49 protein-coding genes and 1 tRNA gene (2 of these 50 only partly in view) are annotated in these 57671 nt (G+C 70.4%); 36 read left to right on the top strand and 14 right to left on the bottom strand.

What is annotated here, in order from left to right:
• The 13 genes from ACIA8D_RS02365 to recQ form a co-directional block, all read left to right on the top strand.
• Positions 1 to 162: the 3' end of an NADH-quinone oxidoreductase subunit C gene (locus ACIA8D_RS02365; protein ID WP_399228016.1), read on the top strand. It extends 603 nt beyond the left edge of the window; the window shows 162 of its 765 coding nt (coding positions 604–765); the start codon falls outside the window, past its left edge; it ends in the stop codon at positions 160 to 162.
• Positions 159 to 1481, top strand: a complete 1323-nt coding sequence (locus ACIA8D_RS02360; protein WP_399228015.1) for an NADH-quinone oxidoreductase subunit D — start codon at positions 159 to 161, stop codon at positions 1479 to 1481. The genes ACIA8D_RS02365 and ACIA8D_RS02360 overlap by 4 nt, the downstream gene beginning before the upstream one ends.
• Positions 1478 to 2338 (top strand): NADH-quinone oxidoreductase subunit NuoE, encoded by an 861-nt coding sequence (nuoE, locus tag ACIA8D_RS02355; protein ID WP_399228014.1) that lies wholly within the window; start codon positions 1478 to 1480, stop codon positions 2336 to 2338. Before ACIA8D_RS02360 ends, nuoE begins: the two co-directional genes overlap by 4 nt.
• Positions 2338 to 3705 carry an NADH-quinone oxidoreductase subunit NuoF gene (nuoF, locus tag ACIA8D_RS02350; protein WP_399228013.1) on the top strand — a complete coding sequence of 456 codons (1368 nt, stop codon included), beginning with the start codon at positions 2338 to 2340 and terminating at the stop codon, positions 3703 to 3705. The genes nuoE and nuoF overlap by 1 nt, the downstream gene beginning before the upstream one ends.
• Positions 3702 to 6203 (top strand): NADH-quinone oxidoreductase subunit G, encoded by a 2502-nt coding sequence (locus ACIA8D_RS02345; RefSeq protein ID WP_399228012.1) that lies wholly within the window; start codon positions 3702 to 3704, stop codon positions 6201 to 6203. Before nuoF ends, ACIA8D_RS02345 begins: the two co-directional genes overlap by 4 nt.
• 26 nt (positions 6204 to 6229) lie before the next feature.
• Positions 6230 to 7606 (top strand): NADH-quinone oxidoreductase subunit NuoH, encoded by a 1377-nt coding sequence (nuoH, locus tag ACIA8D_RS02340; RefSeq protein WP_399228061.1) that lies wholly within the window; start codon positions 6230 to 6232, stop codon positions 7604 to 7606.
• Positions 7599 to 8234 carry an NADH-quinone oxidoreductase subunit NuoI gene (nuoI, locus tag ACIA8D_RS02335; RefSeq protein WP_399228011.1) on the top strand — a complete coding sequence of 212 codons (636 nt, stop codon included), beginning with the start codon at positions 7599 to 7601 and terminating at the stop codon, positions 8232 to 8234. Before nuoH ends, nuoI begins: the two co-directional genes overlap by 8 nt.
• The gene (locus ACIA8D_RS02330) at positions 8231 to 9070 is read left to right on the top strand and encodes an NADH-quinone oxidoreductase subunit J (RefSeq protein WP_399228010.1); all 840 of its coding nucleotides are present in this window, start codon (positions 8231 to 8233) and stop codon (positions 9068 to 9070) included. The genes nuoI and ACIA8D_RS02330 overlap by 4 nt, the downstream gene beginning before the upstream one ends.
• Positions 9067 to 9366 (top strand): NADH-quinone oxidoreductase subunit NuoK, encoded by a 300-nt coding sequence (nuoK, locus tag ACIA8D_RS02325; RefSeq protein WP_003974374.1) that lies wholly within the window; start codon positions 9067 to 9069, stop codon positions 9364 to 9366. Before ACIA8D_RS02330 ends, nuoK (ACIA8D_RS02325) begins: the two co-directional genes overlap by 4 nt.
• A gap of 14 nt (positions 9367 to 9380) precedes the next feature.
• Positions 9381 to 11276, top strand: coding sequence for an NADH-quinone oxidoreductase subunit L (nuoL, locus tag ACIA8D_RS02320; protein WP_399228009.1), 1896 nt, complete (start codon positions 9381 to 9383; stop codon positions 11274 to 11276).
• Positions 11277 to 11281: 5 nt separating this feature from the next.
• Entirely contained in the window at positions 11282 to 12856 is a 1575-nt protein-coding gene (locus ACIA8D_RS02315) for an NADH-quinone oxidoreductase subunit M (RefSeq protein WP_399228008.1), read from the top strand.
• A complete protein-coding gene (nuoN, locus tag ACIA8D_RS02310; RefSeq protein ID WP_399228006.1) occupies positions 12853 to 14502 on the top strand; it encodes an NADH-quinone oxidoreductase subunit NuoN in 1650 nt (549 codons plus the stop codon). The genes ACIA8D_RS02315 and nuoN overlap by 4 nt, the downstream gene beginning before the upstream one ends.
• A gap of 205 nt (positions 14503 to 14707) precedes the next feature.
• Positions 14708 to 16645, top strand: a complete 1938-nt coding sequence (recQ, locus tag ACIA8D_RS02305) for a DNA helicase RecQ (protein WP_399228004.1) — start codon at positions 14708 to 14710, stop codon at positions 16643 to 16645.
• A 141-nt stretch (positions 16646 to 16786) separates the two neighbouring features.
• On the opposite strand, the gene fahA is transcribed toward recQ, so the two are convergent.
• Positions 16787 to 18070, bottom strand: coding sequence for a fumarylacetoacetase (gene fahA, locus ACIA8D_RS02300; RefSeq protein ID WP_399228003.1), 1284 nt, complete (start codon positions 18068 to 18070; stop codon positions 16787 to 16789).
• A 246-nt stretch (positions 18071 to 18316) separates the two neighbouring features.
• Between fahA and ACIA8D_RS02295 the strand changes: the two genes are divergently transcribed.
• From ACIA8D_RS02295 to ACIA8D_RS02285, 3 genes are all read left to right on the top strand, one after another.
• Entirely contained in the window at positions 18317 to 19582 is a 1266-nt protein-coding gene (locus ACIA8D_RS02295; RefSeq protein WP_399228002.1) for an ATP-grasp domain-containing protein, read from the top strand.
• Positions 19583 to 19631: 49 nt separating this feature from the next.
• Positions 19632 to 20834: an FAD-dependent oxidoreductase gene (locus tag ACIA8D_RS02290; protein ID WP_399228001.1), complete on the top strand. Its 1203-nt coding sequence runs from the start codon at positions 19632 to 19634 to the stop codon at positions 20832 to 20834.
• A 158-nt stretch (positions 20835 to 20992) separates the two neighbouring features.
• On the top strand, positions 20993 to 21796 hold the full coding sequence (locus ACIA8D_RS02285; RefSeq protein WP_399228000.1) for an HAD family hydrolase: 804 nt from the start codon (positions 20993 to 20995) through the stop codon (positions 21794 to 21796).
• An 88-nt stretch (positions 21797 to 21884) separates the two neighbouring features.
• Here ACIA8D_RS02285 and ACIA8D_RS02280 read toward each other — a convergent pair whose 3' ends face one another.
• Entirely contained in the window at positions 21885 to 23891 is a 2007-nt protein-coding gene (locus ACIA8D_RS02280; protein WP_399227999.1) for a CocE/NonD family hydrolase, read from the bottom strand.
• Between the two features lie 9 nt (positions 23892 to 23900).
• A complete protein-coding gene (locus ACIA8D_RS02275; RefSeq protein WP_399227998.1) occupies positions 23901 to 25397 on the bottom strand; it encodes a peptide MFS transporter in 1497 nt (498 codons plus the stop codon).
• Positions 25398 to 25612: 215 nt separating this feature from the next.
• Between ACIA8D_RS02275 and ACIA8D_RS02270 the strand changes: the two genes are divergently transcribed.
• The 5 genes from ACIA8D_RS02270 to ACIA8D_RS02250 all read left to right on the top strand — a co-directional run bounded on the left by ACIA8D_RS02270 (position 25613) and on the right by ACIA8D_RS02250 (position 31073).
• On the top strand, positions 25613 to 26623 hold the full coding sequence (locus ACIA8D_RS02270) for a polyprenyl synthetase family protein (protein ID WP_399227997.1): 1011 nt from the start codon (positions 25613 to 25615) through the stop codon (positions 26621 to 26623).
• Positions 26624 to 26775: 152 nt separating this feature from the next.
• Positions 26776 to 27687: a CHRD domain-containing protein gene (locus tag ACIA8D_RS02265; protein WP_399227996.1), complete on the top strand. Its 912-nt coding sequence runs from the start codon at positions 26776 to 26778 to the stop codon at positions 27685 to 27687.
• Between the two features lie 253 nt (positions 27688 to 27940).
• Entirely contained in the window at positions 27941 to 29158 is a 1218-nt protein-coding gene (locus ACIA8D_RS02260; protein ID WP_399227995.1) for an outer membrane lipoprotein carrier protein LolA, read from the top strand.
• A 66-nt stretch (positions 29159 to 29224) separates the two neighbouring features.
• Entirely contained in the window at positions 29225 to 30178 is a 954-nt protein-coding gene (locus tag ACIA8D_RS02255; RefSeq protein WP_399227994.1) for an ABC transporter ATP-binding protein, read from the top strand.
• Complete coding sequence (locus tag ACIA8D_RS02250) at positions 30165 to 31073, top strand: ABC transporter permease (RefSeq protein WP_399227993.1); 909 nt, start codon at positions 30165 to 30167, stop codon at positions 31071 to 31073. The genes ACIA8D_RS02255 and ACIA8D_RS02250 overlap by 14 nt, the downstream gene beginning before the upstream one ends.
• On the opposite strand, the gene ACIA8D_RS02245 is transcribed toward ACIA8D_RS02250, so the two are convergent.
• The 8 genes from ACIA8D_RS02245 to ACIA8D_RS02210 form a co-directional block, all read right to left on the bottom strand.
• Positions 31063 to 32667, bottom strand: coding sequence for a hypothetical protein (locus ACIA8D_RS02245; protein ID WP_399227992.1), 1605 nt, complete (start codon positions 32665 to 32667; stop codon positions 31063 to 31065). The two genes, ACIA8D_RS02250 and ACIA8D_RS02245, sit on opposite strands and share 11 nt — an antisense overlap.
• Before the next feature lie 225 nt (positions 32668 to 32892).
• Entirely contained in the window at positions 32893 to 33342 is a 450-nt protein-coding gene (locus tag ACIA8D_RS02240; protein ID WP_399227991.1) for a VOC family protein, read from the bottom strand.
• Entirely contained in the window at positions 33339 to 34352 is a 1014-nt protein-coding gene (rarD, locus tag ACIA8D_RS02235) for an EamA family transporter RarD (RefSeq protein ID WP_399227989.1), read from the bottom strand. Before rarD ends, ACIA8D_RS02240 begins: the two co-directional genes overlap by 4 nt.
• Before the next feature lie 124 nt (positions 34353 to 34476).
• Complete coding sequence (locus ACIA8D_RS02230; RefSeq protein WP_399227988.1) at positions 34477 to 35565, bottom strand: 2-oxoacid:ferredoxin oxidoreductase subunit beta; 1089 nt, start codon at positions 35563 to 35565, stop codon at positions 34477 to 34479.
• A complete protein-coding gene (locus ACIA8D_RS02225; RefSeq protein WP_399227987.1) occupies positions 35558 to 37504 on the bottom strand; it encodes a 2-oxoacid:acceptor oxidoreductase subunit alpha in 1947 nt (648 codons plus the stop codon). The genes ACIA8D_RS02230 and ACIA8D_RS02225 overlap by 8 nt, the downstream gene beginning before the upstream one ends.
• Before the next feature lie 243 nt (positions 37505 to 37747).
• Positions 37748 to 38407 (bottom strand): LuxR C-terminal-related transcriptional regulator, encoded by a 660-nt coding sequence (locus tag ACIA8D_RS02220; protein WP_399228060.1) that lies wholly within the window; start codon positions 38405 to 38407, stop codon positions 37748 to 37750.
• 529 nt (positions 38408 to 38936) lie between these two features.
• Positions 38937 to 40400 carry a sensor histidine kinase gene (locus ACIA8D_RS02215; RefSeq protein WP_399228059.1) on the bottom strand — a complete coding sequence of 488 codons (1464 nt, stop codon included), beginning with the start codon at positions 40398 to 40400 and terminating at the stop codon, positions 38937 to 38939.
• Between the two features lie 141 nt (positions 40401 to 40541).
• On the bottom strand, positions 40542 to 41735 hold the full coding sequence (locus ACIA8D_RS02210; RefSeq protein WP_399227986.1) for a sensor histidine kinase: 1194 nt from the start codon (positions 41733 to 41735) through the stop codon (positions 40542 to 40544).
• 206 nt (positions 41736 to 41941) lie between these two features.
• Between ACIA8D_RS02210 and ACIA8D_RS02205 the strand changes: the two genes are divergently transcribed.
• From ACIA8D_RS02205 to ACIA8D_RS02145, 13 genes are all read left to right on the top strand, one after another.
• The gene (locus ACIA8D_RS02205) at positions 41942 to 42340 is read left to right on the top strand and encodes an NADH-quinone oxidoreductase subunit A (RefSeq protein WP_326020931.1); all 399 of its coding nucleotides are present in this window, start codon (positions 41942 to 41944) and stop codon (positions 42338 to 42340) included.
• Entirely contained in the window at positions 42331 to 42948 is a 618-nt protein-coding gene (locus tag ACIA8D_RS02200) for an NADH-quinone oxidoreductase subunit B (RefSeq protein ID WP_399227985.1), read from the top strand. Before ACIA8D_RS02205 ends, ACIA8D_RS02200 begins: the two co-directional genes overlap by 10 nt.
• The gene (locus ACIA8D_RS02195) at positions 42945 to 44000 is read left to right on the top strand and encodes an NADH-quinone oxidoreductase subunit C (protein ID WP_399227984.1); all 1056 of its coding nucleotides are present in this window, start codon (positions 42945 to 42947) and stop codon (positions 43998 to 44000) included. The genes ACIA8D_RS02200 and ACIA8D_RS02195 overlap by 4 nt, the downstream gene beginning before the upstream one ends.
• Entirely contained in the window at positions 43997 to 44965 is a 969-nt protein-coding gene (locus ACIA8D_RS02190) for an NADH-quinone oxidoreductase subunit H (RefSeq protein ID WP_399227983.1), read from the top strand. Before ACIA8D_RS02195 ends, ACIA8D_RS02190 begins: the two co-directional genes overlap by 4 nt.
• Positions 44965 to 45540, top strand: coding sequence for a NuoI/complex I 23 kDa subunit family protein (locus ACIA8D_RS02185; protein WP_399227982.1), 576 nt, complete (start codon positions 44965 to 44967; stop codon positions 45538 to 45540). The genes ACIA8D_RS02190 and ACIA8D_RS02185 overlap by 1 nt, the downstream gene beginning before the upstream one ends.
• Entirely contained in the window at positions 45537 to 46157 is a 621-nt protein-coding gene (locus ACIA8D_RS02180; protein ID WP_399227981.1) for an NADH-quinone oxidoreductase subunit J, read from the top strand. The genes ACIA8D_RS02185 and ACIA8D_RS02180 overlap by 4 nt, the downstream gene beginning before the upstream one ends.
• Complete coding sequence (gene nuoK / locus ACIA8D_RS02175) at positions 46157 to 46555, top strand: NADH-quinone oxidoreductase subunit NuoK (RefSeq protein WP_399227980.1); 399 nt, start codon at positions 46157 to 46159, stop codon at positions 46553 to 46555. Before ACIA8D_RS02180 ends, nuoK (ACIA8D_RS02175) begins: the two co-directional genes overlap by 1 nt.
• Positions 46552 to 48579 carry an NADH-quinone oxidoreductase subunit L gene (locus ACIA8D_RS02170; protein ID WP_399227979.1) on the top strand — a complete coding sequence of 676 codons (2028 nt, stop codon included), beginning with the start codon at positions 46552 to 46554 and terminating at the stop codon, positions 48577 to 48579. Before nuoK (ACIA8D_RS02175) ends, ACIA8D_RS02170 begins: the two co-directional genes overlap by 4 nt.
• Before the next feature lie 6 nt (positions 48580 to 48585).
• Positions 48586 to 50178, top strand: a complete 1593-nt coding sequence (locus ACIA8D_RS02165; RefSeq protein WP_399227978.1) for a NuoM family protein — start codon at positions 48586 to 48588, stop codon at positions 50176 to 50178.
• A complete protein-coding gene (locus tag ACIA8D_RS02160; protein ID WP_399227977.1) occupies positions 50175 to 51710 on the top strand; it encodes an NADH-quinone oxidoreductase subunit N in 1536 nt (511 codons plus the stop codon). Before ACIA8D_RS02165 ends, ACIA8D_RS02160 begins: the two co-directional genes overlap by 4 nt.
• Before the next feature lie 86 nt (positions 51711 to 51796).
• A complete protein-coding gene (locus ACIA8D_RS02155; RefSeq protein ID WP_399227976.1) occupies positions 51797 to 52252 on the top strand; it encodes an MscL family protein in 456 nt (151 codons plus the stop codon).
• 186 nt (positions 52253 to 52438) lie between these two features.
• Positions 52439 to 53302 carry a zinc metalloprotease HtpX gene (htpX, locus tag ACIA8D_RS02150; RefSeq protein WP_326020914.1) on the top strand — a complete coding sequence of 288 codons (864 nt, stop codon included), beginning with the start codon at positions 52439 to 52441 and terminating at the stop codon, positions 53300 to 53302.
• The gene (locus ACIA8D_RS02145) at positions 53299 to 53691 is read left to right on the top strand and encodes a YccF domain-containing protein (protein WP_399227975.1); all 393 of its coding nucleotides are present in this window, start codon (positions 53299 to 53301) and stop codon (positions 53689 to 53691) included. Before htpX ends, ACIA8D_RS02145 begins: the two co-directional genes overlap by 4 nt.
• Positions 53692 to 53775: 84 nt before the next feature.
• Here the strand turns inward: ACIA8D_RS02145 and ACIA8D_RS02140 are convergent, their stop codons facing one another.
• Positions 53776 to 54990, bottom strand: coding sequence for an APC family permease (locus ACIA8D_RS02140; RefSeq protein ID WP_399227974.1), 1215 nt, complete (start codon positions 54988 to 54990; stop codon positions 53776 to 53778).
• A 168-nt stretch (positions 54991 to 55158) separates the two neighbouring features.
• Between ACIA8D_RS02140 and ACIA8D_RS02135 the strand changes: the two genes are divergently transcribed.
• Positions 55159 to 55431, top strand: coding sequence for a GlsB/YeaQ/YmgE family stress response membrane protein (locus ACIA8D_RS02135; protein WP_399227973.1), 273 nt, complete (start codon positions 55159 to 55161; stop codon positions 55429 to 55431).
• Between the two features lie 68 nt (positions 55432 to 55499).
• On the opposite strand, the gene ACIA8D_RS02130 is transcribed toward ACIA8D_RS02135, so the two are convergent.
• Positions 55500 to 55988, bottom strand: a complete 489-nt coding sequence (locus ACIA8D_RS02130; protein WP_385755819.1) for a YajQ family cyclic di-GMP-binding protein — start codon at positions 55986 to 55988, stop codon at positions 55500 to 55502.
• Positions 55989 to 56212: 224 nt separating this feature from the next.
• Here ACIA8D_RS02130 and ACIA8D_RS02125 point away from each other — a divergent pair.
• Positions 56213 to 56294 (top strand) — tRNA-Tyr (locus ACIA8D_RS02125).
• A gap of 134 nt (positions 56295 to 56428) precedes the next feature.
• Here the strand turns inward: ACIA8D_RS02125 and xerC are convergent.
• Positions 56429 to 57671, bottom strand: the 3' portion of a protein-coding gene (gene xerC / locus ACIA8D_RS02120; protein WP_399227972.1) for a tyrosine recombinase XerC. The gene runs 170 nt beyond the window's last position; the window shows 1243 of its 1413 coding nt (coding positions 171–1413); its start codon lies off the right edge, out of view; the stop codon is at positions 56429 to 56431.

Here is a 57671-nt window from a genome sequence, read left to right as displayed (position 1 = left end):
TTCGGGCTCGTCTTCGACGGCCACCCCGCGCTGACGCGGATCATGATGCCGGACGACTGGCAGGGCTTCCCGCAGCGCAAGGACTATCCCCTCGGCGGCATCCCCGTCGAGTACAAGGGCGCCCAGATCCCGGCTCCGGACCAGCGGAGGTCGTACTCGTGACCACACCCCACGCAACTCCCCGCGCGACCACCGAAGGCACCGTCTACACGGTCACCGGAGGCGACTGGGACGAGGTCGCCGAGTCGGCGGTCAAGTCCGACGACGAGCGCATCATCGTCAACATGGGACCCCAGCACCCGTCCACGCACGGGGTGTTGCGCCTGATCCTGGAGATCGACGGCGAGACGGTCACCGAGGCCCGCTGCGGCATCGGCTACCTCCACACCGGCATCGAGAAGAACCTCGAGTACCGCACGTGGACCCAGGGCACCACGTTCGTGACGCGCATGGACTACCTGACGCCCTTCTACAACGAGACGGCGTACTGCCTCGCCGTCGAGAAGCTCCTGGGCATCGAGGGCGAGATCCCGGACCGCGCCAACATCATCCGCGTGCTCCTCATGGAGCTGAACCGGATGTCCTCGCACCTGGTGGCCATCGCCACCGGTGGCATGGAGCTCGGCGCGACCACGATCATGATCTACGGATTCCGCGATCGTGAACTCGTTCTCGACGTCTACGAGTTGATCACCGGCCTGCGGATGAACCACGCGTACATCCGGCCCGGCGGGCTCGCCCAGGACCTGCCGCCCGGCGCGGTCGACGCGCTGCGCGAGTTCGTGAAGAAGATGAAGAAGAACCTTCCCGAGTACGACAAGCTCGCCACCGGGAACCCCATCTTCAAGGCCCGTATGCAGGACGTCGGCTACCTCGACCTCGCGGGCTGCATGGCCCTCGGCGCCACAGGACCGATCCTGCGCTCCGCCGGCCTGCCGCACGACCTGCGCAAGGCCCAGCCGTACTGCGGCTACGAGAACTACGACTTCGAGATCCCGACCGCCGACACCTGCGACTCCTACGGGCGCTTCCTGATCCGCCTGGAGGAGATGCGCCAGTCGCTGCGCATCGTCGAGCAGTGCCTGGACCGCCTGGAGCCGGGCCCGGTCATGGTCGGCGACAAGAAGATCGCCTGGCCCGCCCAGCTGGCCCTCGGCCCGGACGGTCTCGGCAACTCGCTCGACCACATCAAGAACATCATGGGCACCTCCATGGAGGCCCTCATCCACCACTTCAAGCTGGTGACCGAGGGCTTCCGCGTCCCACCGGGACAGACCTACGCGGCCGTGGAGTCGCCCAAGGGCGAGCTGGGTGTGCACGCCGTGTCCGACGGCGGCACCCGCCCGTTCCGGGTCCACTTCCGCGACCCGTCCTTCACCAACCTTCAGGCCATGGCGGCGATGTGCGAGGGCGGCCAGGTCGCCGACGTCATCGTCGCCGTCGCGTCCATCGACCCCGTGATGGGAGGCGTCGACCGGTGACCACCAGTTCTTCGGAGCAGGGCGTGAGTCTGGGCATGCCACAGCTGCCCGCGCCCGCGTACCCGGACGACGTCCGAACCCGCCTGGAGGCCGACGCGAAGGAGATCATCTCCCGCTACCCCGGCTCCCGTTCGGCGCTGCTTCCGCTGCTGCACCTCGTGCAGTCGGAGGAAGGGCATGTCACGCGCACCGGCATGCAGTTCTGCGCGGACATGCTCGGCCTGACCACCGCCGAGGTCACGGCCGTCGCGACCTTCTACACGATGTACCGCAGGAAGCCGAGCGGCGACTACCAGGTGGGCGTCTGCACCAACACGTTGTGCGCCGTCATGGGCGGTGACGCCATCTTCGAGTCGCTCCAGGAGCACCTCGAGGTCGGCAACAACGGCACCACGGACGACGGCAAGATCACGCTGGAGCACATCGAGTGCAATGCCGCTTGTGATTTCGCTCCCGTGGTGATGGTCAACTGGGAGTTCTTCGACAACCAGACACCCGAGACCGCCAAGCAGCTCGTCGACGACCTGCGGGCGGGGGCCGAGGTGTCACCCACGCGCGGCGCTCCCTTGTGCACCTTCAAGGAGACCGCGCGCATCCTGGCCGGTTTCCCCGACGAGCGCGCGGGGGCCGTCGAGGCCGGCGGCAGCGCGGGGCCCGCCTCGCTGATCGGGCTCCGGCTGGCCAAGGGGGAGACGGAGCCCGCGCGCGTGGTCCACCCGCGCGGCGAGGGCATCGAGGGCGAGGCGCCCCACGACCCGTCGCCCACCGAGCACTTGAGCTCGCACGACGCGCCGCAGGACACGTCGGCCTCCGACCCGCAGCACCCAGCGGGTCCGACCGCCGAGGAGGGGGAGTGATGACCTTGGCAGCCGAGATCGAGAACAACGACACCAGCCCGGAGAAGCTGCTCTCTCCGGTCCTGTCGGCCTTCTGGGACCAGGACAAGTCCTGGTCTTTGGATGTGTACCGCCGGCACGAGGGATACGAGGGGCTGCGCAAGGCCCTCGCCATGGCACCGGACGACCTGATCGCGTATGTGAAGGACGCGGGGCTCCGCGGGCGTGGTGGCGCCGGATTCCCGACGGGGATGAAGTGGCAGTTCATCCCGCAGGGAGACGGCAAGCCGCACTATCTAGTTGTCAACGCCGACGAATCGGAGCCGGGGACCTGCAAGGACATCCCGCTCCTCTTCGCGAACCCGCACAGCCTCATCGAGGGCATCGTGATCGCCTGTTACGCGATCCGTTCCGAGCACGCGTTCATCTACTTGCGCGGTGAAGTGGTCCCCGTACTGCGGCGCTTGCACGAGGCCGTGCGCGAGGCCTACGCCGCGGGGTATCTCGGGCAGAACATCCTGGGCAGCGGTCTCAATCTCGAACTCACCGTGCACGCCGGCGCGGGCGCGTACATCTGTGGTGAGGAGACCGCGCTCCTGGACTCGCTCGAAGGCCGCCGTGGTCAGCCGCGACTCCGTCCCCCCTTCCCTGCCGTCGCGGGCCTCTACGCCTGCCCCACTGTGGTGAACAACGTCGAGTCCATCGCGTCGGTTCCCGCCATCATCAATCGGGGCAAGGACTGGTTCAAATCGATGGGGAGCGAGAAGTCGCCCGGCTTCACGCTCTACTCGCTCAGCGGCCACGTCGCGAGCCCCGGCCAGTACGAGGCCCCGCTCGGCATCACGCTGCGCCAGCTGCTCGACATGAGCGGCGGCATGCGCCCGGGCCACCGCCTCAAGTTCTGGACCCCGGGCGGCAGTTCGACCCCGATGTTCACCGAGGAGCACCTCGACGTGCCCCTCGACTACGAGGGCGTCGGCGCCGCCGGTTCGATGCTCGGCACCAAGGCGCTGCAGTGCTTCGACGAGACGACCTGCGTCGTGCGCGCGGTCACGAGGTGGACCGAGTTCTACGCCCACGAGTCCTGCGGCAAGTGCACGCCGTGCCGTGAAGGAACGTACTGGCTCGTGCAGTTGCTGCGGGACATCGAGGCCGGCAAGGGCACGATGTCCGACCTCGACAAGCTCAACGACATCGCCGACAACATCAACGGCAAGTCGTTCTGCGCCCTCGGCGACGGCGCCGCCTCGCCGATCTTCTCCTCGCTCAAGTACTTCCGCGAGGAGTACGAGCAGCACATCACGGGCAAGGCCTGCCCCTTCGACCCGGCCAAGTCCACGCTCTGGGCGGACCGGGGCGACAAGCACCGCACGGAGGTGAACGCATGACTGTGACCGCTGGCGCTCCCTCCGGGGGCGGCGAGGCGGCGGTTCCGCCCGAGGACCTCGTGTCGTTGACGATCGACGGCATCGAGATCAGCGTCCCCAAGGGGACCCTGGTCATCCGGGCCGCCGAGCTGCTCGGCATCGAGATCCCGCGCTTCTGCGACCACCCGCTGCTCGACCCGGCCGGCGCCTGCCGGCAGTGCATCGTGGAGGTGGAGGGTCAGCGCAAGCCGATGGCGTCCTGCACCATCACCTGCACCGACGGCATGGTGGTCAAGAGCCAGCTTTCCTCCCCGGTCGCCGAGAAGGCGCAGAAGGGGGTCATGGAGCTGCTGCTCATCAACCACCCCCTGGACTGCCCGGTCTGCGACAAGGGCGGCGAGTGCCCGCTGCAGAACCAGGCGATGTCGCACGGCCAGTCCGACTCGCGCTTCGAGGGCAAGAAGCGCACCTATGAGAAGCCGGTCCCGATCTCGAAGCAGGTGCTGCTCGACCGCGAGCGGTGCGTGCTGTGCGCGCGCTGCACCCGGTTCTCCAACCAGATCGCGGGCGACCCGATGATCGAGCTGATCGAGCGCGGCGCGCTCCAGCAGGTCGGCACGGGCGAGGGCGACCCCTTCGAGTCGTACTTCTCCGGGAACACGATCCAGATCTGTCCGGTCGGCGCGCTGACCTCGGCGGCGTACCGGTTCCGCTCCCGGCCCTTCGACCTCGTGTCGTCGCCGAGCGTGTGCGAGCACTGCTCCGGCGGCTGTGCGACCCGCACCGACCACCGGCGCGGCAAGGTCATGCGCCGCCTCGCGGCCAACGACCCCGAGGTCAACGAGGAGTGGATCTGCGACAAGGGCCGCTTCGGCTTCCGCTACGCGCAGAAGCCCGACCGGCTCACCCACCCCCTCGTACGGGACGCGGAGAGCGGTGAACTGCGGCCCGCTTCCTGGCCGGAGGCGCTGGAGGCCGCCGCGCGCGGGCTCGCCGCCGCCCGGGGCAGGACCGGGGTGCTCACCGGTGGTCGGCTCACCGTCGAGGACGCCTACGCGTACAGCAAGTTCGCACGTGTCGCCCTCGACACGAACGACATCGACTTCCGTGCGCGCGTGCACAGCAGCGAGGAGGCCGACTTCCTGGCGGCGCGCGTCGCCGGTCGGGGTCGCGATCTGGACGGCAGCGGCGTCACGTACACGAAGCTGGAGAAGGCCCCGGCCGTTCTCCTGGTCGGGTTCGAGTCGGAGGAGGAGACGCCCGGCGTCTTCCTCAAGCTCCGCAAGGCATGGCGGAATCACGGTCAGAAGGTCTATTCGCTGGCCACGCACGAGACGCGCGGCCTGGAGAAGGCGGGTGGCACGCTGCTGCCCGCCGCTCCCGGCACCGAGCCGGAGTGGCTGGACGCGCTCGCCGCCGGGGTCGGTCTCGAAGGCGGGGGAGCGGACGCCGCGCAGGCGCTGCGCGGCGAAGGCGCCGTGATCGTCGTCGGCGAGCGGGTCGCGGCCGTGACGGGCGGTCTCACCGCTGCCGTACGGGCCGCGTCCGCGACCGGGGCCCAGCTGGTGTGGGTCCCACGCCGGGCCGGTGAGCGCGGCGCCGTCGAGGCGGGCGCGCTGCCGTCGCTGCTGCCGGGCGGCAGGCCCGCGACCGACCCGCGCGCGCGGGACGAGGTCGCCGCCGCCTGGGGCGTGGCCGAACTGCCGCACCGGTTCGGCCGTGACACCGGGCAGATCGTGGAGGCCGCGGCCACCGGCGAACTGGGCGCCCTGGTGGTGGCCGGCGTCGAGGTCGCCGACCTGCCGTCCCCGGCACGCGCGCGTGAAGCCCTTCACGAGGTGGGTTTCCTGATCTCCCTGGAGCAGCGGCCCAGCGAGGTCACCGACCACGCCGACGTCGTCCTCCCGGTGGCCGCGGTCGCCGAGAAGGCGGGCACGTTCCTCAACTGGGAGGGGCGCGCCCGGATGTTCGAGGCCGCGCTGAAGCCCGACCAGATGACGCGTCGCGTCGCGCCCACGGACGCGCGCGCACTGCAGATGGTGGCGGACGCGATGGACGTCCACCTGGGTCTGCCGGATCTGCGCTCGCTGCGCGGCGAGTTGGACCGGCTGGGCAACTGGGACGGGCCGCACGCGACGGAGCCCCTGGAAACGACGGGTCAGCTGCCGCGCCCCTCCTCCGGAGAGGCCGTCCTCGCCGGACACCGGCTGCTGCTCGACCTGGGCCGCCTCCAGGAGGGCGACGACGCGCTCGCCGGTACCCGGCACGCCGCCCACGCGCGCGTGTCCGCCGCGACCGCCGCGGAGGCGGGCGTGAAGGACGGCGACGTACTGACGGTCTCCGGAGCCCTGGGCAGCGTCGCGTTCCCGCTCCAGGTCACCGAGATGCCCGACCGTGTCGTGTGGCTGCCGCTCAACTCCGAGGGCGGCGGCGTCGCTTCGGACACGGGGGCCGCGCCCGGCGACCTGGTGAAGATCGGCCCGGCCGTCGCCGCCGGAGCCCCGGAGGTGCAGTCATGAACTCCCTGGCAATGAGCCAGGCGGCGCTGAGCCCCCTGGCCGCCGAAGATCTCTCGATGTTCGGGCGCGACCCCTGGTGGCTCGTCGTCGTGAAGGCGGTCTTCTGCTTCGCCTTCCTGATGGTGACCGTGCTGTTCTCCATCGTGTGGGAGCGCAAGGTCGTCGCCTGGATGCAGCTGCGCATCGGCCCGAACCGGCACGGCCCCTGGGGCATGCTCCAGTCGCTCGCCGACGGCATCAAGCTGATGCTGAAGGAAGACCTGATCGTCAAGCGCGCGGACAAGGTGGTCTACATCCTCGCGCCGATCGTCGCGGCGATCCCCGCCTTCATGGCGATCGCGGTGATCCCGTTCGGCCCGGCGGGCAACGAGATCTCGATCTTCGGTCACCGCACGACGATGCAGCTCACCGACCTGCCGATCGCGATGCTCTACATCCTCGCGGTCGCCTCCGTCGGAATCTACGGCATCGTCCTCGCCGGCTGGTCGTCCGGATCGACGTACCCGCTGCTCGGCGGTCTGCGCTCCTGCGCGCAGATGATCTCGTACGAGATCGCGATGGGCGCGGCCTTCGCCTCGGTGTTCCTCTACTCGGGCTCGATGTCGACCTCGGAGATCGTCGCCCAGCAGCACGACCGCTGGTACATCGTGCTGCTGCCGGTGTCGTTCCTGATCTACATCGTGACGATGGTCGGCGAGACGAACCGCGCCCCGTTCGACATGCCGGAGTCCGAGGGCGACCTCGTCGGCGGCTTCAACACCGAGTACTCGTCCATCAAGTTCGCGATGTTCATGCTCGCCGAGTACGTGAACATGGTGACGGTCTCCGCGGTGTCCGTGACGCTCTTCCTGGGCGGCTGGCGCGCACCGTGGCCGGTCTCCACGTTCTGGGAGGGCGCGAACCACGGCTGGTGGCCGATGCTCTGGTTCGTCATCAAGGTCCAGCTGCTGCTGTTCTTCTTCATCTGGCTGCGCGGCACGCTCCCGCGGGTGCGCTACGACCAGCTGATGAAGCTCGGCTGGAAGGTCCTCATCCCGGTCTCCGTGGTGTGGCTGATGCTGGTGGCGACCGTGCGGACGCTGCGCAACGAGAACTACGACTTCGCCTCCATCGCCCTGTACGTCGGGGCCGCGATCCTTGTGGTCCTGCTCCTGTCGTTCGTCGTGGACATCTTCCGCGACCGGGGGGCCAAGCAGCGCGAGGCCGCCGAAGAACCCGCCGCCTTCGACCCGATGGCGGGCGGATTCCCCGTCCCGCCGCTGCCCGGGCAGGAGTTGCCACCCGTGCCGCGCAGGCGCTCCCGCCGGGAGCGAGAGCTGATTGTCAGTGGCGGCCCCGATACTCAGAGTGACGGCGAGTCGCTTGGCGGATCTCGCGAAGGAAAGGAGGCGTCCGATGGCTGACGAGACCAACTCCGGTCAGCAGAAGGACACCGAGCCGGGGTTCCAGAACCCCGTCGCCGGCTTCGGCGTGACCTTCAAGGCCATGTTCAAGAAGCGGCTGACCGAGCAGTACCCGGAGCAACCGAAGACCACTGCTCCCCGCTTCCACGGCAGGCACCAGCTCAACCGCCATCCGGACGGCCTGGAGAAGTGCGTCGGCTGCGAGTTGTGCGCCTGGGCCTGCCCGGCGGACGCGATCTACGTGGAGGGCGCGGACAACACGGAGGAGGAGCGCTACTCGCCGGGTGAGCGCTACGGCCGCGTCTACCAGATCAACTACGCCCGCTGCATTCTGTGCGGACTGTGCATCGAGGCGTGCCCCACGCGCGCGCTGACGATGACGAACGAGTTCGAGCTGGCGGACAGCAGCCGCGCCAACCTCATCTACACCAAGGAGCAGCTGCTCGCCGGGCTCGACGAGGGCATGGTCGACAGCCCGCACTCGATCTTCCCCGGCATGGACGAGCAGGACTACTACCGGGGGCTCGTCACCGAGGCCGCGCCCGGCACCGAGCGCCAAGTGGCCGTCTCCAAGGGCGAGAAGCCGGACGAGGCGGTCTCCGAGGACGAGGCGGAGGTGGACGCATGAGCGCGCAGCTCGCGAGCACGCTCGCCGCGAACACCTCGACCGGTGAGGCCTTCCAGTTCTGGATCCTTGGCACCGTCGCCGTCATCGGCGCCCTGTGCACGATCCTGATGAAGAAGGCCGTGCACAGTGCCCTGTGCCTGGCCGGCACCATGATCATCCTGGCGATCTTCTACCTGGCCAACGGGGCGTACTTCCTGGGCATCGTGCAGATCGTCGTCTACACCGGCGCGATCATGATGCTGTTCCTCTTCGTGGTGATGCTCGTCGGCGTCACCGCGGCGGACTCCCTGACCGAGACCATCAAGGGGCAGCGCTGGCTCGCGGCCCTGTGCGGGGTCGGCTTCGGGGTGCTGCTCATCGCGGGGATCGGCAACGCCTCGCTGAACCAGTTCAACGGTCTCGGCAAGGCGAACGCCGGGGGGAACGTGGAGGGGCTCGCGTCCCTCATCTTCACCAAGTACGTCTTCGCCTTCGAGATCACCGGCGCCCTGCTGATCACGGCCACCGTCGGCGCGATGGTGCTCACGCACCGCGAGCGCACCGAACGGGCCAAGACCCAGCGCGAGTTGGCCGAGGAGCGCGTGCGCGAGGGCAAGCACCTGCCGCCGCTGCCCGCCCCGGGTGTCTACGCCCGGCACAACGCGGTGGACATCGCGGGCCTGCTGCCCGACGGCAGCCCGTCGGAGCTCACGGTCATGCAGACGCTGCGGGAGCGCGGCCAGATCCGGGACGTCTCCGGTGAGGCGATGAGCGATCTGAAGGCTCTCGAGCAGCGGTCGTCCGACCGCCTGGAGCGCTCGGAGGACCGCGACCGGGCCGAGGAGGCGTCGAAGTGAATCCGGTCAACTACCTGTATCTCGCCGCCCTGTTGTTCACGATCGGCGCCACCGGCGTGCTCATCAGGCGGAACGCGATCGTCGTGTTCATGTGCATCGAGCTGATGCTGAACGCGTGCAACCTCGCGTTCGTCGCGTTCTCCCGTATGCACGGCAATCTCGACGGCCAGATCATCGCGTTCTTCACGATGGTCGTCGCCGCCGCCGAGGTCGTGGTGGGGCTCGCGATCATCGTGTCGCTGTTCCGTTCCCGCCACTCGGCCTCGGTCGACGACGCCAGCCTGATGAAGCTGTAAGGGGTCGCTGAATCGTGGAGAACCTGATTGCGCTGCTTGTCGCGGCGCCCCTGCTCGGAGCGGCCGTACTGCTGTGTGGCGGGCGGGCGTTGGACCGGGTGGGTCATCTGCTCGGCACGCTGCTCGCGGCCGTCTCCTTCGTCATCGCCGTCGTGCTCTTCTCCGACCTGCTCGGCAAGGGTCCGGAGGACCGCACACTCAGCCAGCACCTGTTCAGCTGGATCCCCGTCGAGGGCTTCCAGGCGGACGTCGCGTTCCATCTCGACCAGCTGTCGATGACGTTCGTCCTGCTGATCTCCGGTGTGGGCACGCTGATCCACCTGTACTCGATCGGGTACATGGAGCACGACGAGCGGCGCCGCCGCTTCTTCGGCTACCTGAACCTGTTCCTCGCGGCGATGCTGCTGCTCGTCCTCGCCGACAACTACCTGCTGTTGTACGTCGGCTGGGAGGGCGTGGGCCTCGCCTCGTACCTGCTGATCGGCTTCTGGCAGCACAAGCCCAGCGCGGCCACGGCCGCGAAGAAGGCCTTCCTGGTCAACCGCGTCGGCGACATGGGCTTGTCCATCGCCATCATGCTGATGTTCACGACGTTCGGGACCTTCGCCTTCGGGCCGGTCCTGGAGGCCACCGGTGACACCAGCGAGGGCAAGCTCACCGCCATCGGCCTGATGCTGCTGCTCGCCGCGTGCGGCAAGTCGGCGCAGGTGCCGCTCCAGTCCTGGCTCGGGGACGCGATGGAGGGCCCGACCCCGGTCTCGGCCCTCATCCATGCCGCGACCATGGTGACCGCGGGCGTCTACCTGATCGTCCGCTCCGGCGCGATCTTCAACGGGGCGCCGGACGCCCAGTTGGTCGTCACGATCGTCGGCGCCGTCACGCTCCTGTTCGGTGCGATCGTCGGTTGCGCCAAGGACGACATCAAGAAGGCCCTCGCCGGCTCGACGATGTCGCAGATCGGCTACATGATCCTCGCCGCGGGCCTCGGCCCCATCGGCTACGTCTTCGCGATCATGCACCTGGTGACGCACGGCTTCTTCAAGGCGGGCCTCTTCCTCGGCGCCGGTTCGGTCATGCACGGCATGAACGACGAGGTCGACATGCGGAAGTTCGGCGGGCTGCGGAAGTACATGCCGGTCACCTTCGTGACGTTCGGCCTCGGGTACCTCGCCATCATCGGTTTCCCGGGACTGTCCGGCTTCTTCTCCAAGGACAAGATCATCGAGGCGGCGTTCGCGAAGGGCGGCACCGAGGGCTGGATCCTCGGCTCCGTGGCCCTGCTCGGCGCGGCCATCACCGCGTTCTACATGACCCGCGTGATGATCATGACCTTCTTCGGCGAGAAGCGCTGGCAGCCGGACGCCGACGGTCATGAGCCGCACCCGCACGAGTCCCCGTCGTCCATGACGATCCCGATGATCCTGCTCGCGGTCGGCTCGGTCTTCGCCGGTGGCTTCTTCTCCATCGGGGACCGCTTCCTGCACTGGCTGGAGCCGGTCACCGGGCACGACCACGGGCACGCGCCCATCAGCGCGGGCGTGGTCACCGGGGCCACCATGGTGTGCCTCGTGATCGGTGTGGCGTTCGCCTGGCTCCAGTACGGGCGCCGCGAGGTTCCCGTCGTCGCCCCGCGCGGCTCGCTGCTCACCCGCGCCGCCCGGCGCGACCTGCTCCAGGACGACTTCAACCACGTGGTCCTGGTGCGCGGCGGCGAGCACCTGACGCGCTCCCTCGTGTACGTCGACCACACCTTGGTCGACGGGGTGGTCAACGGGACGGCGGCCTCGGTCGGAGGCCTGTCCGGTCGGCTGCGCAAACTCCAGAACGGCTACGTGCGCTCGTACGCCGTCTCGATGTTCGGCGGCGCGGCGGTCATCGCCGCGGTGACCCTGCTGATGAGGGCGGTCTGATACCGATGTCCTTTCCTCTGCTGACAGCGACGGCGGTACTGCCGGCCGTGGGCGCGATCGCCACGGCCGCCGTGCCGGCGAAGCAGCGCACCGCGGCCAAGTGGCTCGCGCTGCTGTTCTCGCTCGCCACTCTGGTGCTCGCGGCGGTGGTCGCGGTCCGGTTCGACCCGGGCGGCGGACGTTTCCAACTGACCGAATCCCATGCGTGGATCGCGGACTTCGGGGTCCGTTACGAACTGGGTGTGGACGGTATCGCGGTGGCGCTCATCGCGCTGACCGCGCTGCTGATCCCGTTCGTGATCCTCGCGGGCTGGCACGACGCCGACCCGCAGGAGACCGGAAACACTCGGTGGCGGCCGACGCAGGGCTTCTTCGCCCTGATCCTCCTCGTCGAGGCGATGGTGATCATCTCCTTCGAGGCCACCGACGTCTTCGTCTTCTACATCTTCTTCGAAGCCATGCTCATCCCGATGTACTTCCTCATCGGCGGCTTCGGGGACCGGGCGGGCCCGCACGGCGAGAAGGAGGCCGCGACCCAACGCTCGTACGCGGCCGTCAAGTTCCTCCTCTACAACCTGGTCGGCGGCCTCATCATGCTGGCGGCCGTCATCGGCCTCTACGTGGTGGCCGGGAGCTTCTCCCTCTCGGAGATCGCCGAGGCGCGCGCGAGCGGTTCGCTCGACATGGCGACCAGCACCGAGCGCCTGCTCTTCCTGGGCTTCTTCTTCGCCTTCGCGGTGAAGGCCCCGCTGTGGCCGCTCCACACCTGGCTGCCGAACGCGATGGGGGAGGCCACCGCCCCGGTCGCCGTACTGATCACGGCGGTCGTCGACAAGGTCGGCACGTTCGCGATGCTCCGCTTCTGCCTCCAGCTCTTCCCGGAGGCGAGCAAGTGGGCGACACCGGCGATCCTGGTGCTCGCCCTGATCAGCATCGTCTACGGGGCGCTGGTCGCGGTCGGTCAGCGCGACATCAAGCGCCTGGTCGCCTACGCGTCGATCTCGCACTTCGGCTTCATCATCATGGGCATCTTCGCGATGACCAGCCAGGGCCAGTCCGGCGCGACGCTCTACATGGTCAACCACGGGATCTCGACGGCCGCGCTGATGCTGGTCGCCGGTTTCCTGATCTCGCGGCGCGGCTCGCGGCTCATCGCCGACTACGGAGGCGTGCAGAAGGTCGCGCCGGTGCTCGCCGGCACGTTCCTGATCGGCGGCCTGGCGACGCTCTCGCTGCCGGGACTCGCGCCCTTCGTGAGCGAATTCCTGGTCCTGGTCGGCACGTTCACGCGCTACCCGGTGATCGGCATCATCGCCACGTTCGGCATCGTGCTCGCCGCGCTCTACACGCTGGTGCTCTACCAGCGCACCATGACGGGCCCGGTGAAGCCGTCGACCGAGGGCATCGCGGACCTGCGTGTGCGTGAGCTCGCGGTCGTGGTCCCGCTGATCGGCGTACTGATCTTCCTGGGCGTCTACCCGAAGCCGCTCACCGAGCTGGTGAACCCGGCGGTCAAGCACACCCTGTCCGACGTCCACAAGAAGGACCCGAAGCCGGAAGTGGAGGCGGCTCACAAGTGACCACGTCAGCCGTCCACAGTCTGTGGACAACCGCCGCCGACCCGATCTCCAAGATCGACACACCGAAGATCGAGTACGCGCAATTGTCGCCGACCTTGATCGTCGTCGGTGCCGCCGTCCTGGGGATCCTGGTCGAGGCCCTGGTGCCGCGCAGGTCCCGCTACTACGTACAGGTGTTCCTCGCCGTCGTCGCGCTCGCGGCCGCCTTCGCGGCGGTCGTCGGGCTCGCGGCCGGCGGGTACGGGACGACGAAGGCACACATCGCGGCCATGGGCGCGATCGCCGTCGACGGACCGGCGCTGTTCCTCGAAGGCGTCATCCTGCTGTCCGGCCTCGTCGCGATCTTCACGTTCGCGGAACGGCGGCTCGACCCGGAGGCACACGGCAACCGCGTCGACTCGTTCGCCGCGCAGGCCGCCTCCGTGCCGGGCAGCGACAGCGAGAAGGCGGCCATAAAGGCCGGGTTCACCACCACCGAGGTGTTCCCGCTGGCGCTCTTCGCGATCGCCGGAATGCTGGTCTTCCCCGCGGCGAACGACCTGCTGACCCTCTTCATCGCCCTGGAAGTCTTCTCGCTCCCGCTGTACCTGCTGTGCGCCGTGGCCCGCCGCAAGCGGCTCATGTCGCAGGAGGCCGCGGTCAAGTACTTCCTGCTCGGCGCCTTCGCGTCCGCCTTCACCCTGTTCGGCATCGCGCTCCTGTACGGCTACGCGGGCTCCGTCTCGTACTCCACGATCGCGAGCGTCGTCGACGGCTCGATCCAGAACGTGGACCCGGCCCTCGCCGACAGCATGGGCAACGACGCGCTGCTGCTCATCGGCATGGCACTGGTCGGCATGGGCCTGCTGTTCAAGGTCGGCGCCGTCCCGTTCCACATGTGGACGCCGGACGTGTACCAGGGCGCTCCGACGCCGGTCACCGGGTTCATGGCGGCGGCCACGAAGGTAGCGGCCTTCGGCGCGCTGCTGCGGCTGCTGTACGTCGTCCTGCCGGGGATGCGCTGGGACTGGCGTCCGGTCATGTGGGCCATCGCCATCGTCACGATGCTGGGCGGCGCGATCGTCGCGATCACGCAGACCGACATCAAGCGGCTCCTCGCGTACTCCTCGATCGCGCACGCCGGCTTCATCCTGGCCGGTGTCATCGCGACGACGCCCGACGGCGTCTCGTCCGTCCTCTTCTACCTGGCCGCGTACTCCTTCGTGACCATCGGCGCCTTCGCCGTGGTGACGCTGGTGCGCGACGCGGGGGGCGAGGCGACGCACCTGTCGAAGTGGGCGGGGCTCGGACGCAGGTCGCCGCTGGTCGCGGCGGTCTTCGCGGTGTTCCTGCTCGCCTTCGCCGGTATCCCGCTGACCTCCGGGTTCGCGGGCAAGTTCGCCGTGTTCAAGGCGGCGGCCGAGGGCGGCGCGGGTGTGCTCGTCGTGGTCGGTGTCGTGTCCTCGGCGATCGCCGCGTTCTTCTACATCCGCGTGATCGTCCTCATGTTCTTCAGCGAGCCGAAGACGGACGGGCCGACCGTGGCCGTGCCGTCGCCGCTGACCATGACGACGATCGGCGTGGGCGTGGCCGTCACGATCGTGCTGGGCCTCGCGCCGCAGTACTTCCTCGACCTGGCGAGCCAGGCCGGGGTGTTCGTGCGGTAGCGGTACCGCCGCCGTCGCACATCGTGGAGGCCCGGTCCCTGGGAGGGGACCGGGCCTTCGCGCGCGGGCCGTGGGGTGCCGAAGCCCGACCGCACCCCCAGCCTGTGGATAACTTTTCGCGGTGTCAGTCCGGACCCCTATCGTTACTGGAGAAGTCGAGACGAGCTGGACGCACGGGGGCAGGGCGATGGACGGGACACAGGGTATGAGCGAGGTGACCGGGAGCGAGGCGCTAGCCACGCTCCACCGGGTCTTCGGGTACGACGCCTTCCGCGGTGAGCAGGAAGCGATCATCGAGCACGTGGTGGGCGGTGGGGACGCCGTCGTGCTCATGCCGACCGGCGGCGGCAAGTCGCTCTGCTACCAGATTCCGGCGCTGGTCAGAGCCGGTACGGGGATCGTCGTCTCGCCCCTGATCGCCTTGATGCAGGACCAGGTGGACGCGCTGCGGGCGCTCGGCGTGCGCGCCGGGTTCATGAACTCGACGCAGGACTTCGAGGAGCGCCGCCTGGTGGAGGCGGAGTTCCTCGCGGGCGAGCTCGACCTGCTCTATCTGGCGCCGGAGCGGCTGCGCCTCGACTCCACGCTCGGGCTGCTCTCGCGCGGCAAGATCTCCCTCTTCGCGATCGACGAGGCGCACTGCGTGGCGCAGTGGGGGCACGACTTCCGCCCCGACTACCTGACGCTCTCCGTGCTCGGCCAGAACTGGCCGGACGTGCCGCGCATCGCCCTGACCGCGACGGCGACGCACGCCACGCACCAGGAGATCACCCAGCGCCTCGGCATGCCGGACGCCAAGCACTTCGTGGCGAGCTTCGACCGGCCCAACATCCAGTACCGGATCGTCGGCAAGGCCGACCCGAAGAAGCAGCTCCTGAGCTTCCTCAAGGAGGAGCACGAGGGCGACGCGGGCATCGTCTACTGCCTGTCCCGCAAGTCCGTGGAGGCGACGGCCGAGTTCCTCAGCAAGAACGGGATCGAGGCGGTGCCGTACCACGCGGGCCTCGACGCGGGGACGCGCGCGGCGCACCAGTCGCGGTTCCTGCGCGAGGAGAGCCTCGTCGTCTGCGCGACCATCGCGTTCGGCATGGGCATCGACAAGCCGGACGTACGGTTCGTCGCCCACCTCGACCTGCCGAAGTCCGTCGAGGGCTACTACCAGGAGACGGGCCGCGCCGGGCGTGACGGGCTGCCGTCGACGGCATGGATGGCGTACGGGCTGCAGGACGTGGTCCAGCAGCGGAAGCTGATCAACATGGGGGAGGGGGACGAGGCGTTCCGGCGCCGCGCCTCCGCCCACCTCGACTCGATGCTGGCGCTGTGCGAGACGGCGCAGTGCCGCCGGGCCCAACTGCTCACGTACTTCGGGCAGGAGGGCGCCGAGTCCTGCGGCAACTGCGACACGTGCCTGTCGCCGCCCGAGACGTGGGACGGCACGGTGGCCGCGCAGAAGATCCTGTCGACCGTGGTGCGCCTGGAGCGGGAACGGCGACAGAAGTTCGGTGCGGGGCAGATCATCGACATTCTGCTCGGCAAGCGCAGTGCCAAGGTCATCCAGTTCGATCACGACCAGCTCTCCGTGTTCGGTATCGGCGAGGAGCTGGCCGAGCTCGAATGGCGGGGCGTGGTGCGGCAGTTGCTGGCGCAGGGGCTCGTCGCGGTCGAGGGCGAGTACGGGACGCTGGTGCTCACCGAGGAGAGCGGCTCCGTCCTTGCGCGGCAGCGGGAGGTGCGGCTGCGCAAGGAGCCGAAGCCGGCGCCTCGTGCGGCGGCGGCCCGTGAGCGCAAGGGCAAGTCGCCCGCGGTCGAGCTGCCGGCGGAGGTGGCGCCGGTCTTCGAGGCGCTGCGGGCCTGGCGCGGCGCGCAGGCGAAGGAGCACGGGGTGCCGGCGTACGTCATCTTCCAGAACACGACGCTGGCGGAGATCGCGCAGCAGCGGCCCACGTCGCTGTCCCAGTTGGGCACGATCGGTGGGGTCGGGGAGAAGAAGTTGGCGACGTGGGGCGAGGGTGTGCTGGGGGTTTTGGCGGGTCTGAGAGGTGAGCCCAGCGGGCCCGCCCGGAGCGACGAGTCCTGGCCCGACTATGTGGGCCAGGAGCCGCCGCCCGAGGATGAGCCCGTGCCGGAGGATGTCGACTGGTAGCCGGGGTTGACGCCTCGGGGCTCCGCCCAGGGCCCCGCGCCTCAATCGCCGGCGGGGCTTCAAAGATCGGGGCTCCGCCCCGGCCCCCGCTGCTCAATCGCCGCAGGGGCTTGAAATCCGTAGGGGGGGCAATGCCAGCCGTCAGGCCCCGGGCGTGATCCTGCCCGTGACCTCGCCCAGTTGGACCCTCGCGCCGTCCGGGCCGGGGGCCCAGGCGGAGAGGGTGACCACGTCACCGTCCGCCAGGAAGCCGCGCTTGCCGTCGGGGAGGTCCAAGGGCTGTTGGCCGTTCCAGGTGATCTCGATCAGGGAGCCGCGCTCGTTGTCCTCGGTGCCGCTGATCGTGCCTGAGCCGTAGAGGTCGCCGGTGCGCAGGGAGGCGCCGTTGACCGTCATATGGGCGAGCATCTGGGCGCCCGTCCAGTACATGCCGGAGAAGGGGGGTTCGGAGATGACCTGGTCGTTGAGGGTGACCGTGATGCGCAGGTCGTAGCCGGCCGGGTCGGCGGTCGCCTCGGGGCCGCTGTCGTCCAGGTACGGCAGCAGCGGCACCGTCCGCTCCGGCGGGCCCACGCGGGCCGCGTCCAGGGCCTCGAGCGGGGTGATCCACGCGGAGATCGACGTCGCGAAGGACTTGCCGAGGTGCGGGCCGAGCGGCACCGTCTCCCAGTTCTGGATGTCGCGCGCCGACCAGTCGTTGAGGAGGCAGATGCCGAAGACGTGGTCCCGGTAGGAGGAGAGCGGGACCGGGGTGCCCTGCCGGGACGGGACGCCGACGACGTAGCCGACCTCCGTCTCGATGTCGAGGCGGGCGGACGGGCCGAAGACCGGGGCCGGGTCGGCCGGGGCCTTGCGCTGGCCCGAGGGGCGCACCACGTCCGTGCCGGAGACGACGACCGTGCCGGAGCGGCCGTGGTAACCCACCGGCAGGTGCTTCCAGTTGGGCTTCAGGGGCTCCTCGTCGGGACGGAAGAGCCGGCCGAGGTTCGAGGCGTGGTTCTCGGAGGCGTAGAAGTCGACGTAGTCCGCGACCTCGAACGGGAGGTGCAGGGTGACCGAGGAGAGGGGGTGCAGGAAGGGGCGCACGACCTCGCGGTGGGCCGGGACCGTGACCCAGGCCGTCAGCGCGCGGCGTACGTCCGACCAGGTCGTCCGACCGGCCGCGAGCAGCGAGTTGAGGTTCGGGCGGGCCAGGACCGAGACGTAGGGGGAGCCGAGGGCCGCGGCGGCGCCGCCCGCGTCCAGGACGTGGTCCCCTATCCGGACGCCCACCGAGCGCTCGCCGTCGGCGGTGCGGGAGAAGACTCCGTACGGAAGGTTGTGCGGGCCGAAGGGGTGGCCTTCGGGGAGATCGAGTGGGTCGAGCCCTTCGAGCGGGGTGTGCTCGGAGGCGGACTCGGACTCGGAGGTGGCTGCGGGTGCCATGCCTGCGGGCCTCACTTTCCATTCGGGTGCGCCACACGTTACGTGGGAGACACCAGTTCGCGGCAGTGCCTAAAGAGTTCGCAATGTCCGAATGACCCGTTGATGGAGTGGTGGGTTCCGGCTTAGCGTCATTGTCCGGTGGGCACGGACGGGGCTGAACCCCGTATTCAAGGTCCGGGTCCAAGGGGGGGACACGTGGGGGGACCCGTGGCCAGGAGCGCCGGGAGTGTCAGCAGTGCTGGAAGCGTGCCGTTCGCCGTGGACCGTGATGTCCCGGGCCTGATCGTGAAGTTCGGCGACTACCCGCTGCACCACGGAGGGGTGGGCGCGATCCGCAGCCTGGGGCGCCTCGGCGTGCCGATGTACGCGATCACCGAGGACCGCTACACGCCCGCGGCCGCCTCGCGCTATCTGCGCCGGGCCTTTCCCTGGCGCACGTCGGGGGCGGAGGAGCCGGAGCGGCTCGTCGACGGGCTGCTCCGCGTCGCCCGCCGGATCGGCCGGCCCGCGGTGCTGATCCCGACGGACGAGGAGGCCGCGGTCCTCATCGCCGAGCATCAGGACCCGCTCGCCGCCGCGGGGCTGCTCTTCCCGCGCGTGGAGCGGGAGTTGCCGCGCCGCCTCGCCAGCAAACAGGGGCTGCACGAGCTGTGTGTGGAGCACGGCATCCCGTCGCCGACGGCCGCGTTCCCGGAGTCGTACGCGGACATCGAGGAGTTCGCGGTGAAGGCCCGATTTCCGGTCGTGGCGAAGAACCGGGAGGCGTTCACGCGGCGTTCGCGGCCCGCCGTCAATGGGACCACGAGGATCGCGACCGCGGAGGGGCTGCGCAGGCTCGCTCTCGACTGGGGTGAGCGGCCCGGCGTGATCCTTCAGGAGTATCTGCCGCGCGAGGAGGCCGAGGACTGGATCGTGCACGCGTACTTCGACCAGGACTCCTCGCCGCTCGCGATGTTCACCGGCGTCAAGGTCCGCTCCTGGCCGCCGCACGCGGGCATGACGGCCAACGCGTACGTCGTCGACAATCCGGAACTCGCCGACCTCGCCGCGCGTTTCATCAAGCAGATCGGCTTCACCGGAATCATCGACCTGGACCTGCGCTTCGACCGGCGTGACGGCCAGTACAAGCTGCTCGACTTCAATCCGCGGATGGGCGCCCAGTTCCGGCTCTTCGAGAACGAGTCGGGGATCGACGTCGTCCGCGCGATGCACCTCGCACTCACCGGCCGCACCGTTCCGGAGGGGGAACAGCGGGCGGGACACCGCTACGTCGTCGAGAACATCGACCTGCCGGCCCTGCTGGCGTACCGGCGCAGCGGCTATACGACCCCGCACGCCCCGTCCCGAGCCAGCGGGACGGAGCTGGCGTGGTGGGCGGCCGACGATCCGCGGCCGTTCTTCACGATGCTCGCCCGGTTCGTACGGCCGGGCGCGAGGCATCTGTACCAGCTGTGGCGGAGCAACCGCCGCGGCAGCGGCACCGGTTCGGGCGGCGGGAGCGGCCGGACCTGACCGGGGCAGGCGAAGTAGGTGACGCGACGTCGTCCTGGGGAGGGGCTTCGTGAATCATCCGGTAGCAGTCATCGGGGCGGGTCCTTATGGCCTGTCCACCGCGGCCCATTTGAGGGCGCGCGGCATACCCGTCAGGGTCTTCGGGGAACCCATGGTGAGCTGGCGCTCGCACATGCCCGAAGGCATGATCCTCAAGTCCGTGCCGTCCGCGTCGAACATCGACGCGCCCCAGCGCGGACACGACCTGGTCGACTACTGCGACGTGGCCGGGATCAAGCGGCTCGTCACGGACGAGGACCTGATATCCGCCGAGACGTTCGTCGCGTACGGCGACTGGTTCCAGAAGAAACTGGTGCCCGACCTGGAGCGGGTGCGGGTGGTCTCCGTGGACCGGCGCGGGCGCGAGGGCTTCGAGCTGAAGCTGGACTCGGGCGAGCAGTTCACGGCGCGGGCGGTGGTCGTCGCCACCGGCCTGTCCGGACTGGAACACCTGCCGGGCGAGTTCGCCGCGGCCGTGCCGGACGGACCCGCCCCCACGGGCCCGATCTCACACAGCGCGCAGCACCACGACCTGTCCCGGTTCGCGGGCAAGGAGCTGATCGTCGTCGGTGCGGGCCAGTCCGCCCTGGAGACGGCGGCGCTCGCGGCGGAGGCGGGCGCGAGCGTCACCGTGGTCGCGCGCGGCAAGGGCCGGGTGCGGTTCGGGGCGCCCCCGTGGAACCAGCCGAGGTTCCGGCCCGAGACGCCGTTCGGCAACGCGTGGTCGCTGTACGCGTTCACGTACTACCCGCACCAGTACCGCCAACTGCCGCCTCAGGCACGGCACTTCCTGGTCAAGCGGGTGCTCGGGCCACTGGGCGCCTGGTGGCTGAGGGAGCGGTTCGAGGGCAGGGTCGCGGTGCGCGACGTCGCGGGCATCGAGCGGGTGACGGTGTCCCAGGGCGCGCCCGTCCTGGGCGTGCGCACGCTCGGCGGTCGCGCCGACCACCTGACCGCCGACCATGTCATCGCGGCGACGGGGTACCGGGTGGACCTGGCGGCGATGCCGTTCCTGGGGGAGGGGCTGCGCACCCGGCTCGCCACCAGCCGGGGCACGCCGCGGCTCGGCGCCGGCTATGTGTCGTCGGTCCCCGGTCTGTACTTCACCGGCATGCTGGGCGGGTCCTCGTACGGGCCCGTCATGCGCTTCGTCTGCGGCACCGAGTTCGCCTCGCCGCGGCTCGCCCGGCATCTGGCGGCGGCGCACGGCTGACCGGATGGCCCCCACAACCACCGCCGGGTCCACCGTGGTTGACCGCGCGGGGCCGTAACCCGAACAGATGACATCGCCTCGTCGTGACCGGCCGTACCTTGCCAGGGCGGCCGGTACTCGACGGGTCCCGGGCACGGGCGGTCCGTATTCTTCGGATCATGCCCGCACCCGCATATGCACTCATCGCCACCGACCTGGACGGCACGCTGCTGCGCGGCGACGACACGGTCTCGGACCGGACCCGCGAGGCGCTGGCGGCGGCCGTCGCCGCGGGAGCCCGGCACATCGTGGTGACGGGGCGGCCCGCGCCCCGCGTGAAGCCCATCCTCGACGACCTCGGTGGGAGCGGGCTCGCGGTGTGCGCGCAGGGCGCACAGCTCTACGACGGCGCGCACGACCGGCTGCTCTGGTCGCTGACGCTCGACCGGGACCTCGCCGAGCAGGCCATCGGGAAGATCGAGGCCGAGATCGGTCAGGTGTACGCGGCCGTCGACCAGGACGGGGTGGAGGGGCTCACGCTCATCGAGCCCGGCTACCTCATGCCGCATCCGACGCTGCCCGCCGTACGGGTCCGGGGGCGCGCCGCGCTGTGGGAGCGGCCCATCAGCAAGGTGCTGCTGCGCCATCCGTCGCTGTCCGACGACGAGTTGGCCGCGGTGGCGAGAGCCGCGGTGGGGCCGCTCGCCACCGTCACCATGTCCGGGCCCGGGACGGTCGAGCTGCAGCCGCGCGGCGTGACCAAGGCGACCGGCCTCAGCCTCGCGGCGCAGCGGCTCGGGGCGGGCGCCGCCGACACGATCGCCTTCGGCGACATGCCGAACGATGTGCCGATGTTCGGGTGGGCGGAGTGCGGGGTGGCGGTGGCCAACGCGCACCCCGAACTCAAGGCGGTCGCCGACGAAGTGACTTCGTCGAACGAGGAGGACGGGGTGGCGGTGGTCCTGGAGCGGTTGCTCGGCTGAGCCGTCTCCTCCGGCCGACCGGTCCTGCGCCACGGGGCTCCGCCCCGGACCCCGCTGCTCAATCGCCGCAGGGGCTTGTCAGCCCCCCTCAGCCCGCCGTGCGCGGGATCCGCTTCTCCCACGTCCGGTGGAAGACGACCTCGTCGCCGTCCCGGCACACCACCTCGCTCGACGTGAGGAACTCGTCGGACGTGCACGTGATTTCGGAGCGGGTGGTCACCCGGGCGTCCCAGCCCACGTCCGGGCGGTGCAGGCGGATCGACCAGTCGGAGCGGGTGCGCGCCGACAGCGGGTCGGCCTCGTTGATGACGTACGTCTCCAGCGCGTCCTCGGTGAACTCCAGGCCGTCCGGGTACAGGCGCGTGCCGCCGTAGCGCGGGTCGACCTCAAGGCGCCATTCGCCCTTGGCCACGTCCCGTACGACGAGGCGTTCGGGGCGCGGCTCCTCCAGCGTCTCCGGGTAGACCACGCCGAGCGGCTCCGACTGCTCGGGGGCGTCGAAGGCGATCTCTCCGCCCGGTTCGGCGCCGCGCACCGGGAGCTCCAGCGCGCTGCCCACCGGGTCGAGCGTGAACCCGGCCTCCGAACCCGCCTGCGGCCAGATCCACGGCCAGTACGCCGAGGACACCGCGAGCCGGATGCGGTGTCCTGCCGGGAAGGCGTGGCCGATGCCGTTCAGTTCGAAGGTGACGTCCTCCGTCGTGTCCGGCTCCCAGGGGACGTTCTCGGAACGCCCCCGGCGCGAGGACAGGTTCAGCACGCCGCGCGTCACCAGCGTCGACGAGCCGTCCGGCGCCACGTCGCAGACACGCGCCACGACCTGCCCGCGCTCCACCGGGCACGTCACCCGCAGCGTCACCCGCGGCCGCCCGAGGACCCGCACCTCGCGTGGCACCTCGAACTCGAAGCACGCCGACTTGGCGTCCTCCTCGCGCTGGTCCGGCGGCAGGTCCGCATCGTTCCCGAACGGGAAGAAGCGGCCCGCGTCCAGGCCCGTGTGCTGCGGCGAGCGGACGATCTGGGGCGCGCCCTGAAGCGCGTACGAGACCTTCTCGACGTTCGGCGACGGCCACGAGGGGTCGCCGACCCAGCGGCCCGGCAGCTCCGGGTAGACCGTCGCCGGCGGGTGCGAGTCGCTGATCCAGGAGCGCAGCTTCGGCTCCGCCATGACCCCCGTGTCCTCGCCCTTCAGCCAGTGGTCCCACCAGCGCAGCGTCTCCTGGAGGAAGCCGATGGCCGGGCCGGGCGGCAGGCCGCGGTCCGGGTACTGGTGCGACCAGGGGCCGACGATCCCGCGGGCCTGGTCGTCGGGGAGGTTCTCCATCAGGCGCAGCACCGTGTCCCGGTACGGGTCGTGCCAGCCGCCGACCGCGAGCACGCCCGCCTTGATCGCGGAGTAGTCCTCGCAGACGCTGCCGTGCCGCCAGTAGTCGTCGCGGGTCTGGTGGCCGAGCCACGTGTGGATGAACGGGTCGACGGCCTCCAGGCGCCGCGTCCACATGTCCTTCCAGCCGTCGCCCACGAACTGCGGGTCCGGCGGGCGCGACACGAACGCGAGCATCGTCGACGCCCACGCGTGCATGTCCACGGCGAGCACGGAGCCGCCCATGTAGTGCACGTCGTTGTCGTAGCGGTCGTCCGCCGAGCAGACGGTCACGATCGCCTTCAGCGGCTCGGGTGCCAGGGCCGCGATCTGGAGGGAGTTGAAGCCGCCCCAGGAGATGCCGAACATGCCGACCTTGCCGGACGACCAGTGCTGCGCGGCGAGCCAGTTCACGACCTCGACGCCGTCCGCGAGCTCCTGCGCGTCGTACTCGTCGCCGGGCATGCCCTCGGAGTTGCCGTGGCCGCGCACGTCCACGCGCACGGAGGCGTAGCCGTGGCCCGCGTACCAGGGGTGGCGCTGCCAGTCGCGGGGCGCCGTCCAGTCGGAGAGCCGGTAGGGGAGGTATTCGAGGAGCACCGGCACCGGTTCCTCGGTCACCGGGCGCCACACGCGGGCGAAGAGCGTCGTCCCGTCGGACAGGGGTACGCGGATGTCCTCGCGGACCGTTCCGAAGGGGAACTCGGTCCGGACGGTGGGAGTCGTGGTCATGGGAAAACCTCAGTGAACGGGGTGCATGGTGCGGCGCAACCAGGGCGCCAGGGCGATCACGGCGATACCGACCGCGACCGCGATGGCGCCGTTGACGCCGAAGTAGGCGGGGTTGGAGACCTCGCCGTAGAGCTTGACGACCTGGGCCTGGATTCCGTTCGCAAGTGCGAGCGAGAGGAACCACAGGGCCATGGTCTGGCTGGCGAAGGCCTGCGGGGCGAGCTTGGTCGTCGCGGACATGCCGGACGTCTCCACGAGGATGTCGCCGAGGCCCAGCAGCAGGTACGAGCCGACGATCCACCAGACCGCCATCTTGTACGTGTCGTCGCTGTGCCCGGACGTCGGCAGCACCATCAGCAGGAACGACAGGCCGCCCAGGACCACGCCGATCGCGATCTTGTTGGAGGCGTGCGGCTGGCGCGGGCCCATCCGGGCCCAGACGGCGGCCACGACGGGCGCGAGCGCCACCTCGAAGGCGCCGAGCGCGGAGGCGTACCAGCCGGCCGGGAAGTCGAAGCCGAGGATGGTCGTCTCGGCGTTCGTCGAGGCCAACAGGATCATCGTCGAGTACGCCTGGAACAGGATGAAGTTGAAGGCGACCGAGGCGATGAAGAGCACCAGGTAGGGCTTGAGCCGGCCGCGCTCCTCCGCAGTGACCCGGGGGCTCTTGAACATCACCACGAAGTACACGACCGGCGCGATCACCGAGATGTACGTCAGGAGGTCGACGAAGCGGCCCATGGTGAGCCATCCGGCGAGCGCCAGGACCACCGCGACGGCGGCCACCACGACGGCGCCGACGATCATCAGCCGCACCGCCCTGCGCAGCCCCTCGGGCGGCAGCGCGTACTCGGCGGCGTCCGTGCGCCCGGCCAGGTGACGGCGCCCGGCGACGTACTGGATGAGACCGAACGTCATGCCGATGGCGGCGGCCGAGAAGCCCCAGTGCCAGCCCTTGTGGTCACCGAGCCAGCCGGTGATCAGCGGTCCGGCGAAGGCGCCGATGTTGATGCCCATGTAGTAGAGCGCGAAGCCGGCGTCGCGGCGTTCGTCGGCGGTCCGGTACAGCTTGCCGACCATCGAGGCGACATTCGGCTTGAGCAGGCCGGTACCGGCGCTGATCAGGCCGAGCCCGACCCACGTCATCGTGGGTGTCGGCACCGCCATCGAGTAATGTCCGCAGGCGATGAGGATGCCGCCCCACAGGACGGCGCGGTACGAGCCGAGGATCCGGTCGGCGAGCCAGCCGCCCGCGACCGAGACGAGGTAGACGAGCGTGCCGTACGCCGCCGAGACCGAGGCCGCGTTGCCGGGGTCCATGCCCATGCCGCCGTGCGCGACGGTGTCCGCGAAGTACAGGACGAGGATGGCCTGCATGCCGAGGAACGAGAACCGTTCCCAGACCTCCAGGCCGGACAGCGTGAGCAGGCCCCTCGGCTGGCCGAAGAAGGCCGTGTCGTCACCAGGGGGCGGTGCGCCCACCGTGTCGTTCTCGGTGTGGGACAAAGTACGTACTCCAGGTCGTCTGTGCTGATCAAGAACATACCGGTGGTGTCGCGAAGCCGCCTGGTCCAGGGTGTTCGGGCGGGCGCCACCTGTGATCGAAACGCGACCGGATACGCTGACTTGAGTGATGGCAGCGACACATCGACAAACCGTGTCATCGACCGAATGATCGACCGAGTTCGCCATGTGATCGTCAGCAGACAGGAGACCCACTCGTGACCGTCGTCGGGACTTTCGGTCTTAGCGTGCGGGACCAGGCTCTCGAAGCCGATGTCCAGGCCGGATTGACGGCTGTCGAGGAGGGACTGCTCGAGGCCACCAAGAGCGAGGTTCCCTTCATCACGGAGGCCGCCCAGCACCTGGTGCGGGCCGGCGGCAAGCGGTTCAGGCCGCTGCTCGTGACCCTCGCGGCCCAGTTCGGCGACCCGTACGCGCCGGGCATCGTGCCCTCGGCCGTCGTCGTCGAGCTGACGCATCTCGCGACGCTCTACCACGACGACGTGATGGACGAGGCGGACGTGCGGCGCGGGGTGCCGAGCGCCAACCAGCGCTGGGGCAACTCGGTGGCAGTGCTCACCGGTGACTTCCTGTTCGCCCGCGCCTCGCACATACTGGCCGACCTCGGCCCGGACGCCGTGCGGATCCAGGCGGAGGCGTTCGAGCGGCTCGTGACCGGGCAGATCCTGGAGACGGCCGGGCCGGCCGACGGCCGCGACCCCGTCGACCACTATCTCGACGTGCTCAGCGGCAAGACCGGTTCGCTGATCGCCGTGGCCTGCCGCTTCGGCGCGATGATGTCCGGCGCGGAGGAAACCGTCGTCGATGTGCTGACCCAGTACGGGGAGCGGCTCGGCGTCGCGTTCCAGCTCGCCGACGACGTCCTCGACATCGCCTCCGACTCGCACGAGTCCGGGAAGACGCCCGGCACGGACCTGCGCGAGGGCATCGCCACGCTGCCGGTGCTGCGGCTGCGGGAGCGGGCCGAGCGGCTGGGGCTCGCCGAGGACAAGGAACTGGTCGAGCTGATCGACTCGGACCTCGCCGACGACGCCCGGCTCGCCGAGGCGGTCGCGCGGCTGCGGGAGCACCCCGCGCTCGAGCAGGCGCGGCGGGACACGGTGCGCTTCGCGGAGGAGGCGAGGGCGGCGTTGGCGCCGCTCGCCGAGTGCGATGCGAAGGCGACGCTGGTGGAGCTGTGCGACGCGGTGGTGCACCGGGCGGGTTGACCGTCCTCCGGTCCCGGGGCGCTGCCCCGGACCCCGCGGGCTCTCGTCCGAAAGGCGGGGCTTGAATGTGTTGAGCGCTGCCCCGATCCGGTTCGTACTCACCCCCGAAGGCCGACGCAGGGGGCGTCGGCCCGGTAGGGGGAGAACTGAACATGGGCACATTGGGCACACGCATGCTCGCGACCGCGGCCGTCCTCGGTGCCGCGGCCGGCACCGGGCTCGCCGCGCCGCAGGCCATCGCCGCGGACGCGGAACCGGGCGACACCGCGACCGTCCTCGCCACCAGCCTCAACGGGGCCAACGAAGTGGCCGACGGTGACAAGGACGGGGTCGCCCTGGAGTTCATCCAGGTCAAGGGCGATCAGGTGGCCGTCGCCGTGAAGTGGCGGGGCGTCGGGAAGCCGACCGCCCTGCACCTGCACGAGGGCGCCGAGGGCGCGAACGGCGACGTGCGGGTCGACTTCACCAAGGTGCTCGGCGGCGCGAAGGGCCACCGCGCCACCGGCTCCGTCACCGTCAAGGACCGCGCGCTCCTGGCCCGGCTCACCACCGACCCCGGAGCGTTCTACGCCAATCTGCACACGGCCGCCTTCCCCGACGGCGCGGTCCGCGGCCAGCTCCACCGGGTCACGGAGCCGACCGACTTCGGCCGCGCCCTCGACAACTTCCAGGCGTCCGTGGTGCGCGGCCGGCAGATCTACGCGTGCAAGGTCGACCCGGCCACCGGCAAGGCGGCCTTCGCGCAGCGCGACGTGAGCGCGGAGCTCGCGGGACACATCCGGCACTCGTTCACGGCGCCCGACTCCGGCGTGCCGCAGTGGGTGGCGCCCGACAAGAGCGCCGTCACCGGTGCGGTCGTCTCCCGCACGCCGAACGGGGCGGACAACATCGCCGAACTGGACCTCAGGGCCACCCGGTCCGGGGCGCCGCACGGGCTGCTCGCGGACACCGCCGAGATCCTGCGGCTCAACACCGTGGGCGGAGTGGCCCCTTCGGGCAGCTGTGACCCCGGGGCGATCGTGGGCGTGCCCTGCAAGGCGGACTACGTGTTCGTGAACGGCTGAGCGCACCCGGTCCGCGTACCGCGGTCGGCGGCGTCGCCCCCTACGGGTCGGGGGTGGCGCCGCCGTGGTGTGTCATCCCGTAGGCGTACGCGGAGTTGATCCCGGGGTCTGACGCTTCCTTGTGGCCGGTTTGGTCAGATTGGGTACACCACTCCAGACCAATCCGGGTGAGAATGGCGGCTCGGGGTGGACGCAGACTGGACGAGTGCACAGGACGGTAAGCCGCCGCCGATCACGGAGGTAGGGCAAGAAGATGGCACCGTACGCATCCGAAGACAGCGAGAGCGGCACGCGCCGCCGCAAGGCCGTGCGCTACGCGGTCCCCGTCGCCGTGGTGGGGGTGGCCGCGGCGACCATCGGGCTCGTTCCGGCGCTCGCCAGCTCCGGCGACCCGGACCTTCCCGACATCACCGCGCGCCAGCTCATCGAGAAGATCGCCAAGTCGGACACCGAGCAGCTCTCCGGCACCGTGAAGATCAACACGGACCTGGGCCTGCCCTCGGTGGGCGGCGCCGCGGGCGGCGGGATGATGGGCGGCGACGAGCACGAGGGCGGCAGGTCCTCGGCCGACCCGCAGTCGAAGCTGACCGAACTGGCCACCGGCTCGCACACGCTGCGCGTCGCGGCGGACGGCCAGGACAAGCAGAAGCTGTCGGTCCTCGACGACACGTCCGAGTACAGCGTGATCCACAACGGCGACGACGTGTGGGCCTACGACAGCAGGTCGGATGAGGCGTACCACGCGAAGCAGCAGCGGGGCGCGGACCGCGGCGAGCACGCGAAGAAGGCCCCGAAGGGCGTTCCGGCCACGCCGAAGGAGCTCACGGACGAGATCCTCAAGGCCGGCGGCGACACCACGTCGTTCACGGTCGACGGCACCTCGCAGGTCGCGGGCCGGGACGCGTACCGGCTCCAGATCAAGCCGAAGCAGTCCGGCTCGACGGTCGGCGCGGTCACCGTGTCCGTGGACGCGAAGACCGGTACACCGCTCAAGTTCAGCCTCACCCCGGCGGGCGGCGGCGCGGCCGTGGTCGACGCCGGGTTCACCAAGGTCGACTTCGCGAAGCCGGCCGCCTCCACCTTCGACTTCAAGCCGTCGAAGGGCACGAAGGTCACCGAGGCCGACGAGCTGAAGAAGAAGGCGCCGCGGCACGAGGGCGTCGCCAAGCCCGAGGAGCTGAAGGCCGGCGGTCTCGACGGCCTGAACGTCATCGGCAAGGGCTGGACCTCGGTCGCCGAGCTGAAGCTGCCGAAGGAGGCCGCGGGCCTGGCGGCGGGCAAGGGCTCGGCCGAGATGCCGCCCGACGCGCAGAAGTTCCTGAATTCCCTGGGTGACCGGGTGAAGGGCGACTTCGGCTCCGGCACCGTCTACTCGACCCGTCTCGTGAACGTACTGGTCACCGAGGACGGGAAGGCGTACGCAGGTGCGGTCACCAAGGACGCGCTGGTGAAGGCGGCGAACGCGGGCTGAATCAGCGGTGGTTCACGGTGAGGGGGTGGTGTGCACCACCCCCTCACCCGTATGCGTAGGAGGGGCATGGAGGAGCAGCGGGTCGAGCCTGTCATCGAGACGCGGGAGCTCAGCAAGCGGTACCGGGGCGGGCAGTTGGCCGTCGACGGGCTCAGCCTGAGCGTCCCGCGCGGCGCCGTCTTCGGCTTCCTCGGGCCGAACGGCTCCGGCAAGACCACCACCATCCGGATGCTGATGGGCCTGATCGAGCCGACCTCGGGCTCCGCCCGGGTGCTCGGGCACGCCATGCCGCGCGCGGTGCGGACCGTGCTGCCGCAGGTGGGCGCGCTGATCGAGGGGCCCGCCCTGTACGGCTTCCTCAGCGGCAGGGACAACCTGCTGCGCTACGACTCCGCCGATCCGACCGCCGACCCCCGCACCCGCAAGGCGCGGGTCGGACAGGCGCTCGACCGGGTGGGCCTGACGGCCGCGGCGGGCAAGAAGGCCAAGGCGTACTCGCTCGGCATGAAGCAGCGGCTAGGCCTGGCCGCCGCGCTGCTCACGCCGCGCCGCCTGCTCGTCCTGGACGAGCCGACGAACGGACTCGACCCGCAGGGCATGCGCGAGATCAGAACCCTGGTCCGGGAACTGGCCTCCGACGGCACCACCGTCTTTCTCTCCTCGCACCTCCTCGACGAGATCGAGCAGGTCTGCACGCACGCCGCGGTGATGGCGAAGGGCCGGCTCCTCACCCAGGGACCGGTCGCCGAACTGGCCGCCGGGGTGCGCGGAAAGCTCGCCGTCACCACCCCGGACCCGGCCGACGCCGCCCGCGTCCTCAAGGAGCACGGGCTGACCGTCCTCGACACGGAGGACGAGCGGGTCACGGCCGAACCACCGCCGCCCGACACGGATCTGGCGGAACTGAACAGGGCACTGGTCACCGCGGGCGTGCGCGTGCGCGGCTTCGGCGTCGAGCGGGCCTCGCTGGAGGACGCGTTCGTCGCGCTGACGGGGGAGGGCTTCGATGTCGCGGGTTGAGGAGCAGGTTGAGGCGCAGGCCGAGGCGCGGGTGGAAGCGCCGGTTGAGGCGCGGGCGGCGCATCCGCTGTGGACGTTCGGCCTGCTGCGCAGCGAGCTGACGGTGACCCTGCGCCGCTGGCGCACCCTCGCGCTGCTCGCGGTCCTCGCCGGTGTGCCGGTCCTGATCGGCGTCGCCGTGAAGATCGAGACGAGCGGGGACGAGGCGGGCGGCGGGGGCGCGGGCCCCGCGTTCATCGCGCAGATCACGAACAACGGCCTGTTCCTGGTGTTCACCGCGCTCGCCGCGACGCTCCCGTTCTTCCTGCCCATGTCGGTCGGCGTCGTCGCGGGCGACGCGGTGGCCGGCGAGTCGAACGCGGGGACGCTGCGCTATCTGCTGGTCGCCCCCGCGGGCCGGACCCGGCTGCTGCTCACCAAGTACGCGACCGTGCTCGCCTTCTGCCTGCTCGCGACGCTGGTGGTGGCGGTCTCGGCGCTCCTGACCGGGGCGCTGCTGTTCCCGCTCGGCGACCTGGCCACCATCTCCGGCACCCGGATCGGCTTCGGCGAAGGGCTGTGGCGGGCGTTCCTGATCGCGCTCGTGGTCGCGGCGTCCCTGGTCGGCATCGCCGCCGTCGGCCTTTTCATCTCGACGCTCACCGGCAGCGGCATCGCGGCGATGGCGACGACCGTGGGCCTGCTGATCACCGTTCAGATCCTGGACCAGATCCCGCAGTTGCACGGGATCCAGCCCTACCTGTTCTCACATCAGTGGCTATCGTTCGCCGACCTGATGCGCGCCCCGGTGTACTGGGACGACGTGGTCAAGAATCTCGAACTGCAGGCCCTGTACGCGGCGGTGTTCGGCTCCGCGGCCTGGGCGCGGTTCACGGCGAAGGACATCACCGCGTGAACCCGGCGGGTGCCTCGGACCTGCCCCGGGCCGCGGCGCCCCGCGACGGGTGGTCGCCCCGGCGGGGCCGGGCGAGCAGGAAGCCGACGGGGGCGCTCACCAGGACCGAGGAGTAGAACGGCCAGAAGCTCCAGTCCAGGTCGGGGAAGACCGCGTACGGGTTTCCCGAGACCGAGGGGGAGAAGAACGTGGCGAGCAGGATCGCCGCCGTGCTCCCGTAGACGCAGCGCTTCATGGCCGCCGCGGACATGGGGCGGTCGCTGCGCAGCGAGTGGATCACGAGCGGGAGGACCGAAGAGGTCGTCACCGTGTAGGACAGGACCAGCCAGAACATCGGGCTGACGTCGGGAGTGAGGGCGGCGAGCAGGATGCTCACCCCGCCGACGATGCTCATGGTGAGGCGGGCGCGGCCCGCGCTGACGCTCGTCGTGCCGTCGGCCTTGAGCCCTTCCGGCTTGGCCACCGGGCCGCCGGCGCCGAGGTCGCGGACGACGGAGGCGGCCGTGGACAGCAGGAGGACGGAGGCGGCCGCGAGGACCGTCAGGAACGTGGTGCAGAGGCCGAACAGCAGCCACTTGCCGAGCCCGTCCTCCGAGCCGTCCAGGGCGATGGCGAGGCGGGTGATGATGTTTCCGCCGAACTGCCCCTGGGACACGAGGTCCTTCTGGGGCACGAGGGCCGCCGCGCCGAAGCCGATGAGGGCCGCCATGGCGCACAGCGGGGCGATGACGGCGAAGCCCACGCCCGCGACGCGGCGGGCGGCGCGCGGATGCGGAGCGTCCGTGAAGCGCGCGAGGAGGTACGGCATGAAGGCCGCGCCCGTCAGTACGCAGGAGCAGAACGCGGCGAGGTCGATGAACCCGATGGGGCCGTTGCCGAAGAGCTGGCCCATCTCCAGGAAGCCTGCCGAGCCGGTCCGGTTCCGGTCGGCGGCGTGCACGAGCGCGCCGAAGTCCCCGCCGAACTTGATCACGACCAGGAGGCCGAGGATCGGGGCGATCAGCATCAGGCCGCCGATCTTGAGGAGTTGCAGCACGGTCGCGCCCCGCGTGGCGCCGATCGCCGCGCAGGCGACGATCAGGGCGCCCATCAGCACGATGAGGATCTGCCGGGTCGTGAGGTCGTCGATGCCGACCATCCGGGCCGTGTCGCCGATGGGCTGCAACTGGGCGGTGATCAGCGGCACCGTCGCGGTGAGCAGGGCGAAGCCGGCGGCGCGGCGGCCGGGCCCCGGGGGCAGATGCCGGGTGACGGTCTCGCCGAACGACCGTCCGCCGATGCCCGCGAGGCGCTTCGCCAGCCATTGCCGCATCAGGAGCGGTGACAGCGCGGCGCACGTGGCGACGGCCACGCCGTCCCCGCCGGCCACGGCCACGACCCCGACGAGGAACATCACCGCGGCGGCGTTCGCGATGTCACCGGCGTAGGCGAGCCCGATCAGGCGGGCCCCGAGCCGGTTCGACTCGCCGACGCGGAAGAACTCGTCGCCGACACGAAGGTCGGGGCTGGCCCACATCGACAGGAACAGGCAGGCGCCGATGAAGAGCAGGAACAGGAGCAGGGAGACGGTGAGTCCGCCGTTGAAGGCCCCCATCACGCACCGCTCCCGTGGTCCGGGCGCGGTTCGGCGCAGGCGCCCAGGAGGCGTCCGTAGATCAAGGCTCCTCCAGGAGCAGAACGAGTGGCAAGGCGCGGGCGGGACGCGAGAAGGGCATCGACCGCCCGGACGGTCGCACACAGGTTACCGACGGTTAGGAGGAGCGCTGAGTGGTGAACGGAGGTGATTCAGCAAAGAGTTGGTGACCGACCGCGCGCCGGGTCACTGCAGGCAGAACTCGTTTCCCTCGGGGTCGGCCAGCACCAGCCACTCGCCGCCCTGCGCCTTGACCTCGTTCAGTACGTGCGCGCCGAGGCCGGTGAGCCGCTCGGCCTCGGCCGCCCGCTGCCCGGACTCGGCGTGCACGTCGATGTGCAGCCGGTTCTTGCCGCTCTTCGCCTCGGGCACCCGCTGGAAGAGGATGCGGCGGCCGAGCCCGGTGCCGGTGTCCGCGTCCACCGGGTCGTCCGGGTGGCGCACGGCGACCAGATCGCGGAAGGACCGGCGGCCCCAGCGCAGGACGGTCTCCGCCTCGCTCACGGCGCCGAAGCCGAGGAGCCGCTCGATCAGCGCGGCGTTGTCCTCGATCTCGTAGCCGAGCGTGGCTCCCCAGAACTCGGCCTGGGCGTGCGGGTCGGCGGCGTCGACGACGAGCTTCCAGTGCAGTGTCATGCCCCAGTTATAGGGCGAACCTCGTCCGTCTGCGCGGAATTCGGGACATGGGAGGCGACCTCGGCCTCGGCCCGGACAAGGCGGGCCCGGTTGATCCGCGCGGTGCGCAGCGCGTCCCACGTCAGCAGGATCAGCGCCAGCCAGACCAGCGCGAACCCGGCCCATCGCTCGGGCGGCATCGCCTCGTGGAAGTACCAGATGCCCAGCACGAACTGGAAGACGGGCGCCAGGTACTGGAGCAGCCCCAGCGTCGACAGCGGCACGCGGATCGCCGCCGCCCCGAAACAGACCAGCGGGACCGCCGTGATCAGCCCGGCCGACGCGAGCAGCACGCCGTGCCCGACGCCCTCCGTCCCGAACGTCGACCGGCCCTGCGCCCCGAGCCACAGCAGATAGGCGAGCGCGGGCAGGAACTGCACGGCGGTCTCGGCGGCGAGCGATTCGAGCCCGCTCAGGTTCACCTTCTTCTTCACGAGCCCGTACGTGCCGAACGAGAACGCGAGCACGAGCGAGATCCACGGCGGCTGCCCGTATCCGATCGCGAGCACGAGCACGGCGGCGAAACCGGTGCCGACGGCCGCCCACTGCGCGGGCCGCAGCCGTTCCTTGAGGAGCAGCACGCCGAGCGCGATCGAGACGAGCGGGTTGATGAAGTAGCCGAGCGAGGCCTCGACGACATGGCCGGAGTTCACCGACCAGATGTAGACGCCCCAGTTGACGGTGATGACGGCCGCGGCGACGGAGACGAGCCCGAGCCGCTTCGGCTGCCGCAGCAGCTCCTTGGCCCAGCCCCATCTGCGGACGAAGAGCAGCGCGATGCCCACGACGGCCAGGGACCACACCATCCGGTGGGCCAGGATCTCCACCGATCCGGCGGGCTTGAGCAGCGGCCAGAACAGCGGGACGAGGCCCCACATGCCGTACGCCGCGAAACCGTTGAGGAGGCCGATGCGCCCCTCGTTCTTCCCCTGCCCCCGCAGCCCCGGATCCGCCCCGGCCCTGTCCTGCATGACCCCTCCTCGTAACGCACGGCAGCCCGGCGGCGGCCACCACGAAGGTAGCGCCGCCGGGCCCTGTCCGTCATGCCCGTATCGCCATACGGTCCTGACGGTCGTGCGGTGTCCGGCGAAGGGGTCAGCCCACCACGGTCCAGGTGTCGCCGCCGGCGAGCAGCGCGCCGAGGTCGCCCTTGCCGTCCCGTTCGATCGCGGCGTCCAGCTGGTCGCTCATCTGTACGTCGTAGACCGGACGCTCGACGTCGCGCAGGACGCCGATGGGGGTGTGGTGCAGGGTGTCGGGGTCGGCGAGCCGGGAGAGCGCGAAGGCGGTGGTCGGGGACGTCGCGTGGGCGTCGTGGACCAGGATGTCCGCCTTGTTGTCCTCCGTGACGGGAACGATGCTCAGGTCGCCCGTGACCGTGTCGCGCACGACGCCCTTCGAGGCCTCGGACCCGAAGGTGATCGGCTGCCCGTGTTCGAGGCGGATGACCGCCTCCTCGGCCTGCTGCTTGTCCTTGAGGACCTCGAAGGCGCCGTCGTTGAAGATGTTGCAGTTCTGGTAGATCTCGACGAGCGCCGTGCCCTGGTGGTCGGCGGCGGCCCGGAGCACCGACGTGAGGTGCTTGCGGTCGGAGTCGACGGTGCGGGCCACGAACGACGCCTCGGCGCCGATGGCGAGCGACACCGGGTTGAAGGGCGCGTCGAGCGAGCCCATGGGCGTCGACTTGGTGATCTTGCCGACCTCGGACGTGGGGCTGTACTGGCCCTTGGTGAGCCCGTAGATCCGGTTGTTGAACAGCAGGATCTTCAGGTTCACATTGCGGCGCAGGGCGTGGATGAGGTGGTTGCCGCCGATGGACAGCGCGTCGCCGTCACCGGTCACGACCCACACGCTCAAGTCCCGCCTGGAGGAGGCGAGTCCGGTGGCGATGGCCGGGGCGCGGCCGTGGATGGAGTGCATCCCGTACGTGTTCATGTAGTACGGGAAGCGGGACGAACAGCCGATCCCTGAGACGAAGACGATGTTCTCCTTCGCCAGCCCGAGCTCGGGCATGAAGCCCTGCACGGCGGCGAGGACCGCGTAGTCGCCGCAGCCGGGGCACCAGCGCACTTCCTGGTCGGACTTGAAGTCCTTCATGGACTGCTTGGCCTCGGCCTTGGGGACCAGCGACAGAAGCGTGTCCGCCCCGCCGCCCCCGTTTGCCTCTGTGGTCGTCTCAGCCATCGATGGCCTCCTTAAGAGCCGTGGCGAGCTGCTCGGCCTTGAACGGCATTCCGTTGACCTGGTTGTAGCTGTGCGCGTCCACCAGGTACTTCGCCCGTACGAGCGTGGCGAGCTGACCGAGGTTCATCTCGGGGATCACCACCTTGTCGTAACGCTTCAGGACCTCGCCCAGATTCCGCGGGAACGGGTTGAGGTGGCGCAGATGGGCCTGCGCGATGTGCTCCCCGGCCGTGCGCAGGCGGCGCACCGCGGCCGTGATCGGTCCGTACGTCGAGCCCCAGCCGAGCACCAGCGTGCGGGCCTCGCCGGTGGCGTCGTCGACCTCGATGTCGGGCACCTCGATGCCGTCGATCTTCGCCTGCCGGGTGCGGACCATGAAGTCGTGGTTGGCCGGGTCGTAGGAGATGTTGCCCGTGCCGTCCTGCTTCTCGATGCCGCCGATGCGGTGTTCGAGGCCCGGCGTGCCGGGGATCGCCCACGGGCGCGCGAGGGTCTGGGGGTCGCGCTTGTACGGCCAGAAGACCTCGGTGCCGTCCTCGGTGGTGTGGTTCGGTCCCGAGGCGAACTGGACGCGCAGGTCCGGGAGCTCGTCGACCTCGGGGATGCGCCAGGGCTCCGAGCCGTTGGCCAGGTAGCCGTCCGAGAGCAGCACGACCGGGGTGCGGTAGGTGACCGCGATCCGGGCCGCTTCGAGGGCGGCGTCGAAGCAGTCGGCGGGCGTCTTCGGTGCGACGACCGGGACCGGCGCCTCGCCGTTCCTGCCGTACATGGCCTGGAGCAGGTCGGCTTGCTCGGTCTTGGTCGGCAGGCCGGTGGAGGGTCCGCCGCGCTGGATGTCGATGACGAGCAGCGGCAGTTCGAGGCTCACGGCGAGGCCGATGGTCTCGGACTTGAGCGCGACACCGGGGCCGGAGGTCGTGGTGACGGCCAGGGACCCGCCGAAGGCGGCGCCGAGCGCGGCACCGATGCCGGCGATCTCGTCCTCGGCCTGGAAGGTGCGCACGCCGAAGTTCTTGTGCTTGCTGAGTTCGTGCAGGATGTCGCTCGCCGGCGTGATCGGGTACGAGCCCAGGTACAGCGGCAGGTCCGCCTGCTTCGATGCGGCGATCAGCCCGTAGGACAGGGCCAGGTTCCCCGAGATGTTGCGGTACGTGCCGGTGGGGAAGGCGGTGGCGGCGGGGGCGACCTCGTAGGAGACCGCGAAGTCCTCGGTCGTCTCGCCGAAGTTCCAGCCCGCGTGGAACGCGGCGAGGTTCGCCTTCATGATCTCGGGCTTCTTGGCGAACTTGGCCTTGAGGAACTTCTCCGTGCCCTCGGTCGGCCGGTGGTACATCCACGACAGCAGGCCGAGCGCGAACATGTTCTTCGAGCGGCCCGCGTCCTTGCGCGAGAGCTCGAACTCCTTCAGCGCCTCGACGGTCAGCGTCGTCAGCGGCACCGGATGCACGTGGTACCCGTCGAGCGACCCGTCCTCCAGCGGGCTGGTGTCGTAACCGACCTTCTGCATCGCCCGCTTGGTGAACTCATCGGTGTTGACGATGACTTCGGCGCCGCGCGGCACGTCCCCGATGTTCGCCTTCAACGCGGCCGGATTCATCGCCACCAGTACGTTCGGCGCGTCGCCCGGCGTGAGGATGTCGTGGTCGGCGAAGTGCAGCTGGAAGGAGGACACGCCCGGCAGCGTCCCCGCGGGAGCGCGGATCTCGGCCGGGAAGTTCGGCAGTGTGGAGAGATCGTTGCCGAACGACGCGGTCTCCGAAGTGAAGCGGTCCCCCGTGAGCTGCATGCCGTCACCGGAGTCACCCGCGAACCGGATGATCACCCGGTCCACACGCCGTACGTCCTTGCTCGATTCACCGGCCGATGTGCGCTGCCCGCCGACGACAGCGCTGTCGGTTCCGTCGGCCTGCTCGGTGGTGCTACTGACCTGGCTGGTCACTGAACTGGACCTCCCTCGAGGCGGCTGTGCGGGCACGGCCGTCCCACCGACCCACCCACGGCCCACCCTACGTCTGTAAGGGTCGCCTTCCTGAGGCGATTCGTATGGTGGACCGCCAAATGAGACGGCGGGTCGCCCCGATTTGTGTGGTGATTCCCCTGCGGAAGACGCGCTCGGTCGGTCGATGGTTCTTGGCTGTCTCCTGTGCTCGCTGCCCGTCGTATCTGACAGGGTGTCAGGTAATCAGGAGTTCAGGTAGGTCAGCACCGCCAGTACGCGGCGGTGATCCCCGTCACTCTGGGACAGGCCGAGCTTCAGGAAGATGTTGCTGACGTGCTTCTCGACCGCGCCGTCGCTCACCACGAGCTGCCGGGCAATGGCCGAGTTCGTACGTCCCTCCGCCATCAGGCCGAGCACCTCGCGCTCGCGGGGCGTCAGATTCGCCAGCACGTCCTGCTTGCGGCTGCGGCCGAGCAGTTGCGCGACCACCTCGGGGTCGAGCGCCGTACCGCCCTCGGCGACCCGCACCACCGCGTCCACGAACTCCCGTACCTCGGCGACCCGGTCCTTGAGCAGGTACCCGACGCCGCGGCTCGAACCGGCGAGCAGTTCGGTCGCGTACTGCTCCTCCACGTACTGCGAGAGGACCAGCACCCCGAGGTCCGGGAACCGGGCCCGCAGGCGGACCGCCGCGCGCACGCCCTCGTCGGTGTGCGTGGGCGGCATCCGTACGTCCGCGACGACCACGTCCGGCAGCTGCTCCTGCGCCCCCAGCTCGATGATGGTCTTGACCAGCGCTTCCCCGTCGCCGACACCCGCGACGACCTCGTGCCCGCGGTCCGTGAGCAACCGGGTCAGGCCCTCCCTGAGCAGCACTGAATCCTCGGCGATGACGACCCGCACCTTGTCCTCCACGTTCTTCGGCCCCCCAGCGCACGAGCGTCCCGGCACGGTGCGCGCCGGGATCGGTCGATCCTGATGCCCCCAGCATTCCAGGATCGGGGGACAGCTGCGGGTGGGTTGTGCGGGTGGGGGTGTTGCGCGGCGCCGCCCTCCCCTTCGGTAGGCGGGGCTGCGTCGGTGTCGGCGTCGGTGTCGGCTCCCGGGGTTGCGGCCATCGGGTTCCGCCCCGGACCCGGGGTTGCGGCCGCGGGGCGCCGCCCCGTGCCCCGCGCCTCAAGCGCCGGCGGGGCTTCAAAAGATTCGGGGCTCTGCCCCGTGCCCCGCTGCTCAAGCGCCGCAGGGGCTTGATGTACCGGCACCGGCGCTACGGACCCGTGCCACCGCCCATCTCCCACCCACCGCCCCCTCCGGGGGCGTCGGCCTCGCGGGGGTGCGGCGCCCCGGTGCCGCGTGACGGTCGAGGGGCCCCGGCCGCGGGTGGGGCGGGGCGGAACGGTGCCGCGCCACGACACCCGGGGTCAAGCCCGTGTCACGGCCGCCGCCACGGCAACTCCGCCGTCACCCGCGTCGGCCCACCCGCAGGCGACTCGACCACCAGAATCCCGTCGACCGCATCGAGACGCCCCGCGAGCGCCGCCAACCCGGACCCGCCCGCCCGTCGCCCACCACCGCCCTCAACCGAATCGCTGCGCGATGCCCCTCCCGATCCAGCCACCGCTCCGCCGCCCCCGTTGTCGTACACCTGCACCATCAACCGGTCCTGCGCCCGCCACACATCGACCTCTGCCCGCGTCGCCCCGCTGTGCTCGCTCACGTTCTGGAGGAGTTCGGAGACCGTGAAGTAGGCGATGCCCTCGATGGCCGGCGCGGGCCGCTCCACCAGGTCGACCTCCACCTGCACCGGCACCGCGCACCGCGAGGCCACCGCCGACAACGCCGCGTCGAGCCCCCGGTCGGTCAGCACCGCCGGATGGATCCCGCGCGCCAGGTCCCGCAGCTCCTGCAACGCCGTCTTCACCTCGCCGTGCGCCTCGTCCACCATGCGCGCCGCCGTCGCCGGGTCCTCGCTCAGCTTCTCCTTGGCCACCCCGAGATCCATGGCCAGGCCGACCAGACGGGCCTGCGCCCCGTCGTGCAGATCGCGCTCGATGCGCCGCAGATCGGCCGCCGCCGTGTCGGCCACGACGCCCCGGTCCGACTCCAGTTCCACCACGCGCGACGCGAGCCGCGAGGGGCCGAGCAGTCCCACCACCATCAGCCGGTCCACCGTCGTCAGCGCCCGGATCACCCATGGCGTGGCCAGCGTGACGAGCAGCCCGAGCCCCGCGGTCACCGCGATCTCGAAGGGGTTGTCCAGGTACACGGCGTGGCCGGCGTCCCCGTACAACTGAATGCCGTCCTGCCCCACGTACGTGGGGAACACCCAGCGCCACACCGGATACGTGAGCGTCGTCCAGCCGGTCGCCCAGAAGCTCAGCCCCACGGAGAACCCGAACACCGCCCACAGCATGTGCAGCACCCCGTACAGCAGATGCCGCCACGAGACGCCGCTCTTGAGCGTCGCCCCGATCCACCCCATCGGCCCGCCCGTGCGCGGCCGCAGCGGTTCCGGCGTGCCGACCTCGACGCCGAGCAGCCCGCGCGCCCGCACCCGCTCCAGCGCCCCGAGTCCGCGCGACCCGGCGAGCGCCGCCGCGAGCACCGGAACCCCGATGAACGTGACCAGCAGGCCCACCCCCAGCGAGGTCATCGTCACGGCCCACACGAATCCGACGATGCTGAGCGGCAGGCTGAGCAGCAGATACCCGAACTCCCGCCACGTCCGCCCCTCGAACGGCGCCCGCAGCCCGGCCGGCAGCCGCCGCAGCCCCCGGCGCGGACCCGAACCGGCTCCGCGCCCACCGTCCAAGCCGTAACGGCCGTCGCGGCGCTCGTCGTACGAGTACGCGTACGCGTCGCTCTGGTCGCGATATCCGTACTGGTGCGTGGCCATCGGTGTCCGTCCGTTCTGCTCAGGGCCGTCGAGGCCCACCGGGGAGCCGTCGTTCTGCTTTCTCGGGCTCTGCTTCAAGCCTCCTCGTGCGCGCGTCCCGCGACCATGCGGCGGGTCGGCGTCTTCGACCGGGGGTTTTCCCTACCCCTGCCGTATCGGCTCGGTCCTGTCGCGCCACGGCAGCTCCGCCGTGATCGTGGTCGGGCCGCCGTCCGGCGAGTCCACGACGAACAGGCCGTCCACCGCGTCGAGCCGCTCCGCGAGGCCCGACATGCCGGTCCCCTTGTCCAGGCTCGCGCCGCCCCGGCCGTCGTCCCAGACCTGTATGAGCAGCCGGTCCTGCGAGCGCCACACGTCCACCGAGGCCGATCGCGCGCCACTGTGCTTGCTCACGTTCTGGAGGAGTTCGGAGACCGTGAAGTAGGCGATGCCCTCGATCGCCTCCGCGGGCCGGCCCGGCAGCTCGGCCGTCACCTTCACCGGCACCGTGCAGCGCGAGGCCACGGAGGACAGGGCCGCGTCGAGCCCGCGGTCGGTGAGGACCGCCGGATGGATGCCGCGCGCCAGGTCCCGCAGTTCCTGCAGCGCGAGTTTGACCTCGCCGTGCGCCTCGTCGACCATCGCGGCCACCGCGTCGTCGGCCTGGCCCTCCAGGAGCTTCTCCTTGGCGAGGCCGAGCCCCATGGCCAGATTGACCAGGCGGGCCTGCGCCCCGTCGTGCAGATCGCGCTCGATGCGCCGCAGGTCGGCGGCGGCCGTGTCGACGACGACGCCGCGGTCCGACTCCAGCTCCGCGATCCGCCGCTCCAACTCGTCGGAGGGGGAGAGCAGCGCCCGCACCATCGCCCGGTCCGCGTTGCCCAGACCGCGCGCGATGAACGGCAGCACGGGCCACAGCACGAACAGGCCGACCAGCGTGAGCGTGAACGTCAGGATCGCCCAGGGCAGCCGGATCACCTCGTACAGCACCGTGCGCCAGCCCACCGGGTCCTTGAGCCCGGTCCACAGCCAGCCGAAGAAGCCGGCCGAGCGGCGCACCGGCAGCGGGCTCGGCTCCTCGATGCGCACACCGAGCAGCGCCCGCGCCCGCCCGCGCTCCGCCTTGCCGAGCAGCCGTGCGCCGCTGAGTCCGGCGGCGATCAGCGGAAGCCCGATCACCGTGACCGTGAGGCCCGCGCCGAGCGACACCATCGTGACGGCGTACACGAATCCGAAGATGGACAGCGGGAAGCTGCTCAGGAGATAGGCGATCTCCTTCCACGTGGTGCTGTCGTACCCGATTCGTGGCGGGGGCAGCACCGGGTGGTCTTCGGGGGCGTCGAGTGGCTCGGTCATAGCGGCAAGAGTGCCCTGGCCCGGGGCGGGGCGCCATGAGGACGACCGCCAAGTTGAGCGGGGGTTAACCCCACCACGAGCCCCACCTCGCCGGGGTCCTTCGGCGAAGCCCTCGGCACCGGGCTGCTTACCGTCCCTTTAACAGGGCCTAGACTCCCGTGCGTACAGATCGTCGAACACAACGAACTCGCGAGGGGCGCAGGTACGTGACGGGATCGGACGTGACCGTCATCGCGGCGGACTACTTCCAGTCGTACTCGGTCGTCGGACTGCTCGCCGTCGTCGGCGTGCTCTTCGTCGCCGTCGCCTTCGGCTCGGGGAAGTTGCTGCGCCCGGTGGTCCCCACCAGGGAAAAGTTCCTCACATACGAATGCGGCGTCGACCCCGTCGGCGACGGCTGGGCGCACACCCAGGTCCGCTACTACGTCTACGCCTTCCTCTACGTGATCTTCGCGGTCGACTCGATCTTCCTCTTCCCCTGGGCCACGGTCTTCGCCGCGCCGGGATACGGCGCGACGACCCTCGTCGAGATGTTCATCTTTCTCGGCTTCCTCACCGTGGGCCTGCTGTACGCATACAAGAAGGGCGTCCTTACGTGGACGTGAGCGCCGTGACTCCCCAGGAACCCGTACTGCTTCCCGAGCCGAAGAAGCTGGGCGTGCTCTCGCGGCTCGCCCCCGAGCCGATGAAGGTGGTCCTCAACTGGGGCCGCCGCTACAGCCTGTGGGTCTTCAACTTCGGCCTCGCCTGCTGCGCCATCGAGTTCATCGCCGCGTCCATGGCGCGCCACGACTTCATCCGGCTCGGCGTGATCCCGTTCGCACCGGGCCCGCGCCAGGCCGACCTGATGGTCGTGTCCGGCACGGTGACCGACAAGATGGCGCCCGCCGTGAAGCGGCTGTACGAGCAGATGCCCGAGCCGAAGTACGTCATCTCGTTCGGCGCCTGCTCCAACTGCGGTGGCCCGTACTGGGATTCGTACTCGGTGACCAAGGGCGTCGACCAGATCATCCCGGTGGATGTCTACGTGCCTGGGTGCCCGCCCCGTCCGGAGGCGCTGCTCCAGGGCATCCTCAAGCTCCAGGAGAAGATCGCCCGCGAGTCGCTCGGCGAGCGGTACGCGTCCGCCGACGCGGCGGCGGGCCGCCCTTCGGCGGCGGCGCTGAGCAGCGGCCTCGTCCAGCCGCCCGCGCCTTCCGGGGGTGAGCGATGAGCTGGCTCCCTGCCCCCGTCGACGAGCTGTTCGGCCCGGAGGCGACAGTCGAGGAGGCGTACGACCTGCTGACCGTCGACGTCCCGGCGGCGCAGTGGATCCAGGCTCTGGAGACGGCCCGTACGACCCTGGGGTGCAGCTATTTCGACTGGCTGAGCGCCGTCGACGAGCCGGCGGACGGCTTCCGCGTGTGCGCGCACGTCGCGGCCGTCGCCCCCGGTTCCGTACGTCGCCTGATGCTGCGCACGACCGTCCCGCACGCGGCCCCCGTGCTCGCGTCGGCGGTCGGTGTGTACGCGGGCGCGGCCTGGCACGAGCGCGAGACGCACGAGATGTTCGGCGTCGACTTCACCGACCACCCGGGCCTCGACCCGCTCCTGCTGCCCGACGGTTTCGAAGGGCACCCGCTGCGCAAGGACTTCGTGCTCGCGGCCCGCGTCGCGAAGGCGTGGCCCGGCGCGAAGGAGCCGGGGGAGTCCGAGCACGGCGGCCCCAAGAGGCGCCAGATGCTGCCGCCAGGCGTCCCCGACCCGAACGAATGGGGGCCGCTGAAGGGGCAGTTGCCGCCTGCCCCGGCGCGACCGGCCCGCGGCGCGCGAGCCGGGGGCGCAGGCGCGGCGGGTGCCGCGGGGGAGCGGCCCGCGCGGCGCACCAGGTCCGCGACCCAGGGCTCGGCGAGCCAGGCCGCGGCGGCCGCACCTGCGGATGAAACCCCGGAGGCCTCGAAGGCCCCGGAGGCCGCGCCGCGTCCGGTACGGCGCTCCCGCAGCGCCTCCCAGGGCTCCGCCTCGCAACGCACCACGCCCACCGAGCCGCAGGCCCCGGCCCCGGAGACGGAGTCGGCGCCGGAACCCCGTTCGAGCGACGCACCCTGGCACCACGCCAAACCCGCGTTCGACGAGGACCCGAAGAAGCCGCAAGCCACTCCCGAAGCCGCGCCCCAATCCACCCCGGACGCCACTCCGGCCGAGAGCCCGAAGGACAACTCCGAGGGCCCGACTGGCACCACGGACACCGCAGACACCACGGATACCAACGGAGGCAACGAGTGACCGACGCCCTCGACGTCGCCCTGCGCCTCGTCGTCGTCTTCGTCGCCTTCCTGGTGCTGCCCCTGATCGTCGGCCAGACCGAGCACAAGGTCATGGCCCACATGCAGGGCCGCCTCGGCCCCATGTACGCGGGCGGCTTCCACGGCTGGGCCCAACTGGTCGCCGACGGCGTCAAGTTCGCGCAGAAGGAGGACGTGGTCCCGGCCGACGCCGACCGCCGCGTCTTCCAACTCGCCCCCGCTGTCGCCCTCCTCCCGTACCTCCTCGTGCTGCTCGCCATCCCGGTCGGACCCGGCGACGGCGCGGTCGGCGCGGTCGTCGACGCGGGCATCTTCTTCGTCCTCGCGGTCATGGGTGTCGGCGTGCTCGGCTCGCTGATGGCGGGCTGGGCGAGCGCCAACAAGTTCTCCCTCCTCGGCGGTCTGCGCACGGCGGCCCAGCTCCTGGCGTACGAACTCCCGATGCTGCTCGCCGCGGCCTCCGTGGCGATGGCCGCCGGAACGGTCTCCCTGCCCGGCATCCTCGACGCCTTCGAGTGGTGGTGGCTGCCCTGGCAGATCGTCGGCGCCCTCGTCTTCTTCGTGTCGGGCCTCGCCGAGCTCCAGCGCCCGCCCTTCGACATGCCGGTCGCCGACTCCGAGATCATCTTCGGCGCGTACACCGAGTACACGGGCCTGCGCTTCGCCCTGTTCCTGCTCGCCGAGTACGCGGGCATCGTGGTGCTCTGCGGACTGACCACGGTGCTCTTCCTGGGCGGCTGGCACGGCCCGTGGGGCGCGGACGGTCTGGGCTGGGTGTGGACCCTGCTCAAGACGGCGGTCCTCGCCTTCGTCGTGATCTGGCTCCGCGTCACATACCCCCGACTGCGCGAGGACCAGCTGCAAAAGCTCGCCTGGACCACGCTCGTCCCCCTCGCCCTCGCGCAGATCGCGCTCACCGGAATCGTGAAGGTGGCGATCAACTAATGGCCCCGATCCCCGGCAGCGGCCTGGCCAAGGGCCTCGCCGTCACCCTGCGCACCATGACGAAGAAGACCGTCACCGAGCAGTACCCCGAGGCCCAGCCCGAACTCCCGCCGCGCACCCGCGGCGTGATCGGTCTGTTCGAGGAGAACTGCACGGTCTGCATGCTGTGCGCCCGTGAGTGCCCCGACTGGTGCATCTACATCGACTCCCACAAGGAGACGGTGCCGCCCGCCGCACCCGGTGGCCGCGAGCGCAGCCGCAACGTCCTCGACCGTTTCGCCATCGACTTCTCCCTCTGCATGTACTGCGGTATCTGCATCGAGGTGTGTCCCTTCGACGCGCTGTTCTGGTCCCCGGAGTTCGAGTACGCCGAGACGGACATCCGCGAGCTCACCCACGAGCGCGACAAGCTCCGCGAGTGGATGTGGACGGTGCCGTCCCCACCCGCCCTCGACCCCGCGGCCGAGGACCCCAAGGAACTGACGGCGGCCCGCAAGGCCGCGGACAAGCTGGCGGCCGCCCAGGCACCTCCGGCCGCCGCCCCGACCGAGTCCGGAGAGGAGCCCACCGCATGACCCTCGCCGTACCGGCGGCCGTCGCCACGGCAGCCGACAGTCCCGGGTTCCTCTCCCCGTCGGGCGTCGAGATCGCCTTCGTGCTCGTGGGCCTGGTGACCTTCGCCGCGGCGATCGCCACCGTCACGACGAAGCAACTGGTGCACGCCGCCCTGTGGCTCGTCGTCGCCCTCGGCGGCCTCGCCGTCGAGTACCTCCTGCTCACCGCCGAGTTCATCGCCTGGGTGCAGGTCCTCATCTACGTCGGGTCCGTCGTGGTCCTCCTCCTGTTCGGTCTGATGCTGACCCGCGCGCCCATCGGCCTTTCACCGGACGCGGACAGCCCCAACCGGTGGGCCGCCCTGACCGTGGCCGTCGCCTCCGCCGCCGCCCTGGTCTGGGTCGTCGTCGACGCGTTCCGCACGACCTGGATCGACCTCGACGGCCCGGTCCAGGGCAGCACGGACGTGACCGGTTCGATCCTCTTCAAGCACTGGGTCCTGCCGTTCGAGGCGCTCTCGGTGCTCCTGCTCGCCGCCCTGGTCGGCGCGATCGTCCTGTCCCGCAAGAAGAACGCCGCCGAGACCACCGGCGCGGCCGCATCCGCCGCGGCAGCCGAAGGCGAGGGAACCCGCTGATGCACCTCGCCTATCCCGCCGTCCTCTCCTCCCTCCTCTTCTGCACGGGCCTGTACGGCGTACTGGCCCGCCGCAACGCGATCCTGGTCCTGATGTCGGTCGAGCTGATGCTCAACGCCGTCAACCTGAACCTCGTCGCCTTCGACGTCTGGCTGCGCGACACCCTCCACGCGGGCCAGGCCCTCACCCTGTTCACCATCGCCATCGCCGCCGCCGAGATCGGCATCGGCCTGGCGATCGTCCTGGCCGTCTACCGGAACCGCGGCACGTCGGACATCGACAAGCTCCGCGACTCCGCCGAGCCCCACGACCCGGACGACGACCCGCACGACCCGTCCGAGACCCCGGCGGCCACCACCGCCGGCACCCCGGACGAGAAGGCCGAGGCCACCGCGTGACCACGACGAACCTCGCCGTCCTCGTCCCCCTCCTGCCGTTCCTCGGCGCCGTCGCCGGCCTGCTCCTCGGCCGCACGGCCCCCGGCTTCGTCCGCCCGCTGGCCGTCCTGCCGACGCTGGCCGCGCTGGTCCTCGCCGCCGTCGTCGCCCTCGACCAGGGCGGCGGCACGGGCAACGGCACGGCCGCCCTCGACGCGCACACGCAGCTCGCCCCGACCGGCTCCGTGCCGATCGAACTCGCCCTGCACATCGACGGTTTCGCCGCCCTCGTCGCCGTTCTCGTCGGCCTGGTCGCGACCTGCGTGCAGATCTACTCGACGGGCTATCTGCGCGACGACCCGCGCTACCCCTCGTACGCCGCGCTCGTCTCGCTGTTCACCTCCGCGATGCTCCTGGTCGTCTACTCGGGCGACCTGATGGTCCTGCTGGTCGGCTGGGAAGTCATGGGCATCTGCTCGTACTTCCTCGTCGGCCACTACTGGGAGACCCCCGAGGCGCGGGCCGCCTCCCTCAAGGCGTTCCTGGTCACGAAGCTCGGCGACGTCCCCTTCCTCATCGGCCTGTTCGCGCTCGCCGTCGACACGGGCTCGTTCCGCATCACGACGATCCTGGGCAAGGTCACGAGCGAGGCGGGCCTCGACCACCCGACCCTGATCGCCCTCCTGCTCCTCGCCGGTGTGGCGGGCAAGTCCGCGCAGTTCCCGCTGCACACCTGGCTGCCCGACGCGATGGCGGGCCCCACGCCCGTCTCCGCACTCATCCACGCCGCGACGATGGTCGCCGCCGGCGTCTACTTCGTCGCCCGCCTCCTCCCGGTCTTCGCCGCCTCGCAGGCAGCGCTGATCGTCCTCGCGGTGATGGCCGCGGTGACCATGCTCGGCTCGGCCCTCGCCGCGCTCGCCCAGGACGACATCAAGCGGGTCCTCGCGTACTCGACCGTCGGCCAACTCGGCTACATGACCGGCGCCCTCGCCGTCGGCAACCGCGACGCCGCCGTCTTCCACCTCCTGTCCCACGGCGCCTTCAAGGCGCTGCTGTTCCTCGCGGCGGGCGTGATCATCCACGCCGCCGGCACCAACTCGCTGGCCGCCATGTCCCGCATGAAGGACCTGCGCGACCGCGTGCCCGACGCCTTCTGGACGATGACCGTGGCGCTGCTCGCGCTCGCCGCGATCCCGCCGTTCAGCGGCTTCTTCTCCAAGGAGGCCGTGCTCGGCGCCGCCGAGCACACCGCCACCGGCCATGAGAACGGCGTGCTGACCGCGCCGGTCGCCTCCGGCTGGATCGTCCTCGTGGCGGGCCTGGTCACGGCCCTCCTCACCGCCGCCTATGCGGCCCGCCTGTGGCTCCTCGCGTTCAACGGCCGCGGGGCCGAGGCCCCCGACCACGGCAGGCAGCCGGTCACGATGAACGTCGTCCTGTGGGTCCTCGCGATCCCCTCCCTCGGCTTCGGACTGCTCGCGGGCGTGCTCCCCGACTGGTTCGACGGCCGCTCCCTCACCCCGACGCTGACCACCTCCGTCCTCGGTACCGGCTTCGCCCTCGTCGGCGGCCTGATGACGTACGCGGCCTGGCGGCACACCACCGCGATGGCCGCCCACCGCATTCCGATCGGCGCCGTCGCGGTCGACACCGGGACCGGTGACGCGGGCCTGGTCGAGGCCGAGGCCATCGCCACGCATGCCCCCGCGTACGGCGACGTCGCGAGCGCCCCCGACCCGGCCGATCCCGGCCGTCTGCTGCTCGGCCCGCTGCACCGCCACGCGGTCGTCGGCTTCCACCTCGACGCCGTCTACGCGGCGCTCTTCGTCCGCCCGGTGCAGGCCGGCGCCACGCTGGTCCGCTTCCTCGACCGCGCCGTCGTCGACACCTACGTACGCGGAGCGGCCGAAGCGCCCAAGGCGCTGGGCTGGGCCGTGCGCAGGGCCCAGACCGGCAATGTGCAGACCTACCTCAGCGCACTGCTCGCAGGCACCGTCGTCCTGGTGGTCGCCGTCGTCCTCGTCGCCACCGCCGGAGCGTGAGCAGCCGTGATCGATATCAGCGAATCCGTGATGCAGTTCCTTCTCGCATTGATCGTCGTCGGCCCGCTCGTCGGAGCCGTCGGCGCTCTCCTCCCCGCCCCGCCCGGGCTGAAGGGGAAGTCACCCGACCAGGCCGTGCTCCGCCACGGCGTGACCGTGACCGGCGTGATCCTCATCGCCGCGATCGTCCTCGCGCTCGGCTTCGACCACGACCAGCCGTCGAGGATGCAGGCCACGACCGACATCAGCTGGATCCCCGCGCTCGACGTGCGTATCCACCTCGGCATCGACGGCATCTCCCTCCCCCTCCTCGTGCTCACGGCGCTGCTCACGTTCCTGTGCGCGCTGTACTCCTACTTCCACATGCCGGCCGGGCCGTCCCCCAAGGCGTTCGTCGCCCTGATCCTGGTCCTGGAATCGGGCACGCTGGCGACCTTCGCCGTCCTGGACCTGCTCCTCTTCTTCCTCGCGTTCGAGATTGTCCTCATTCCGATGTACTTCCTCATCGCACGATGGGGCGGCGAGCAACGAGCGCAGGCGGCCTGGAAGTTCATCTTCTTCACCCTGCTCGGCTCCGTCGTGATGCTGCTCGGCCTCCTCCTTATCGGCGTTAAGTCAGGCACATTCGACATGGTGGCACTCGCCACTGACAACGGTCGGGGTCTGACCACATCCGTGCAGGTCATCGCCGTTCTCGCGATCGGGATCGGGCTCGCGGTGAAGACCCCGATGTGGCCGCTGCACAGCTGGCTGCCCGATGCCCACACCGCCGCCCCGACCGTCGGCTCGGTCCTCCTGGCCGGTGTCCTGCTGAAGATGGGTACGTACGGGTTCGTCCGGATCGTGCTGCCCGTCGCGCCCGACGGGATGCGGACCTTCGCGCCGTACCTCGCCGCGCTCGCCGTCATCGGGATCATCTACGGGTCCCTGGCCTGCCTGAACCTGGCCAAGCAGGGCGCGAAGGGCGACCTCAAGCGCCTCATCGCGTACTCCTCCGTCGGCCACATGGGCTTCGTGCTCCTCGGCATCGCGTCGATGAGCCCGACCGGGGTGAACGGCGCGCTGTTCGCCAACATCGCCCACGGCCTCATCACCGGCCTGCTCTTCTTCCTGGTCGGCGCGCTCAAGGACCGGGCCGGCACCAGCGACCTCGACGCCCTTGCCGAGCAGGGCGGCATGGCCCTGTACGGCAAGGCGCCGCGCCTCGGCGGCCTGCTCGCCTTCGCGGCCGTCGCCTCGCTCGGGCTGCCGGGACTGGCCGGGTTCTGGGGCGAGATGCTCGCCCTGTTCGGCGCGTTCAAGCCCGCCGACGACCTCAGCCGCCCGGCGTTCCTGGTCTTCATGTCGATCGCGGCCTTCGGCACGCTGCTCACCGCCGCGTACATGCTGATCCTGGTCCGCCGCGTCTGCATGGGCCCCCGCCCCAAGGAAGCCCCGGCGGCCCCGGAGGCTCCCGTGCTCGCCGACGTGCGCGGCTACGAGTTCGCCACCTGGACCCCGCTCGTCGCCCTCACCGTGCTCGCGGGCCTGTGGCCCGCCGCCCTGCTCGGCCTCACGAATCCGGCCGTGCAGAAGCTCCTTGCAGGAGGCATCCAGTGATCGCCGTCGCCGCGCCCTCCGTGGCGTCCCTCGTCCAGTCCGTCGACTGGGTCGCCATCGCGCCGCCCACGATCGCGGCGGTCGTGGCCCTCGTCGTGCTGGTCGCCGACCTGTTCGTGGCGGAACACCGCAAGCCGCTGCTGGGCTGGATCTCGGTCGCGGGCCTGGCCGCAGCCGCTCTCGCGCTGCTGCCGCTGATCGGGGACGAGCGCTCCACGTTCTGCCTCAAGGGCGTCCCGTACGACGCGTGCAGCTACACGGCGGACCGCTTCACGCTCGTCATCCAGTTCCTGGTCCTGGCCGGCGCCCTGCTCACCGCACTGCTCTCGGTCAGCTCCCTGAAGGACGCCAAGAAGGCGGGCAGGCCCTTCCCCGAAGGGGAGTTCTGGTTCCTCCTGCTGTCCTCGGCCGCGGGCGCTGCCCTGCTTCCCGCGTCCCGCGACCTGGCCACGCTCGTCGTCGCCCTGGAAGTCGCCTCGCTGCCCGCCTTCGCCCTCGTGGGCCTCAAGCAGGGCGACAAGCGGTCCTCCGACGCGGCCCTGAAGTTCTTCCTCTCCTCGGTCACCGCGACCGCCGTCACCCTGCTCGGCGTGAGCTTCGTCTACGCGGCCACGGGCAGCCTGCACCTCACGCGCGTGGCCACCGAACTCACTCACGTCGACGGCCAGCTCCACACCCTCGCCCAGGCCGGCGTCGCGCTCACCCTTGTGGGCTTCGCCTTCAAGACGGCAGCCGTCCCGTTCCACTTCTGGGTACCCGACACCTACGTAGGCGCACCGTTGCCGATCGCCGCCTACTTGTCGGTCATCGGCAAGGCCGTCGGCTTCTCCGGCCTCATCCTCGTCACGGTCGTCGCGTTCCCCTCGTACGCCGACGTGTGGGGTCCGGCCCTCGCCGCGCTCGCCGCGCTGACCATGACCCTCGGGAACGTCGCCGCCCTGCGGCAGCAGGCCACGCGCGCGTACAGCGCCGTCCGCCTGCTCGCCTGGTCCTCCGTCGGGCAGGCCGGCTACCTCCTGGTGCCGATCGCCGCGGCCGCGTACTCCGACGACCCCCAGAAGTCGATCGGCTCCACCCTCGCGTACGCCCTCATGTACGCCGCGGTGAACCTCGGCGCCTTCGCCGTGGCCGCTCTGGTCGCCCGTACGAAGCCGCTGAACCGCATCAGCGACTACCGGGGCCTGTACGCCTCGCACCCGCTCGCCGCGCTCGCCCTGGGCTTCTTCCTGCTGTGTCTGGCGGGGCTGCCGCCGGGCATCATCGGCCTGTTCGCGAAGGTCACGGTCTTCTCGGCGGCCGTCGACGCGGGTATGGGCTGGCTCGGCGTCGTCATGGCCGTGAACGTCGTGATCGCGCTCTTCTACTACCTCCAGTGGACCGCGCCCCTCTTCCGCGCCCCCGAAGGCGAACCGGCCGTCCACCGCGCGTCCAGGCCGCTCACTGCGGCGATCGCCCTCACCGCGGTCATCGCGGTGGCACTCTCCGGCGCACCTCAGATGGCCCTGCGTTTTGCCTCGACGGGCCTCTTCTAGGCACCCTCGTACGGCACCACACGTACGGGCCGCCCCACCGGCCCCCACGTCAACGATCACATCCCCACACCAAGGAGACAGGCGTCGTGCTGAGCGGGTTCAAGGACTTCATCCTTCGCGGAAACATCATCACGATGGCCATCGGCCTCGCGGTCGGAACCGCGTTCACGGCTGTGGTCACCGCACTCAGTACGGCGTTCATCGCGCCGCTCATCGGTATCGCCACGCAGTCGACCGGCGACTTCGGCGAGGCGCACTTCACGGTCGAGGGCACCGACTTCCCGTACGGCAAGTTCGTCAGCGCGATCATCGCCTTCCTGATCACCGCCGCGGTGCTCTACTTCTGCATCGTCGTCCCGATGATGAAGCTCCAGGCGCGCCTGGACCGCGGCAAGCCCGTCGACATCAAGGCGGCCCTGCGCGACTGCCCGCGCTGCTACACCCAGATCCCCGGCGTCGCCACGCGCTGCGCGCACTGCACGAGCGAGATCGAGCCGGACCCGGAGGCCCTGGAACTGGCGGGGCTGCCGCAGCAGCGCTGACCCGGTCGGCCTACACGCCCGCACCGGTCCGTCCCGGGCGGCCAAGGGAACTCGTCCTCCTCGTCTGGCGTTGACCAGTCAGGGAGGGTCCACTGGACGTGGAAACACGCGCAGGCTCCAGACCCAGTGGAAGCAGCAGTCAAGCAAGCAGTGGGTTCCCCTGCCGCACCATCAGGAGGACGTACCGTGCACCGCCGGCACAATGGGTTGAAGACCGCCGTACTCCTCGGAGGCCTGTCCGCCCTCATCCTCGTCATCGGCAGCTTCTTCGGCCGTACGGGGCTCATCGTCGGACTCGTCATCGCCCTGGGGACGAACGCGTACGCGTACTGGAACAGCGACAAGCTGGCCCTGCGCGCGATGCGGGCACGCCCGGTGAGCGAATTCGAGGCACCGGCGCTGTACCGGATGGTGCGCGAGCTCTCCACGCAGGCGCGTCAGCCCATGCCGCGCCTGTACATCTCGCCCACGGAGGCGCCGAACGCGTTCGCGACGGGCCGCAACCCGCGCAACGCCGCGGTGTGCTGCACCGAGGGAATCCTGCGCATCCTGGACGAGCGCGAGCTGCGCGGTGTCATCGGGCACGAGCTCAGCCATGTCTACAACCGGGACATCCTGATCTCCTCGGTCGCCGGCGCCCTCGCCTCCGTGATCATGTTCCTGGTCAACTTCGCGTGGCTGATCCCGGTCGGCCGCTCGAACGACGACGACGGCCCCGGCATCTTCGGAATGCTCCTGATCATGATCCTGGGACCGCTCGCCGCATCCCTCATCCAGCTCGCCATCAGCCGCTCCCGCGAGTACGAGGCCGATGCCTCGGGCGCCCAGCTGACCGGTGACCCGCTGGCCCTGGCGAGCGCCCTGCGCAAGCTCGAGGCGGGCACGAAGCAGCTGCCCCTGCCGCCCGAGCCGCGCATCGAGACGGCGAGCCACATGATGATCGCCAACCCCTTCCGCCCCGGTCAGGGAATGTCGAAGATGTTCTCCACGCACCCGCCGATGGCGGAGCGCATCTCCCGCCTCGAGCAGATGGCAGGTCGCCAACAGTGAAGACAATCCTCAACGTCATCTGGCTGATCCTGAGTGGCTTCTGGCTGTTCCTCGGCTACGTTCTGGCCGGGCTCCTGCTGTGCGTGACGATCATCGGGATCCCGTTCGGCATCGCCTCCTTCCGGATCGGCCTCTACGCCCTGTGGCCCTTCGGGCAGACGACGGTCGAGCGCCGGGACGCGGGCGCGCCCTCCTGCGTCGGCAACGTCCTGTGGCTGATCCTCGCGGGCTGGTGGCTCGCCCTGGCGCACATCGTCACGGGCCTCGCCCTGTGTGTGACGATCATCGGCATCCCGTTCGGCATCGCCAACTTCAAGATGATCCCGATCTCGCTGCTGCCGCTCGGCCGCGAGATCGTGCCCACGGATCGGCCGTTCGCGGCGCGCTAGGCGTCGCGACGCAGACGGGAGCTTCACGACGGGCCCTAGGGCCCGTCGTGAAGCTCCCGCACCACGCGCGCGTACCCGGACCGCTTAGGCGAGCGCCCCCAGGGCGACGACACCCGCCCCCGCCGCGACGGACGACAGGGGCAGCGAGCACGCCGGCGCCAGGCACCCCGCGACCCCGAGCGCCGGCAGCGCCCGCGCGCGTACCGCGGAACTCAGCGTCCACGCCGAGGCGTTGGCGATCGCGTAGTACACCAGCACGCCGAACGACGAGAACCCGATCGCCCCGCGTACGTCGCCGAGGGCCGCCACGACGGCTACCACGACCCCCACCGCGAGCTCGGCCCGCCGCGGCACCTGGAAGCGTGGGTGCACGGCCGCCAGGGCGCCCGGCAGATGCCGGTCCCGCGCCATCGCGAGCGTCGTCCGGGACACCCCCAGGACCAGCGCCAGCAGCGACCCGAGCGCCGCCACCGCCGCACCCGCCCGCACCACCGGCACGAGCACGTCGCCGCCCGCCGCCCGTACGGCGTCCGCCAGCGGGGCCGAGGCCCGCGCGAGCCCCTCCACGCCGAGCACGGCGACGGCCGCGGCGCCCACGGCCGCGTACACGACCAGCGTGATCCCGAGTGCCACGGGGATCGCCCGCGGAATGGTCCGCGCCGGGTCCCGCACCTCCTCACCGAGCGTCGCCACGCGCGCGTACCCGGCGAACGCGAAGAACAGCAGCCCGGCGCCGCCCAGTACGCCGCTCACGCCCTCGGAGAGCCCGGGGGCGAGCCGGGCGCCCTCGGCGCTCCCCGAGCCCGCACACGCCACCACGACGGCCGCCAGGACGGCGAGCACGAGCGCGACGGCGATCCGCGTCAGCCAGGCCGACTTCTCCACCCCGAAGCAGTTCACGGCGGTCAGCACCACGACCGCGGCGACCGCCACCGCGTGCGCTTGCCCCGGCCACACGTACGTCCCCACGGTCAGCGCCATCGCCGCGCACGAGGCGGACTTGCCGACGACGAACGCCCAGCCCGCCAGATACCCCCAGAAGGGCCCGAGCCGCTCCCGCCCGTACACGTACGTGCCGCCGGACACCGGATACACGGCCGCGAGCCGCGCCGAGGACATCGCGTTGCAGTAGGCCACCAGGGCCGCCACCGCGAGCGCGTACAGCACCCCCGTACCGGCCGCCCGCGCCGCGGGCCCGAGCACCGCGAAGACGCCCGCCCCGATCATCGACCCGAGACCGACGACCACGGCGTCCCGCACGCCCAGCGCCCTGCGAAGAGGCGTCCCCGACGGTGTCATGCGCCGCACCCTAAAGGGCTCGTGCAACCGCATCGGGCCTACCCGTCGTCCTTCTGGGCAGCAGGGAGCCACGGCGGCGACGCACTCGGCGTCCCGGCGAGAACGACGCAACAAGGCGCCGCAGCAAGGCAGTAGGCGCCACAGCACTACAGAAGGGCAGAACGCGGCATGAGCATCATCGGCTGGATCATCCTTGGACTGCTGGCCGGTGCCATCGCCAAGTTCCTGTTGCCCGGCCGCGATCCGGGCGGCTTGGTCGGCACCATCCTCATCGGTGTGGCCGGTTCCTTCATCGGCGGCTGGATATCGTCCCGTTGGCTGGACCGCCCCATATCCACGGACTTCTACGACGGCGCCACCTGGGTCGCCGCGATCGGCGGCGCCCTCGTCCTGCTGATCGCCTACCGCATCTTCTTCGGCGACTCGCGCAGTCGCCGCTGAGCTGCAGCCGGCAGCAGGAAGGGGCGGCACCCGCCGGGCGCCGCCCCTTTCGCTTGCGCGGTCCGGTCCTACCGGTAGTTCACGAACTGCAGCGCGAAGTCGAAGTCCTTGCCCTTGAGCAGCTGCTGGACGCTCTGCAGGTCGTCACGGCTCTTCGAGCTGACGCGCAGCTCGTCGCCCTGCACCTGCGCCTTGACACCCTTGGGACCCTCGTCGCGGATCGTCTTCGCGACCTTCTTGGCGTTCTCCTGGGAGATGCCCTCCTCGATGGAGGCGAAGATCTTGTACTCCTTGCCGGAGAGCTGCGGCTCGCCCGCGTCCAGCGACTTCAGCGAGATCCCGCGCTTGACCAGCTTGGTCTGGAAGATGTCGAGGATGGCCTTGACCCGCTCCTCGCCGTTGGCCTCCATCAGGATCTTCTCGCCGGACCAGGAGATGGATGCGCCCACGTTCTTGAAGTCGTAACGCTGCGAGATCTCCTTGGCGGCCTGGTTGAGGGCGTTGTCGACCTCCTGCCGCTCGACCTTCGAGACGATGTCGAAACTGGAGTCGGCCATGTCCTGTGGCTCCTTGTATCGGGGGTGGATCGGGTACTGCTCGGCTTCCGGCCGGGTTCTGCGCGGGGTGCGCGCCGGGGAAGCCGCGCCGAGAGCAGCCTAGCCACCGTGCCGCGCCCGGCCGCCGATCAATCGGGTGGCGAAGCACCCCCGTGCATCAGGTATTGTTTACGTCGTTGCCAGCGAGCACCGCCGCAAAGCGGGGCCCGAGGCAGCGAACCCAAGGCGGTGTGCCCGAGCGGCCAAAGGGAGCAGACTGTAAATCTGCCGGCTCAGCCTTCCCAGGTTCGAATCCTGGCGCCGCCACACTTGGGAAAACCCCCTCCGAACTGCGGAAACGCAGCGAGGAGGGGGTCTCTTTTTGTTCGAACATCGAGATTCGAACGAGGGTCGAAAAGCGAGGCTTGTCTCACCCAGTCCCGGGTGTGTCCCGGCCCTGATCAGCCTGTGTCCCCCAGGCGTCCCCCGGGGGACGAGCCGTTTCCGTGCCATTCCCGCAGGCCAGCCTCGATCTGGCGGTTCGCCCGGTCCTGCGCCTGCGCCAGAACCTTCGCGTAGACCCTGAGAAGCACCGCGACAGAGTGCCCGGCCCGGCGGGCCACCTCCATCGGATCGACCCCGGAGAAGAGCCAGAAGGAGACGCCGGCGCACCTCAGGTCGTACGGGCGCCGCGCGAGCGGCGATGCCGCCTCGGTGGGGGAGAGGATCGCGCTTCGGGCCTCCGCCCAGACCTCGCCATAACCTGTGTCCTGAATCACGCCGCCACGACTCGTCCGGAAGAGCCGACCATCCGGAGCCGCGCCGTAGCGCGTGATGTGCCATCGGAGCATGGCCACGAAGTGCGGCGGAATCGGCACCACACGCGAGTCTCGGGCCGCTCGCGCCTTCAAGTGGCGGTCCTGGTGGGCTCGGCCGTCGTCCGTCCAACCGTGGCCGGCGTGGACGATGCCTCCGCGGAGCGTGAGCCGCCCCCAGCCACGCTTGGGGAGGTGGCACTGCGACGCGGTCAGGCCCACGGCCTCAGCGGGGCGCATAGAGGCGTAGTAGAGGCACCCGAAGAAGGCTTCGAGGTGTGCGCCGCGGTCGCTCTGCGCGCGCACGCCGCCGAGTAGTTCCTGAACCTGACGAGGGTTGGCGACGCTCGCCGGATCGACCTCCTCAGTTGACTTCGGCGCCGACCACTTCACCGTGGACAGTGGGTTCACGGGAACGCTGAAGTAGCGCCGCTCGACTGCGAGACCGAGAACATCACTCAGGCAGGCCCGCTTGCGGTTCGCCGTACGTCCGGCCGCAGAGGAGCCGTCGAGCAGCGTCGACAGGGCATCGAGCGCCAGGCGGAGTGTTCCGGGGTCTTCCAGTGCCGAGACGGGGAGAGAGTTCTTCTCGATCCAGCGGAGCGCGTCCGCGACTTCGACAGGGTGCTCCTGGTCCCAGCGGCTCCTGTTGTACGCCCATCCGTACAGGGCGGTGCGGAGCGTTCGGGCGGCCGGTTGGCCGGTGGTCGTCTTCACGAGCGCCGGGGTGATGGTGGCGAGAGCGTCTGCGTCGTTGCGGCGGGACTTGGCGGGGAGGCGGTCCCACCTGCGATCGATGTACGCGCGGGTGTGCTCGTACCAGGTCACCGAGCCGTTCAGCGCGCGGAGTTCGGAGACGGGTAGGCCCGTCTCCACGTCGAACTGCTCG

Source organism: Streptomyces sp. NPDC051684, assembly GCF_044453445.1.
Classification (GTDB): domain Bacteria; phylum Actinomycetota; class Actinomycetes; order Streptomycetales; family Streptomycetaceae; genus Streptomyces.
The sequence above is the reverse complement of the archived record's forward strand: the minus strand, read 5'-3'. Positions and strand labels throughout refer to the sequence as shown.

Excerpts from the sequence above, each read along its gene's own strand:
- nuoF (WP_399228013.1), top strand. The coding sequence starts at position 2,338 with ATGACCTTGGCAGCCGAGATCGAGAACAACGACACCAGCCCGGAGAAG.
- ACIA8D_RS02345 (WP_399228012.1), top strand. The coding sequence starts at position 3,702 with ATGACTGTGACCGCTGGCGCTCCCTCCGGGGGCGGCGAGGCGGCGGTT.
- nuoI (WP_399228011.1), top strand. The coding sequence starts at position 7,599 with ATGGCTGACGAGACCAACTCCGGTCAGCAGAAGGACACCGAGCCGGGG.
- ACIA8D_RS02330 (WP_399228010.1), top strand. The coding sequence starts at position 8,231 with ATGAGCGCGCAGCTCGCGAGCACGCTCGCCGCGAACACCTCGACCGGT.
- ACIA8D_RS02315 (WP_399228008.1), top strand. The coding sequence starts at position 11,282 with ATGTCCTTTCCTCTGCTGACAGCGACGGCGGTACTGCCGGCCGTGGGC.
- recQ (WP_399228004.1), top strand. The coding sequence starts at position 14,708 with ATGAGCGAGGTGACCGGGAGCGAGGCGCTAGCCACGCTCCACCGGGTC.
- fahA (WP_399228003.1), bottom strand. The coding sequence starts at position 18,070 with ATGGCACCCGCAGCCACCTCCGAGTCCGAGTCCGCCTCCGAGCACACC.
- ACIA8D_RS02285 (WP_399228000.1), top strand. The coding sequence starts at position 20,993 with ATGCCCGCACCCGCATATGCACTCATCGCCACCGACCTGGACGGCACG.
- ACIA8D_RS02280 (WP_399227999.1), bottom strand. The coding sequence starts at position 23,891 with ATGACCACGACTCCCACCGTCCGGACCGAGTTCCCCTTCGGAACGGTC.
- ACIA8D_RS02265 (WP_399227996.1), top strand. The coding sequence starts at position 26,776 with ATGGGCACATTGGGCACACGCATGCTCGCGACCGCGGCCGTCCTCGGT.
- ACIA8D_RS02260 (WP_399227995.1), top strand. The coding sequence starts at position 27,941 with ATGGCACCGTACGCATCCGAAGACAGCGAGAGCGGCACGCGCCGCCGC.
- ACIA8D_RS02255 (WP_399227994.1), top strand. The coding sequence starts at position 29,225 with ATGGAGGAGCAGCGGGTCGAGCCTGTCATCGAGACGCGGGAGCTCAGC.
- ACIA8D_RS02250 (WP_399227993.1), top strand. The coding sequence starts at position 30,165 with ATGTCGCGGGTTGAGGAGCAGGTTGAGGCGCAGGCCGAGGCGCGGGTG.
- ACIA8D_RS02245 (WP_399227992.1), bottom strand. The coding sequence starts at position 32,667 with ATGGGGGCCTTCAACGGCGGACTCACCGTCTCCCTGCTCCTGTTCCTG.
- ACIA8D_RS02240 (WP_399227991.1), bottom strand. The coding sequence starts at position 33,342 with ATGACACTGCACTGGAAGCTCGTCGTCGACGCCGCCGACCCGCACGCC.
- rarD (WP_399227989.1), bottom strand. The coding sequence starts at position 34,352 with ATGCAGGACAGGGCCGGGGCGGATCCGGGGCTGCGGGGGCAGGGGAAG.
- ACIA8D_RS02230 (WP_399227988.1), bottom strand. The coding sequence starts at position 35,565 with ATGGCTGAGACGACCACAGAGGCAAACGGGGGCGGCGGGGCGGACACG.
- ACIA8D_RS02215 (WP_399228059.1), bottom strand. The coding sequence starts at position 40,400 with ATGGCCACGCACCAGTACGGATATCGCGACCAGAGCGACGCGTACGCG.
- ACIA8D_RS02210 (WP_399227986.1), bottom strand. The coding sequence starts at position 41,735 with ATGACCGAGCCACTCGACGCCCCCGAAGACCACCCGGTGCTGCCCCCG.
- ACIA8D_RS02195 (WP_399227984.1), top strand. The coding sequence starts at position 42,945 with ATGAGCTGGCTCCCTGCCCCCGTCGACGAGCTGTTCGGCCCGGAGGCG.
- ACIA8D_RS02185 (WP_399227982.1), top strand. The coding sequence starts at position 44,965 with ATGGCCCCGATCCCCGGCAGCGGCCTGGCCAAGGGCCTCGCCGTCACC.
- ACIA8D_RS02180 (WP_399227981.1), top strand. The coding sequence starts at position 45,537 with ATGACCCTCGCCGTACCGGCGGCCGTCGCCACGGCAGCCGACAGTCCC.
- nuoK (WP_399227980.1), top strand. The coding sequence starts at position 46,157 with ATGCACCTCGCCTATCCCGCCGTCCTCTCCTCCCTCCTCTTCTGCACG.
- ACIA8D_RS02140 (WP_399227974.1), bottom strand. The coding sequence starts at position 54,990 with ATGACACCGTCGGGGACGCCTCTTCGCAGGGCGCTGGGCGTGCGGGAC.
- ACIA8D_RS02135 (WP_399227973.1), top strand. The coding sequence starts at position 55,159 with ATGAGCATCATCGGCTGGATCATCCTTGGACTGCTGGCCGGTGCCATC.
- ACIA8D_RS02130 (WP_385755819.1), bottom strand. The coding sequence starts at position 55,988 with ATGGCCGACTCCAGTTTCGACATCGTCTCGAAGGTCGAGCGGCAGGAG.